Annotated in this window: 29 protein-coding genes (1 of these 29 only partly in view); 17 read left to right on the top strand and 12 right to left on the bottom strand. The window is 53.8% G+C overall.

The window, feature by feature from the left end:
• The 3 genes from MK110_03820 to MK110_03810 form a co-directional block, all read left to right on the top strand.
• A partial coding sequence (locus tag MK110_03820) for a hypothetical protein (GenBank protein ID MCH2210404.1) occupies positions 1–537 on the top strand: 537 nt, incomplete at its 5' end.
• Entirely contained in the window at positions 537–1,955 is a 1,419-nt protein-coding gene (locus MK110_03815; GenBank protein ID MCH2210403.1) for a prepilin-type N-terminal cleavage/methylation domain-containing protein, read from the top strand. The genes MK110_03820 and MK110_03815, both read left to right, overlap by 1 nt.
• 39 nt (positions 1,956–1,994) lie before the next feature.
• On the top strand, positions 1,995–3,923 hold the full coding sequence (locus MK110_03810) for a type II secretion system GspH family protein (protein MCH2210402.1): 1,929 nt from the start codon (positions 1,995–1,997) through the stop codon (positions 3,921–3,923).
• Between the two features lie 5,678 nt (positions 3,924–9,601).
• On the opposite strand, the gene MK110_03805 is transcribed toward MK110_03810, so the two are convergent.
• From MK110_03805 to MK110_03795, 3 genes are all read right to left on the bottom strand, one after another.
• The gene (locus MK110_03805) at positions 9,602–10,288 is read right to left on the bottom strand and encodes a TlpA family protein disulfide reductase (GenBank protein MCH2210401.1); all 687 of its coding nucleotides are present in this window, start codon (positions 10,286–10,288) and stop codon (positions 9,602–9,604) included.
• A 485-nt stretch (positions 10,289–10,773) separates the two neighbouring features.
• Positions 10,774–12,450, bottom strand: a complete 1,677-nt coding sequence (gene ettA / locus MK110_03800) for an energy-dependent translational throttle protein EttA (GenBank protein ID MCH2210400.1) — start codon at positions 12,448–12,450, stop codon at positions 10,774–10,776.
• Between the two features lie 156 nt (positions 12,451–12,606).
• Positions 12,607–13,152, bottom strand: coding sequence for a putative molybdenum carrier protein (locus MK110_03795; protein MCH2210399.1), 546 nt, complete (start codon positions 13,150–13,152; stop codon positions 12,607–12,609).
• Positions 13,153–13,432: 280 nt separating this feature from the next.
• On the opposite strand from MK110_03795, the gene MK110_03790 reads away from it, so the two are divergent.
• On the top strand, positions 13,433–14,458 hold the full coding sequence (locus MK110_03790; protein ID MCH2210398.1) for a DUF368 domain-containing protein: 1,026 nt from the start codon (positions 13,433–13,435) through the stop codon (positions 14,456–14,458).
• On the opposite strand, the gene MK110_03785 is transcribed toward MK110_03790, so the two are convergent.
• The 3 genes from MK110_03785 to MK110_03775 all read right to left on the bottom strand — a co-directional run bounded on the left by MK110_03785 (position 14,434) and on the right by MK110_03775 (position 18,448).
• Complete coding sequence (locus MK110_03785; protein MCH2210397.1) at positions 14,434–15,753, bottom strand: 4Fe-4S dicluster domain-containing protein; 1,320 nt, start codon at positions 15,751–15,753, stop codon at positions 14,434–14,436. The two genes, MK110_03790 and MK110_03785, sit on opposite strands and share 25 nt — an antisense overlap.
• Positions 15,754–15,787: 34 nt before the next feature.
• Positions 15,788–16,885: an FAD-binding protein gene (locus tag MK110_03780; protein ID MCH2210396.1), complete on the bottom strand. Its 1,098-nt coding sequence runs from the start codon at positions 16,883–16,885 to the stop codon at positions 15,788–15,790.
• Positions 16,886–16,984: 99 nt separating this feature from the next.
• Entirely contained in the window at positions 16,985–18,448 is a 1,464-nt protein-coding gene (locus MK110_03775) for an FAD-binding protein (GenBank protein ID MCH2210395.1), read from the bottom strand.
• A gap of 514 nt (positions 18,449–18,962) precedes the next feature.
• Between MK110_03775 and MK110_03770 the strand changes: the two genes are divergently transcribed.
• From MK110_03770 to MK110_03760, 3 genes are all read left to right on the top strand, one after another.
• Entirely contained in the window at positions 18,963–20,273 is a 1,311-nt protein-coding gene (locus tag MK110_03770; protein MCH2210394.1) for a CpaF family protein, read from the top strand.
• A 73-nt stretch (positions 20,274–20,346) separates the two neighbouring features.
• Positions 20,347–21,306: a type II secretion system F family protein gene (locus MK110_03765; protein MCH2210393.1), complete on the top strand. Its 960-nt coding sequence runs from the start codon at positions 20,347–20,349 to the stop codon at positions 21,304–21,306.
• A 58-nt stretch (positions 21,307–21,364) separates the two neighbouring features.
• Entirely contained in the window at positions 21,365–22,288 is a 924-nt protein-coding gene (locus MK110_03760) for a type II secretion system F family protein (protein ID MCH2210392.1), read from the top strand.
• A 69-nt stretch (positions 22,289–22,357) separates the two neighbouring features.
• Here the strand turns inward: MK110_03760 and MK110_03755 are convergent, their stop codons facing one another.
• A complete protein-coding gene (locus tag MK110_03755) occupies positions 22,358–23,086 on the bottom strand; it encodes a DUF2071 domain-containing protein (protein ID MCH2210391.1) in 729 nt (242 codons plus the stop codon).
• Positions 23,087–23,382: 296 nt separating this feature from the next.
• Here MK110_03755 and MK110_03750 point away from each other — a divergent pair, with 296 nt between their 5' ends.
• Entirely contained in the window at positions 23,383–25,962 is a 2,580-nt protein-coding gene (locus tag MK110_03750) for a hypothetical protein (GenBank protein MCH2210390.1), read from the top strand.
• 141 nt (positions 25,963–26,103) lie between these two features.
• On the opposite strand, the gene MK110_03745 is transcribed toward MK110_03750, so the two are convergent.
• Both MK110_03745 and MK110_03740 read right to left on the bottom strand, forming a co-directional pair.
• A complete protein-coding gene (locus MK110_03745; GenBank protein ID MCH2210389.1) occupies positions 26,104–26,883 on the bottom strand; it encodes a TatD family hydrolase in 780 nt (259 codons plus the stop codon).
• A 10-nt stretch (positions 26,884–26,893) separates the two neighbouring features.
• Positions 26,894–28,846 carry a glycosyltransferase family 39 protein gene (locus tag MK110_03740; protein ID MCH2210388.1) on the bottom strand — a complete coding sequence of 651 codons (1,953 nt, stop codon included), beginning with the start codon at positions 28,844–28,846 and terminating at the stop codon, positions 26,894–26,896.
• Positions 28,847–28,897: 51 nt separating this feature from the next.
• Between MK110_03740 and MK110_03735 the strand changes: the two genes are divergently transcribed.
• From MK110_03735 to mtnA, 6 genes are all read left to right on the top strand, one after another.
• Entirely contained in the window at positions 28,898–29,200 is a 303-nt protein-coding gene (locus tag MK110_03735) for a hypothetical protein (protein MCH2210387.1), read from the top strand.
• On the top strand, positions 29,197–30,720 hold the full coding sequence (locus MK110_03730; protein ID MCH2210386.1) for a carboxypeptidase M32: 1,524 nt from the start codon (positions 29,197–29,199) through the stop codon (positions 30,718–30,720). The genes MK110_03735 and MK110_03730 overlap by 4 nt, the downstream gene beginning before the upstream one ends.
• Before the next feature lie 286 nt (positions 30,721–31,006).
• Positions 31,007–33,205, top strand: a complete 2,199-nt coding sequence (gene thrS / locus MK110_03725) for a threonine--tRNA ligase (protein MCH2210385.1) — start codon at positions 31,007–31,009, stop codon at positions 33,203–33,205.
• A gap of 92 nt (positions 33,206–33,297) precedes the next feature.
• Positions 33,298–35,256, top strand: a complete 1,959-nt coding sequence (gene argS, locus MK110_03720; protein MCH2210384.1) for an arginine--tRNA ligase — start codon at positions 33,298–33,300, stop codon at positions 35,254–35,256.
• Entirely contained in the window at positions 35,256–36,335 is a 1,080-nt protein-coding gene (locus MK110_03715) for a methyltransferase (GenBank protein MCH2210383.1), read from the top strand. Before argS ends, MK110_03715 begins: the two co-directional genes overlap by 1 nt.
• A 55-nt stretch (positions 36,336–36,390) precedes the next feature.
• Positions 36,391–37,449 carry an S-methyl-5-thioribose-1-phosphate isomerase gene (mtnA, locus tag MK110_03710; GenBank protein MCH2210382.1) on the top strand — a complete coding sequence of 353 codons (1,059 nt, stop codon included), beginning with the start codon at positions 36,391–36,393 and terminating at the stop codon, positions 37,447–37,449.
• Between the two features lie 500 nt (positions 37,450–37,949).
• Here the strand turns inward: mtnA and MK110_03705 are convergent, their stop codons facing one another.
• The gene (locus MK110_03705) at positions 37,950–38,750 is read right to left on the bottom strand and encodes a MotA/TolQ/ExbB proton channel family protein (GenBank protein MCH2210381.1); all 801 of its coding nucleotides are present in this window, start codon (positions 38,748–38,750) and stop codon (positions 37,950–37,952) included.
• 403 nt (positions 38,751–39,153) lie between these two features.
• On the opposite strand from MK110_03705, the gene aroA reads away from it, so the two are divergent.
• From aroA to MK110_03690, 3 genes are read left to right on the top strand one after another with little or no spacing between them, the layout of a single operon-like run.
• Positions 39,154–40,449, top strand: a complete 1,296-nt coding sequence (gene aroA / locus MK110_03700; protein ID MCH2210380.1) for a 3-phosphoshikimate 1-carboxyvinyltransferase — start codon at positions 39,154–39,156, stop codon at positions 40,447–40,449.
• Positions 40,446–41,918, top strand: a complete 1,473-nt coding sequence (locus tag MK110_03695) for a hypothetical protein (GenBank protein ID MCH2210379.1) — start codon at positions 40,446–40,448, stop codon at positions 41,916–41,918. Before aroA ends, MK110_03695 begins: the two co-directional genes overlap by 4 nt.
• Positions 41,915–43,093, top strand: coding sequence for a methyltransferase domain-containing protein (locus MK110_03690; protein MCH2210378.1), 1,179 nt, complete (start codon positions 41,915–41,917; stop codon positions 43,091–43,093). Before MK110_03695 ends, MK110_03690 begins: the two co-directional genes overlap by 4 nt.
• A gap of 269 nt (positions 43,094–43,362) precedes the next feature.
• Here MK110_03690 and MK110_03685 read toward each other — a convergent pair whose 3' ends face one another.
• On the bottom strand, positions 43,363–45,645 hold the full coding sequence (locus MK110_03685) for a glutamine amidotransferase (protein MCH2210377.1): 2,283 nt from the start codon (positions 45,643–45,645) through the stop codon (positions 43,363–43,365).
• A 105-nt stretch (positions 45,646–45,750) separates the two neighbouring features.
• Positions 45,751–45,969, bottom strand: the 3' end of a protein-coding gene (locus MK110_03680) for a Gfo/Idh/MocA family oxidoreductase (GenBank protein ID MCH2210376.1). Its footprint extends 1,155 nt past the window's final position; only the last 219 of its 1,374 coding nucleotides appear in the window; the start codon falls outside the window, past its right edge; it ends in the stop codon at positions 45,751–45,753.

The raw sequence follows: 45,969 nt of genomic DNA, 5'->3' as shown, positions 1-45,969 counted from the left end.
ACCTATTCAATCGAGTTACCATGGTCGATGTTACCGGAATCGCCTTTGATTCTGCCGGAAGATGTGGTGATTGACCTGGATGGCTCGCGGGTTCCGAATTTCTGGCGTCCTGCTGCAAATTCAACAAATCTGTACAGAACATTTGCTGATGTCATTTTCTCTCCCCGGGGAAACGTGACGGGCGATGCGGCAATCAGCCTGCTGCATTTTTATGTTTGTGATGCGGAAGACTCCCTGTTTCTTAAGGAACAGTTTGCCAATGCGAACTCAATTGAAACTCTCAACACGAATGTGGCCGCCGGTGAAGCGTTCGTCCCGATGGATGAGTTGAATGCGACCAATTCACCGTGGTCTGGCGCGTACAATGTCAAACCTCGCCGCCTGGTCACTGTAATCCCGCAGACGGGCGCTGTCTCGATCCACGAGGTTTACGCCTACACGGACCCGGAGGTTGCTCCGGATCCGGGTGATCTTGATTCCAACGGAATCGCAGACGATCCCTTTCAATTCGCGGAAACCGGGGAGGCCTCGAATTAATGCGACGATCATTCCTGTCTCAGCCTTCCAGCACAGAACGCCGTGGAGTCACGCTCACGGAAGTTCTCATCTCGATGATGATCATGTCCATCGGTGTGATCATGGTCATGTCGCTGTTCCCGATTGCAGCACTCAGAACACTGCAGGCCACACAACTCACCAATGCAACAATCCTGCGCTACAACGTGGAAGCAGTGCTGTCTCAGACTCCAGAGCTGATTTTTGACCCTGACCGCGACGGTGACTACGCCGAACATGTGCAGACCAACGCCCAGCGTAACTACATTGTGGATGGGCTGGGGTTTTACACGTATGCACAGCAGTTTCAGGAAGGTGTCCCCAGTCTGTCTTACCCCGATGGTTTTGAATACTTCGGCAACAGCGGGGCCGCCTCTCCGGTGGCCGTGCCCGGGTTCTCCATTCCACGGTTTGGAGGTGGACTCAGAACGTCTGGCGGTGCTGACTGGACTGCCAGTACGACCGTTGCCAGTGCGTTGCGACTGCGGGCCGTCAGTTTCAACAGTCATCCTGATGGCTGGACCACGGAGATTGACACCGTCGCGTCGACTGTGGAAACAGATGGTACGGGTATCGTCGGAGTCAAACTGGCGGCCTTAACTGCGAGTGATCTGCAGAATGTTGGCAGTTCGGAGGGACTGAACACAATCACTCCCTTTGTCGGAATGGTTCCAGATCCGGAACAATATCGCATTGTGGTATTTGACGCGGACGAACGTATCAGTCAGGCCTTTCCGTTGACCTACCTGGACCTGGAGAACGGTGGCACCGAAATTGGCGGTGCAGATAACGACATCGAAGCCAGCTGGTCCGAAGCTGGTGTTGCCACACCTCTGGATTTCAACGGCAACCAAAGATTTGATGCACGTTACCTGCCGGTTGAATTCAACGGGGTTGTGGGACGCGTGTTGTTGCAGTCTCGGCGGACAAGTGAATTCAGCACGATGCTGTCAGTACGTCGGCGGGCCGATGGAGACGCTCGCAGCGTGGACGTTGTTGTTCGATTCAAGAACGGCGTCGATACGAAAGACGAAGAACTGTTTCCTGCGAATTGCCTGGGTGGCACGTATATCATCGGGGTGAAAAACAACGGAGCGAACCAACCCCGACTGAAAAAAGGTGGTTTTGCGTTCGATGTGGTGAACGCCGTCTGGTATCGCATCACCAGCGTTCAGGAGAAACCGGCGTTTGGCGGAGCAGGGAATTTCAACTGGGACGTCTACGATTATCGTGTCACCGTGGAAACACAGATTCGTAAGTTGGAAAGTACCGGTGCCGATTCGGATGATGGTGTTCTGCAAGGGAACGATACGTCGACGTTTGGTCGAGTCATGTTCCCCACAGGTGTGATTGAAGTGTATCCACTGGGTTTCAAAGAATTTCCTGAGTCGCTCCGTTAGCCCCACAGATCAGATGGAATCCTCCGACGGGATGAAGGCATGATCAACAAACACAGGCCACACATCGGTCACAACCACCGATCAGCATTTACGCTGGTTGAAATGCTGGTGTCTGTCACCCTGGTGCTGCTCATCATGTCGTTGTTTGTCTCCATCTTAGGATTGGCGACCGATACGGTTAAGCTCCAGCGAGGGATCGCGCAAAATGACCAGCGAGCACGAGCATTGGTGACCACCGTCCGCAGTGATTTTCAAAAGCGCACTCAGCGAAATATCATCCCGTATTATCCAACAGAAGATCCGACGACCTCTCCGACGCCATTCGGGGCACGCTCCGGCTATCTTTACATTAGCACCAACAATCCGGCCAGTTATCACGATGACATTATTCAGTTCACGGTCGATGCCAAACTGGTCCAGCAGGACCAGAATGACGCCATGTATTATGGTGCCAGCAAACTGCTGTATGATATGGAAGCAGAGGTCACCTTAGGTGCGGGGTCTCACCAAACGGGTGTTCTGTCCAACCCGGGACAGCCGGAGGCAGATGACCAAAATATTTTGGTGAATGATCTAGCCGCCTCCAACGGTGCCGAACTCATGTATTTTCTGCGCAACGGGCAACTGATCCGCCGGGTCAGTCTGTTGCGGGATCCCGGACCGATTGAAACCTCGGGTAATCACAACCAACCCAGGAGTTCCACCCCAAGGCCTTCCCCCCAACCCGAGGGGTACGAGTATCTGGTCGACAAGTCAAAGCCCCTCGTGCCTCCAGGCGCTGCAGGCGGCGGGCGTTTCTTTTACGTCTCAGCTGGTGGTAGCGTTGTCAACAGCGATGATTTCCTGACGCATTTCGATTTCTCAGCCCGGCCCACTCTAAATGTTAATAATCATCCAACGAACGCTCTGTTTATGGGTATCGACGCTTTGAATAATGAACCGGCCGCAGGGTTCTTCCCGCTTGCCAACCCCAAATATCGCTGGGGCTTCAATCCAGTGACGGGATTCTCCCGCGAGCATGACGCTTCCGTCACCCAGCGGTTCATCGGCCGCTTTGTGCATGCGGAAACCTCTGACCCCGATTTTAACTGGCCGCTGGCACCTTCAGCGGTAGGAAACGGCAACCCCATGGATGTTGTGGGAACCGTAGTCACGCCTGCAACCACGGGTGTTGTCACGCAATTTAATGGTGGACCGACAGACCACGGTCGCGGTGGTCACCGGCGTGTGGAAGATGTTCTGATGACGAACGTGCATGAGCTACGGATCGAAATTTTGGACGAAGCTCTGGGCCGTTATGTCACGCCGGGATATGGTGGTCTGGGAGATTTGGATTCGGCGGTCGGTGACTATCACATTCGTCGAAATTTACAGATTGAAACCGGAACCGGAACCGAATTCAAATACGGACCATTGGCACCGGCAGCCAGTTCTCCACAACCGGCTGTGTTTGACACTTGGCACCCTGAGGTCGATCTGGGTTCGGGGCACATCAGCGAGACACAACCACCGTATATTGCTTATCGGTACAATCCTCCACAGCAAAACGACGACCCTCCTGGTCCATCCTCACCGCTGGCACCAACTGGTGACGCTTCCTACTGGAAGAGTGGCGAACCGTACGTATTCGGGAATGTGATCTTTGCTCCCCCAAAGGTTGCAACCTCGAAGGGGTGGGATGTCAGTAATGACGGCTTGTTCCAGTGGACGGATGATTCGACAGCGATACCTGATCAGGCATTTCAAATTGCCTATATATGTGTGAAAGCTGGAACGTCCGACAACGTCCTTCCGTCGGCAGCGTGGCCGACGACTCCCGGCCGAGTCGTGGCGGATGGTACGGTCGTTTGGGAAGCCGTTGATAATCGCCGACCACTGAAGTCAGTTCGAATGACGATTCGGGTCAAAGATCAGGCATCCGATCAAATACGACAACTCACGATGAATTTGTCACTCACGGATGATTAAACGAATAATCTGGTTACCGGCAATGGAACCACAAGACACTCGCTGTTCCGTTTTTACTTAAACCAATCCGGCGGTCGTTTCAACTGACCTGAACTGCCGGCTGACTTGATGACATACACTTTGGTTCAGCAGCTGCCGTGATCGGTTTGCTGAACCTTCTGTCGGGCGGGCCGAGTCCGGTTAAATGGAGTCGATGATCATGAGACCTTACCTGACAGTCCGTCACCATACTTTGGCACGGCGCCGTGGTTCCACGCTGGTGATTGTGATTTCCATGCTGAGCCTGTTGTCCTTCATGGGAACCGTGTTCTACCTGTTCGCGAATCAGGAGCGCAGTAATGCGGAAAATTTTGCTGCGGTCGCCAAAGTCAACCAGGTCGTGTCTGATGATCCGTTTCCATGGGCCCTGGAGCAGGTGATTGCCGGAGCGAATTCCTACCAGAAATTCAGTATCCTGGGTGATGTGACCGATAACAATCGTCACTCGATGATTAGTAATCTGACCGGTTCGGATATCACACCGCACACCGGTGCCGGCGTGCGCGTGATTTATGACGCCGGGGGAATTCCCATCGTTGATGCAGATTACAACCAGTTGGCTGATGACCCGCTGGGCAATGGTACTGGTTCGGGGAATGTGGACAACTTTTTGAATTTTAACGACTCGATTGCTGCCTGGGGCGCCGCGATTGATGAAGCAAAGCTCGCAGCAAACCGCAACTATAACCACGGCCTGCCTCTGGGCCTGCCACAGCCGGACGTCGATTACACATCACCCGACATCAACAACCTCTTTCTGGGCTACAAAGGCTGGGCCATTCGTGACAACGGTGCATCTGCCACACCACGATTTGAACGTGTGCAGGTGATCATCCCCTCGTTCTTTAGGCCCCAGTATCTCAAGTCATCCACTACGAACAGCTCAACTGGATTGGACGTCCCCACGGACTATAACTGGTACGCCCCGGCTACCCATCCGGAATATCAGCGACGCTCATTCCGCCCGCACAAAAATCATATTGGCGGCCACGATGCTGCCGGCAATCCTGTGTACCGATTTTTGGAGACGACGCGCGATGCCGCGTTGTTGTCTGCCCAGACGATGACCCCGTTCCCGTTTCAGCCAGAGGAAGGTGACAACACCAAGAGCTTCGGACGACTTGGCGTTTGGACGGGTGATACGGATGAAGATCTTAACAACAATGGAATAATGGATTCTGGCGAGGATCTGAACGGTAACGGATTCCTCGATGTCGCTTTTGAACTCGATTCGGACAACGATGGCGACGGGATCAAAGAAGGCATCTGGATGGACCTGCAGTATCCGATTCAGGAGACATCCAACGGTCGGTTCTACGCCACTCTGCATTCCTTCACCATCTACGACCTGGATGCTCTGCTGGATCTCAATGCCGTTGGCAACCTCGCTCGGTTGCCGCGTAATCAAGCCAATCTCACGTCACTGGTCGGGGCCACGGGACTGGGATCCGTTTCTTTGTCTGACTCAAATCAGGGCCTTGGGCCCAATGAGATCAACCCGATCTACGGATTGCTGCCGGATACTGCATTGCCGGATACCGATCAGCGATTCATCGACTGGTATGGAGCGAATCCGAGCAACCACCTTGAACAGGCGAATATGGAATTGCTCTGGCTGTTGGGTGGACGAATGGACTTTTCCACTCCCGACTGGACAGATCTGTATCCGGGGCGATGGGGTGACGCAAATGCGCTGGTTTATCACAAGGTCGATGCCGGTTCTTCTGTCAGTACCCTGCCTCGTCCTGGGGTCGCGGGAGACCTGATTTCGCCATCATCCTCTCCGTCTTTCGGCGGTGCGAACGGTCAGGATGACAACATCGACAGCCGGGAGGGAATCGCGTCCGCCGTAACCGGAGTTCTTCGAGGCTTCCTGCATCCGATGGATTATGCCGGCACAGGGGACAATCGATTCGACGAAGATCTCAACGGCAACGGCGTGCTGGATGCGGGTGAAGATCTCAACGGCAACGGCGTGCTTGATACACCGGATTTCCGCTTACCAGCTATGCTGCAGGATCTCGCGGGCAGGCCGGAAGCCTGGTTGCGCTACGGTGGGTATTCGGGGTTCGGGACCGCTGTGGCCAATTATTCGCGGTATATTTTGGGTCGCAACGGCACCTTTAGTGACGCAGACGATTTATCGATTAATCACTTCATTGATGCGTTGTTCGAAGATCCCCTGGAAATGATCATGGATCTGGACTTCGCCCTCCGTCCTGATGACGAGATGTTTTCCGTTCAGGACATGTTGATCGGTCATCTCACTGAAACCGACAAGAATGCTGCTCAGGGTGAAGTGAGCGAGCGACTTCGCAAATTGATGCCCAAGACCTATGCGGCAGATTCTAACCGCACGGATCGATTTACCACGCTCACACACAGTTTGCGTCATGTGCCGTTCCTGGAACAGCCCGCGGGGCCACGCTCATGGGAATGGACCGCCGACGCCGATGACGACGGCGCACTCGAGTTCCCTCCATCATTTTCCGCAGAGGATACAAACAACAACGGACGCATGGATACCGGTGAAGATCTCAACTCCAATCAAATTCTGGATGATGGACCATACACCGCCACAGATCCGTTTCGTCCGGAAGTGCGTCGATTGCTGACCATTGAAGCCGGAGAACAGCGAGAAAGTCTGGGTCAGTTGTTGCTGAGCATCAATCATATTCTGGATGTGAATCGTGCGACCAACATGCCTGCGGACAACACATCTGAGTATCTCGCTTACATGCAGCGGGCCGGTCTTCAATTTCGCAAATTGGTCGAACACCCCGACGCTACCGCGGCAGACACGGTGACTGCCATGCCGACGACACAGCCGGCCTTTCCTCCTCAGACAGCCGCAGATACTGAGTACTGGGCGCGGCGCGATCGCCAGAAACTGGCTCGGGATATTTACGTGCTGCTGTACACCCTGGGTGGTGCCGAAGTCAGCGTTGCAAACATCGTTGACTACACCGGCGACAACAGTGCTCGCGCACTGTACAGCAATGTACGTCTACGCCAGATGGCACAGTTTGCTGTCAACATGGTGGATGCCATGGACACGGACAACGTGATGACCCGTTTCGAGTACGACAAGAACCTCGGTGACGGCTGGAATCTGGACGACAATCCGGACACAGAGGACGAAACGCCTTCCACAGCAGACACTGATACCGGTTATGGAATGTACCCCCGAGATAGCGCCACGAATCGTGGAGTGGTGTTTGGGGTTGAAGCGCAGCAACTGGCTCTCAGCGAAAATTATCTTGCTGAATTAGAACATGAACTAACCGACGATCCTTATACACAGTGGGATGACAGCGAAGAATATCGCTATCTATTCCATGTTGAGTTGCAGAACGTGCTGCCAATACCGTTGGATCTGGCATCCTCGGTGACCGGCAGTACCAACGAGAACTTTGGAGTGTGGCGTTTGGCGCGGTTTGACAGGCACGGTGCCGACCGGCCCACAGGTGAGATGGCGACACAGATTGAAACCCCGGACCAAACGCTGACACTGATGGCTGGAAACAGCACCTTGGGTGGTGGAGATCTGTTCACCATCGCCACCGCCGCATTGAATGGCCAGCCGGAGCACAGCGATCCTCTCGGATGTGGAACGGCTGACCTCTACATTGACTTCACCGAAGATTCCAACTTCCATTTGTATTCCCCCGATAAGGATAATGTCGCCCCGATCCAGTCCGGTGCCACGCCGCTTCCGCAATGTGATCTGGATACGATTCATACCTCACACACCGGCCGCTGGCTGACGACCCTAACCGGTACTGAGCCGCTGGGTAGTACTGATCCTGGACGTTTTTTGGATGAGCTGGTTCAGAACCACAACGATGGCGGGACCGTATATGGTGAGTACTGGGGCAACGGCCACTACGGCTACGGCAGCGACGGACTGGCTGGGTTCGACCTGGTGTTGCAGCGACGTCAAAATCCAAATTTGCCTAAGTTGCCGATCACTGAGAACCCGTGGATTGAAGTGGACCGCCAAAAGGTCCGGAAAAGGACACCACAATATACCGGCCCCAGTAGATTTCAGCAGTTCAGGAGCTGGGAACGCGGGGAGGTTTTGCATGGTTCTAATGTGGGGTTTGACGGGGGAATTACAACCGCGAATCCCAAGCGAGGGCCATACAACAGCGGTCAGGATCCTGATGGGGTTAGCGTCGATGGTGTCAATCGCAGTAACACGATCGGCAGTAATATGAACTCCCGTACGAACGGCTGGGCTGGCGGGGTCTTCAGTTTGTGGCAGGCTCATTTCGATCGTGATTTCGCGTCCACCGGTGAATTGCTGAACCTGCCGCTTGTGGGGCCGAAGCTAATGACCCGCAGTATCGACCGCATGCGGTTTCCCGGACAGCTCCAGGCTCGGTATCCCCAGTATGAAGCTTCAAATATTGATCCATCAAAAGGTTTCTTTGCGGATTCACCGGACAACATCGCTGGGGCTGCAGGCATGATCCTGCAACCCGATGCGGCCGGTATTAATCCTGCAGACGACAACGCGTGGCATCGACTGCTGCAGTTCGTTGAGGTTCCCTCGCGCGTCAACCGCATGCTGGGAAACTACATCAATCTGCAGCGTNTGCCGGGGAAACTGAATCTNAATACGATCCGTCNCCGCGAGGTCTACGCCGGCCTGCTGGATGATCTGAACATCGCCAATCTGCCGGTGATGACGGATACCAACGGCAACGGTGACCTGGACGGACCATTTCTGACGTCAACAACGCNGGATGGAAACGACGCGACACCGGGATTGACGACAGGCCGCGATCGCTGGCTGGAACTGATCAACGAACGTGACGGCTATGTGAACACGGTCAACGGCGATACTGGCGTGGCAGCACAGATGTGGCTTCCAGGCACACCGAACAGCCGCCCATTCCGTTCACTGGCGTATACCACCGGTGTGGCAGGTGCGACCGGCAGTCCGTCAGATACCGGAATCGATNATACGATTCTGCGACGTGGCAGTTTGCATCGTCCCGCACATATCGCGNATAATGTTACCCTGCCCATCGATAATGCGTTCGGTGAACCGACCGATGTTGCCACGACCAACCGACACTGGCTGGAACCAGGCGACACAGCCTTCCATCAGGATCCCGATATAGAAACAGTCACCAATGCGGCCGTACAGGGTAAAGTGGGCTCAGCAGCCAACATGGTGCATCGCCATCAGTTTCTGTCGAAGATCATGAATAACACCACCACAACCAGTAACTGTTTCATTGTCTATGGGACGGCCGCTTACTTTGAAGCCGTGCCGGATGCGAGTGGTGTCTTCCGGATTGGTGGCCGCATGGGACTGGACTTGGACGATAATTCGAACGAAAAAGACGACGCAGGTTGGGAACAGCGTGCGGTGTTCGTCATTGACCGAACCGAGGCCTTCAATGCATATGATTCCGCCGCTGGCGAATTCGAATGGGAACGGCTGATCAAACACCGTCTGGATCTGGCGTCGGACGGACAATAGCGGTTAGCGTAACCGGCACGTTCAGTTGCGACGTGGCCGCAACAAATGACGCCCACAGACTGTTCGGAACATCAGTCGAGCGGGATTGTGAATTTGTGAAACCAGGAGAGGGACACTCTTGTGAGCGAGGGCAGTTCGGTGCTCAGCGTTCGTCAGTAATCAGTTGCTCGACCATTGGCAGAATATCGCTGTCGTAGGTGAACGGTTCTTCGCTGCCCGCACCGTCTTTCAGCATTGATGCGTCGAACCGTTTGGCCAGTGTTCCGTCGCTGCCATACACATACACGGCAGGAATCGACGGCAGGTCCAGCGATGTATAGACCTCGTCTGATTCGGTGGTGCACAGATAATTCAACACGTCGACTTCACACGTCTGCAGTACCTGTTTTACTCGGTCTTCGTAGAATGTCGGTGGTTTTGATTTGATCCCGGCATAGTCCAGACACAGGCTGATGCACACAACGTCATTCGGCTGGTCTCGCTGCAGACGCCCCAGTTGTGGGAGCTCTTCAATACACGGAAGACACGATGTGGACCACAAGTCAACAACCACGACCTTGCCGGCACTTTCCTTGATACGAGCCTGGACATCGTTCCAGGTGCCGAATTCCAGGCTGATTGATGTTGCCTCACCGGCTGTCTGCGAAGATGAGGATTCTGTGTCAGCCGATTCCGGTGACGATGAATCGGATTCGGTCTCTAATTTCTCACCGGGAACCAGTTTGGGTTCCCATGCTGGCTCCGGGTCCGCACATCCTGTGATGAGGACCGACAAAACAATCAACCCGACAGACAGCATCAATAAACGGGGACGACCGGGTGCTGACATCAAACAGACTCCCATCACAGAGGAAAAGCAAACACCAGAAGGCTCAATAGAGGCAGCCGAGCTCAACCACAAGTGTCAGGCAGGAACGATTCCTGCCCGCCCACGGACTGACCGGGTGAAGCAGCGGAATTGGTTTTTCTTTTCGGTACGGCCGATCAATCGACCCCCGTATGGAAAACGGATCGTCGACGTTCGGTGGCAGAACCATCGCACGGTCAATTATGAACGTCAAGCGGCCGGGCATAAAACGTAACACATCGATTGATGGTTGTCGCGTTGCGGGGAAACATCAATTCGGCAGCCTGAACTCAGGCATTAATAAGAACATAGCGGGTGATCAGAGGATTACCGGTGCCTGGGTCAACTGCAGGCTTCAACACAGGACTTGGCACTCACCTTCGCCTGATGGCAGCACAAATAAGTTTCCCGACCCGGCCTTCTGCTCCCCACCTGAGTATGGTCATCCGGCACACTTGCCACGCACGTCAGGAACGATTGAGTGGTTTAAAGCGACTTCGTGCCGATGATTCTGATGCATCACCCACACGCGCTCGGCGTTCCTGCTCATAGATTCGGTAATTTCCTTCACACCAGACCACACTCGTGCCGCCTTCGAATGCCAGAATGTGAGTCGCAATGCGGTCGAGGAACCAACGATCGTGACTCACCACAACGGCACATCCGCCGAACCCTGTTAAACCTTCCTCAAGTGCCCTCAGGGTATGTACATCCAGATCATTGGTGGGCTCGTCGAGCAGCAACAGGTTGCCGCCGGAACGCAGCAGTCTGGCCAGATGGACCCGGTTTCGTTCTCCGCCGGATAAACTCCCCACCCGTTTTTGCTGGTCCGCCCCCCGGAAATTAAAGCGGCCGCAATAGCTGCGGGAGTGAATTTTGGCTTTGCCAACTTCAAGCGTGTCATGGCCGTCAGAGATTTCTTCGTAGACGGTCTTGTTTGGATCCAGGGCATCGCGTGTTTGATCAACGTAGGAAAGACTCACCGTCTCACCAATCGTGAGTGTTCCGGCATCCGGTTCCTCCTGTCCCATAATGATTCGAAACAACGTTGTCTTGCCGGCTCCGTTGGCACCGATCACTCCGACAATCCCGCCAGGTGGCAGGTTGAAGCTGAGATTTTCGAACAGCACACGACCGTCATAAGATTTCTGCAGGTTCTCTGCGATGACCACCTTCGTGCCCAGTGGACGTGAGGCCGGAATCTGAATCTGAGCGGATCCTTCCCGAACGTCGTATTCGCGGGCTGCGAGTTCCTGGTAGCGCTGCAGACGTGCCTTATTTTTGGTGGATCGTGCTTTGGGCGACATCCGGGCCCACTCCAGTTCCTGCCGGAGTTCTTTTTGCCGGCGGCTTTCCGAACGTTCCTCCTGCTGCAGCCGTTTCTGTTTTTGTTCCAGCCACGATGAATAGTTCCCCTCGTACGGAATACCCTTCCCCCGATCCAGTTCCAGGATCCAGCCAGCCACGTTGTCCAGAAAATAACGATCATGTGTGATGGCGACGACGGTTCCGGTAAACGATTTCAGGAACTGCTCCAGCCACGCCACGGATTCTGCATCCAGATGATTCGTCGGCTCATCGAGCAGCAGAATGTCAGGATTCATCAGCAGCAGTTGACACAGTGCGACTCTTCTCTTTTCTCCCCCGGAAAGGTTCTCAACAACAGATTCCGCTTCAGGCAGCCCCATCGCGTCAGCCGCAATTTCCAGGCTGCGATCAAGTTCCCACAGATTGGCGGCATCAATCTGGTCCTGCACCTTTGTTTGTTCATTCAGAAGGGTTTCCATTTGTTCCGGCGACATGTCTTCGCCAAGTTGCATGCTCAGCTCGTTGAAGCGGTCGATAATGGCTCGTGAATCTGCCACGGCCTCTTCGATGCATTCCCCCACTGTCTTTTTGGGATCCAGCCGCGGTTCCTGTGGAAAGTAGCCAATGCGGATCCCCTTCGCCGGACGCACGGTCCCCATAAAATCAGTATCCTCCCCCGCCATGATTCTCAACAGAGTACTCTTCCCGGACCCGTTGTCGCCCAGAACTCCAATCTTTGCTCCCGGATAAAACGCCAGCCAAATGTCGGACAGAACCTCTTTCTCGTCGTAAAGACGAGTCAGATGTTCGATGGTCATGATGTACTGTTCGCCCATGGATTTAAGATTTCCGTTACTCAAGGTCAACAGTGACTGATCGTCGCTGCTGTGATCGGTTGGCAGGTGGTGTTGATTCCGGAACAGGAACTGAACTGGCCGGACATATTCCAGCTGGCGGATGCCATTCCTCGTACGGCTCAGTGAGCTGTACGATTAAATTCCGGCAGTTGATGAAATCAATGCCGCGAAAAGCTTAGAGCAAAACTCTCGGGACTGAGGATAGATTCGTGCGTCCGAGGTTCCGCGCGGACCGGCTACATTTAACACGCGAATCTTACGATCCTCGACCCAGTCCACAACGGTCTGAACATCGTCTGTCAACAACTTCTCAGCAGCGGTGGTGACGGGCTCCTCAGACAATCGAACAATGTGCAGTGGTTTGGCGTGCTGGCGAGCGAGCCTCACGGTCAGTCGGGTACCACCACTGACCGTATCCCGGGCAATGATCAGAGTGGCGTCGGAGTCACACACGTTCCGTTCGGTTCGAACGGCATAGTTCCACGAATCTGTTTCCTGCAGTGGGTAATGCCCCGGAATTTTCCCGTCTTCTGCTCGACGACCGACCGGACACCAGCCACCAATTGGAATCCCCGCGTGCAACGCAGCGTCCAGTGCAGCACGGTCGACCCCCGTCTGACCGCCTGAGATGATCGTGAAACCACTCGCAGGGATTGAAAGGCTGGTTGTGTTGACATTCATTCACTACTGTCCCGGTCCGCGGAGAGACAAGAATGGTAGCGTTCCAGCCACCGCGAGTCAGTGTCTGCCGTTTTGCTTTCCACCACAATCGGTGATTCACACGGCAGCCGGTCGAATATGACCACGGCCCTGCACGCGTGATTTTCCGGAAATATTACTGTTCCCACGAACCCTGCGCGTTATTGTCCCCGGCAGATAGAATCAATGAGCAGCCGGGGTGGTTGATTGCGAGCGCCGGCAATAATGAGTCCCGAGTTCAACGCGAACCAGAAATTTGTGAATGCCGACTGAACAAACGAGCCAGGAACAGCATCCCGATATCCGTGCATCAGCCAATAAAGAACCACAAAAACGTTCGATTAGCGATGATTTGAAGCACTGCGGCTGCGGCTTTCTGATGGGTGCTGCTGACATTGTTCCTGGAGTGTCCGGGGGCACAATGGCTCTGATTGTCGGCATCTATTCCCGTTTGGTCACGGCCATCAGTCGCATCGATCGACGTTTTCTGCGACATCTTGCTGATCGAAAAATGCGGGAAGCCGCTGAACATGCGGATCTTAGATTCCTGATTGCCGTTGGAGGCGGTGTACTGCTGGGAGCCGGCGGGCTGGCTTCGGTGATGAAGCTTCTGCTTTCGGATCATCGTACACTGACATACGGTGCATTCACTGGTTTGATTCTGGCCTCGAGCCTGTTGGTGTCGCGGCAGGTGATTTTGTGGTCTCCGCAACGTCTGACCCAGTTGCTGCTGGCAATTCTCGGAGCCTGGTGGTTGGTAACGCTGCCGGCACTTCAGAACCCGCCAGACTCGCTGATTTATGTATTTTTCTGCGGCATGATCGGCATCTGCGCTATGATCCTTCCCGGCATCAGTGGTGCTTTCATCCTGCTGCTTTTGAATTGCTATGAAACCGTACTGGGAGCGATTCGCAGTTTCGTACATCTGGATCTAAGCGGGGAGGTTCTGGGAATCCTGATCGTTTTCTCAATCGGTTGCCTGACAGGGCTGCTGGCATTCAGTCGTTTATTGAAGAAACTTCTGGCCACACACCATGACTCTACAATCGCCGTTCTTTGTGGATTTATGCTCGGATCGCTGTATCGCCTGTGGCCCTTTCAGAGGGACCTCACCCCTGACGTTACAGACTTCAAACACAAGACCTTCGAACACTTCCTGCCACCGCAACTGTCAACCGAAGTCTGGACCACGCTGCTTACGGCAGCGCTGGCCGCCTCGATCGTGCTGTTGCTTGATGCAGCGGCTCGCCGTTTTGGCCGCCGTCAGTTGACGGATTCACCACGATAGCTCAGATCCAGTAATTCCACCGGGTGCAGAACGGAAATATCGCGCCCGGCCTGTTTGAGTTGAGCCTGAAGTTGCAGTGAACACCCGGCATTGCCGCTGGCAATGATATCAGGTTCGGCTGCCAGCAAATGCTCAATGCGTCTCTTACCCAGACGATCGGCCATTTCCGGCTGAGTCAGATTGTAGCTGCCGGCTGCTCCACAACACAGTTCCGGTTCAGCGACCGGAACCAGCTTCAGCCCAGGAATCTGATTCAGCAGCATTCGAGGTTGATCACGAATCTGCTGAGCATGCTGCAGATGGCAGGCATCCTGATAGGCAACCGTTGCATTGATGGCGCCCTGGGGTGCCACCAGACCCAGGTCAGCTAAAAACTCTGAAACATCTTTCATGCGGCCCACGAAATCGTCACTGGCAGAACGATCTGTATCCGGGTGCAGTTCAGCAAGAATATGGCTGTAATCTTTGAGCATCGATCCACAACCGGCGACGTTGACAATAATGGCATCAAGCTTTTGATCCGCGAATGCCTGCACGTTTTGCTGGATCAGATCGACGGCCGGTTCGGATGCTCCGCTGTGATAGTGAATGGCTCCACAGCACTGCTGGTTCTGCGGGATCAGGACCTCACATCCGTTCTGCTGCAGGACCCGGGCTGTGGCCCAGTGCACGTGACGGAACATGGCGTCGGCAACGCAGCCAAGAAACAACCCCACGGTGGCGCGATGCACCCCGATTGCCGGAAGACGCACAGGAAGTGTGCTTTCAGGCGCCTTGAGATCCGGAAGCTGCTGCTGCATACGATGCAGTCGTTCCGGCAGCAGCCGATTCAGCCCGGTGGCCTCGATGACCCGGTCCAGCTTCAGTTTCTGCATCCAGCGCGCCGGTGTCAGTGCCCATGCCATACGACGTCGACTGGTAAACAAACCATACATGATCCAGCGATGAAACCAGTCAGGACCGGTTGTCGCCTGTAATCCCTTCTGTGGCTGTGACTGCATTTCCACTCGAAACGGTTCCAGCAAACGTCCGTACTGGACGCCGGAGGGACACGCGGTTTCGCAGCTGCGACAATCCAGACAAAGATCCAGATGTCCGCGCACACGGTCCGTCAGATCAAGTCGTCCATCCACCACGGATCTCATCAGGTAAATTCGACCGCGCGGGCTGTCGTTTTCGTCACCGGTCTCCACATACGTCGGACATGCCGAAGTACACAATCCACAATGCACGCAATCGAGAAAACGTTCGTAGGGAATGGACTGTCCGATGACGGGCAATTCAGGCTGGCTCATTGGATCGGCCGTTTCTGTCAACAATGGGATGCGATCATACGAACACCTGACCGGGGTCGAACGCTGCCGTCAGTCCTGTAGAAAACACACCGTCACGACGTTGACTGACGCTGTCATTGTTTGCATATCGTCTGAAGTGACCTCCATGATCCTTCAGTAAAGCTTCAATCTGATCGACCACATGTTCCGGCAGAGTTCCGGAGTGTTTCGACTGAACAACAATCACACCGTTCCCTGCATGACAATTTGCCGAATACTTATGTTCATTGAAAATATTACAGATTCGAAGCAGCTGCGAAGGCAGCGTCTTTACCACCGCGACCGTCTCCGTTTCCCGATGTCGGTGGGCGGCATCGCCGCAATACTTCATTGCGGCAGTCAGGTCTGGCGCCAGAAGTTCTGAAGATATCGAATGACTCATGTCGTAATTGACCTGTCCGATCTGCCATTCACAAACATTCGGCGGCCCCTCTACGCCGACAGACAGAAACCATCTCGAACCACCAGGAGAGTCGAGATCGATAATAACCGGACGCGCTGCTGATTTGTTCAGAGAATCCAAAGAGGCCGCTACGTCGGATTCATCGGCAAATTGCCACCGTTGTACTGCAAAATGTTCCGGAACAGGTTTCAGTTTAAACGTCAGCTGATTCAGAATCCCCAGTGATCCGCGGGAACCGACCATTAGTCGGCACAGGTCATATCCTGCAACATTCTTGACGACACGACCGCCCGCATGAAACACACGCCCGTGTCCGTCAACGGCTTCGATTCCGATCAGATAATCCCGCAGGGTGCCGTAACCATACTGACGAGGTCCGGCCGGATTGGATGCCACAAATGCACCCACTGTCATCTGTGGATCTGCCACATCAACGGGAAGCTGCTGTCCTTCTGCTCTGAGAAGACTAGTCAGAGTCTGCAGAGTCATCCCGGCCTCCACTGTGATGGTCATATCCCGCGCCGGATACTCCACCACAGCGTTCATGGATGACAAGTCAAGCTGAAGAGTATTACCGGCGACGTGGCGGGCTGCGGAGAGAACGGTCCCGTCGCTGACTGCCGACTGCACGGCATCCACGATGTCGTCGACACTCCGGACAATTAATTTATTTTGCGCGTTGCTCGACATCAATCAGTCTGTTGTGTCCGTCTGTTCAGGCTGGCAAAGAAAGGGGCCGGTTGTGTGGATTCAATACGCGTTTGAGCAACTTCATTTCCCAGGAACCTGTCACATAGCGGCACGACGTCCTGGATGTTCACGTTGGATGTGCTCCATTCCGCAGGCCCCGGCGGTTGGCAGCAGTTTACCCGGACTGCAATTTCCATTCGGGTTGAACACGCGACGAACGTCACCCATAACATCAAGATCCTGTTCCGTGAACAGACGATTCATAAAGCTGATCTTTTCAACTCCAATACCATGTTCCCCGGTAACGCTCCCACCCAGTTCGATGCACATTTCGAGGATTTCGTCGCTGGCGTCCATCACGCGTCGGACCTGCTCACGATCACGTTCATCAAACAGCAGAATCGGGTGCAGATTTCCATCACCGGCATGAAATACGTTGACGATACTGAGATTGTGACGCTCTCCGACATCATCAATAAATTTCAGAATTTGTGGTAATTTGGTGCGAGGCACCACGCCATCCTGGGTGCAGTAGCTGGGAGCAAGGCGACCGATCGCTCCAAAAGCCTGTTTTCTGCATTTCCAGAGCAGTGCTCGTTCTTCTTCCGTTTGTGAAAGACGGACTTCCCGTGCTCCACATTGTTTGCACAGTGTGATGATCGTGTCGGCTTCCTGATCGAGCGCCACATCCAGACCGTCGACCTCAATCAACAGCACTGCAGCGGCATCCAGTGGAAAGCCGAATGCGAAGGCTTCTTCCAGTGCTGCGATGATCCCCTGATCCATCATTTCCAGGGCGGCGGGAACAATTCCTGCACCAATGATACTGCTGATTGCCTGCGACGTTTCATCCGTACTGTCGAATACGGCAAGCATGGTTCTGCAGGCTTCGGGATTACGAGTCAGTTTGACCCAGACCCTCGTCACGATTCCGAATGTTCCTTCACTGCCAACAAACAGCCCGGGAAGATCGAATTCGTCACCACTTCCGCAGGGACCGCCAATCCGGACCAGCTCACCTGACGGAGAAACGAATTCCACTCCGATGACGTGATTCACAGTCACGCCATACTTAAGTGTATGCGGGCCGCCGCTGTTCGTGGCAACGTTCCCTCCAATGGTGCAGGCCCCCTGGCTCGACGGATCTGGAGCATAATGGAACCCGGTCCCTGCAAGAGCTCGAGTCAGATTAAGATTAACCAGACCGGGCTGAACCACGGCATAACGGTCCCGTGTATTGATTTCGAGTATCTTTTTCATTCGCGTGAGTGAAATCATCACGCCACCACCGACGGGCAGACATCCACCCGCCAGACTGGTTCCTGCACCGCGGGGAACGAAAGGAATCCCGTGTCGGATGCAGGACTTCACGACAGACTGGATTTCTGCCGCAGATTGCGGAAACACCACCACGTCCGGAACATTCTTCTCAACGACATATCCGTCGCATTCGTAGACGAGCAGTTCATCCTGTGAACTCAGAAGCCTGTCCGTACCGACGTGCTGTGCCAGTTCACGCAGAAGGTCATCCGAAATGTTGCCGGAAGGCGATAAATTTGCCATTGCTTCATGTCCATCAAAGACCTGCAGGTGTACTCCGACGACTCTCCAAAGACAAGTCTACATCTCATGTCTCACAGATTCCGGTGGCCCCGGCATTACCTTTGCGGCATAAGGCTGAAAACAGAAAAACAGGTTCGACAGCCAAACCGTTTACGTCAACCACAACCTGAACAGTCAGCAGGCTGCCCCTGCGACCTCAGTGCGGAATACAGGCACGTCAAACGCAATCGACGTCACCACGTTACGTAACACTCGCTCAGTGTTTCAAATCACTGACGTCGTCTGAACAAGACGTATTCTTCAGGTCCGTCAGCGGGCGGAAAATCGGGATAGATGCTGCGACCGATCCTACCTGACCTGCAGGATTGTTGCGATTTGACAACATTTGCCTGGAACTCTGCTGCACGAACCTGTCTGTGACCTAACTTCAGAGAAGAGCATTGTTCCGATCCTCCGTCTGTCGACATCGGAACATGTGCCAATAACCGGAATAATCATCACTGGAGACACTGAAATGGTGATTCAGGCGGGCACTGCACGCAACAACCCACATGAGTTCGAGAAACTCAAGTCACACATTCATGGTAAGCTGGTAGAAAAACTGGACCTCACCAGGATCTCCGAACTCGAAGGCAATTCTCTGCGTCGCGAAATTCGCGTCGTGGTGGAGCATCTGTGCGACACAGAAAACCCCATGCTGAACCGGGCCGAACGCGAACGCCTGGTCGAAGAGGTACTCGACGAAGCATTTGGATTCGGTCCACTGGAACTCCTGCTTAAGGAAGAAGGTGTTGCCGACATTATGATCAACGGCCCCAGGCACGTGTTCCTGGAAAAAAACGGTCGAATCATCAAGTCGGATGTGACATTCCGGGACAACGACCATCTGCTGCAGATTCTGGACCGGATCGTGTCCAAAGTTGGTCGTCGCGTCGATGAAACATCTCCGATGGTGGATGCACGTCTGCCGGACGGATCTCGTTTAAACGCAATTATCCCGCCACTGGCACTGGACGGTCCGTCCCTGACAATTCGCCGATTCGGAACGAATCCACTGACTCTCGATGATCTGTTGAAGTTCGGAGCATTTACACCCGAAATGGTGATGTTCATGGAAGGAGCGATGAAAGCCCGCATGAATATGATCATCAGTGGAGGAACCGGATCCGGAAAAACCACGCTGTTGAATACGCTCTCAAGTTTCATCTCGAACGAAAACCGCATTGTCACAATTGAAGACGCGGCCGAACTGCAACTTCAGCAGGATCATGTACTGCGTCTTGAAACCCGACCACCAAATCTTGAAGGCAAGGGCGCGGTGACTGCAACGGATCTGGTCAAGAACGCACTGCGGATGCGTCCGGACCGGATCATCATCGGTGAGTGCCGTGGTGGTGAAACACTCGACATGCTCCAGGCCATGAACACCGGTCATGACGGTTCACTGACAACTGTTCACGCAAACAATCCGCGGGATGCAATATCCCGAATTGAGACATTGATCAACATGAGCGGAGTAGAACTTCCGCTGGCAGCTGTCAGAAAGCAGATTTCATCTGCCGTCAACCTCATCATTCAGGCCAGTCGGCTGCAGGGTGGAGCTCGCAAAGTCACCTTTATTTCTGAGATTGTTGGAATGGAACAGAACACGCTCGTGATGCAGGACATCTTCAAGTTCATACAGGACGGGATTGACCCTGAAGGGAAAGCTGTGGGGCACTTTGAAGCCACAGGCGTACGACCCAAGTGTATCGAACACCTGGAGGCTACCGGAGTGCGACTCCCGCCAAGTATCTTCCAGCAGCGTACACTGCGGTCGAACTGATCGGTTCGGTTCACTGAGCTTAATAACGGCTCGGTTTCTCTGTTGCTGAAAACCATACAGGAGACACTTCGTCATGGAACCTATCGTGATAATACTGATCGCGTCATTCCTGGGCGTTGTTGCTCTCGTCGTGGGTATCGGGACGTTGATTTCAGGACAAACAACGTCAACGACAGAAAAACGTCTGGCGGCGTTTACCGGCGGGGATGCCGCGGGCGCGGGAATTGTTGATGAACTGGTACAGGACAGATTCGGCGCGGCCACCGGGATGATGAGTTCGCTGACTAAACGATTTAATCGGCTCCCCTTGTTCTTTCAACAGGCTGATTCCCCCTTAAAAATCGAACAGTTCCTTGGTGTCTGTACCGGGACAGCCGCACTGGGAATATGTATGACGATGATCGCCCGAGCCCCGGTTGCCCTGTATCCGGTTGGAGGAATACTGGGCTTCGCGATTCCGTGGGGCTGGCTGGCCTTTAACCGATCTCAGCGATTCAAACGCTTCGAAAAACAGTTACCGGACGCACTGGATCTCATGTCACGTGCCCTCCGGTCGGGTCACAGTCTGGCCTCCGGACTGAGTGTGGTCGCAACTGAAATGCCGGCTCCCATTTCGACCGAGTTTCACAATTGTTACGAAGAGCAGAATCTCGGAATCCCGCTTGATAAAGCTCTTCTCAACATGCTGGACCGAATTCCTAACGTGGATCTGCAGTTCTTTGTGACTGCGGTGGCGATCCAAAGACAGTCCGGAGGTGATCTTGCCGAAATTCTCAGCAAGATCAGCGGCCTGGTACGTGAACGATTCAAAATTCTTGGACAGGTTAAGGCTCTGACCGGAGAAGGACGAATCAGCGGCATCGTGCTGATGGCCCTGCCACCGGTGCTGTTTATGGCCGTTTATTACCTCAACCCGGACTACGTGATGGTCCTTTTCGAACACGAAGACGGACGAAAGATGATGACAGGAGCCATCATTCTGCAGATCCTGGGCGCCTTCGTTATCCGCAAAATCTGCGACATTAAAGTCTGATGAAGAGACTGAGCCTTCCTGTTCCTTTTCAACCATGGGACTAAACCGGACGCGTGTCATGAATTCCGAAGTCATTATACCGATTGCTGTTTTCACCACAGCAACATGCGCGGTCTGGGCAGTTCTCACTATGTTCACCAGGAATAGTTCCCGGACTGAACAGCGTCTGAAGGAAATGCAGGATCCCCGGTTACGTCGCGGACCGGCTGCTGCCAATGGCCCCATGAATCACATTATCGACAAGGCTGCTCCCGCTCTGTCGAAAGCACTCGATTCCGGTGACGAAAAACATCAAAGCAAGCTGAAGATCCGCCTGGCAAATGCGGGATACAACAATGAAAATGCACCGAGAAACTTCCTGGCAATCAAGATGGCCTCACTGGTACCGGGGCTGATGATCGGTGGTATTTACGGTATCGCCAGCCTGGAAAATAATTCATGGATGGCATGGATCGTTGGTGCTGGTCTTGGTTTTTATGTGCCGGAATTAATCCTGACGCTGATGAGGATGTCGCGACAGACGAAAATATTTCTGCAGCTTCCGGATGCGCTGGACCTTCTGGTGGTCTGCGTCGAAGCCGGACTCGGACTGGACGCCGGAATGCGCAGAGTATCTCAGGAACTGGAGAGCGGAGCCCCGGAAGTCTGTCAGGAACTCAGTACTGCCAACATGCAGCTGCAAATGGGAAAATCTCGCCGACAGGTGCTGCGCGACCTCGGAATCCGTACAGGTGTGGATGACATGCGGGCCCTGGCTGCTATTTTGATCCAGGCCGACAAATTCGGTTCTTCAATCGCACATGCACTTCGGGTTCAATCCGACAGCATGAGAGTCAAGCGGCGTCAAATGGCAGAAGAAAAAGCTCAGGCAACAGCAGTCAAGATGATCTTTCCCCTGGTTCTGTTCATCTTTCCAGGAATCTTTGTGGTACTGGTCGGTCCCGCGGGCATCCAGTTGATGGAAAACCTTGTCAACAAATGAAGCCGCAGAAATCGCACCATACGCGTCAGATGCGGTGACGGCACCGACAATCATTGCCTGTGCCGTTTTCTATTCAATCGGCTCCAGCCTCGAGACCCGGACATCGACGCCGGGGCTGTAGACCGCATGGTCCGGTGGACCGTAATCATCACTGTGTCTACACACTTCTGACAAATAGGTTTCACGGCAGTGCAGGATATTCACCGGCACGAATTCGTACGGACGGTGCGCCACTTCTGCTGTCAGAAAACGACCACCGGCTGACTGAGTTACCAGCGTATACCTTTCAAGCAAAAACTGCTCTAACGAACCCTCATTTGCCGCACGGTACTCAGTACCTGTGAGCTCAACACCAAGATCGTAAACACTTTCCGGAAACATCCTGCGTCTTCCGGTATATTTGAATACGTTGGACGAGGGGCCCGTTTTCAGCGTCATCCGACTGCTCAGGTAATTAAGGTTCCAGAATGTACGAGCCGTCCGAACAGCGAGGCGGCTGTTGGCGTCCAGACTGAAAAACCATACTCCGGTCACACCGCTTTCGTGACGTACATATGTCCGAACGTTTGTCTCCAGAAACCAGGAGATGCCCGGTAGTGGCGGCGCCCACCAGGGACGAACACGTTCCATCGCAAACGGAACCAGGGCCAGCCATGACGAACCATCAAACGTTTCCGGTTCAAGTCCGTTCGGTAACTGTTCCCGCAGCATTTTCGAGGGTACACGCCAGTGCAAAAACACCAGATGTCTCCAACTCTGATAACCGGCGATGGGTTTTGGTGTCTCAATTCGGCTCATGCCGCATCCTTTGTAAACTGAGGCGAAAAACACATGACGTTTCTGTTTGCCTTCGGTATCGACTTTTAACCGACCGTTGAAGACAATTGCGTACGGTTGACCGGAACCCAGACGCTGAAGAACAAGGGGCGATCGGTGATGTTCCTATACGGCCTCCCTTGGCCTGCTGTATGAAACTTAAGGCTTTCAACGTCAAATCCGGACGTACGACACTCAATTCATGGCCGCGCAGCTGTGCCTTATTCCAATGCACGTTGCGCAGCAACCGTTTCATCTGATCAGCGCAGGATCGATCAATGCTGTTTCGTTTGACTCTTGTTCTGTTCACCACTGTTTTTGTGTCCGGATCCGCTTTTGGACAGATTGACATCGACGGATCGCTCAGCAGTGGCTCCCTGTTCGGTACGGTACAGCAGGTCAATTCCATTGACCTGTCTGCCCAACTGATTCAGCTGGATGCCCGAACCGTTGAACTGCAGGTAACAGCAACCCCTCCCGCGGACTTCTACATTTATTCCACCACAACTCCAAAGGGTCAAAAAACGCGGATCACACTCACGGAAACCGCAGGTTTACAGCCCAAACAACAGGCCTTTACCCCGGATCATCCACCGAACCGCAAATACAGTAAAGATTTTGCCGGTGACGTTGAGAAATTCACCGATTCCGTGACGTGGTCTCGACAGTTCATCTCGAAAACTCCGTTATCCGGCACCCTGCGAATGACAGGAAATATCGCGGGACAGATCTGTACTGAAGACAACGAAGGTGACGGCGGGGTCTGCATCCTGCTGCGGCCTGTTCCGGAGTTCGCAGCAGAACTGGTGGCTGATGAATCCATGGCCACCATCGACACTGACGCCGGAAGTATGCAGACTGATTACCCGTCCGGCACCACAGTGACACTGAACGACGAATCATCGGGCGCCGGAACAATCAACTATACGGTATCGCTGGAGCCACATAATGCGGAACCGGGAGACGAAGTCACACTTTACGTTCGGGCCGACATGGCCAAAGGATGGCACACGTATTCCGTAACGATGTCCTCTGAAATACTCGGAGGATTACCAACGGTTATCAGTGTGCTGGAATCAACCGGACTACAAAGCATAGAAGATAACTTCACCACCCAGGCCGTTCCGGAGTTGCTTGAAAACCCGCTGGGCGGATCGCTTGAAGTTCATGAACAAACGGTCACCTGGAGCCGGCGCTTTATCGTTACACGTGCAAATGCAGTCATTGCCGGAACAATCGAAGGTCAGGTCTGTAGTGACACACAATGTCTCCAACCCGGAACAGCTGCGTTTGCTGTACAGCTGGGAGGCGAAAGAACCGCCACAGCTTCACCGTTAGAGACCAATGCTGACGCAGAAAATCCGGCGCCAACAAGTGTCGGTGTTGCGGCAGATGCTAAGCAGCAGGGACTGCTGATGTTTCTGCTGGCCGCTGTCGGAGCCGGATTCGTTGCCCTGTTGACCCCCTGCGTGTTTCCGATGATTCCGGTCACAGTGGCATTCTTCCTCAAGCAGGGCGAGTCCGGTAAAGGAAACACGAAACTGCTTGCTGTGATCTATTGCCTGGGCATTGTTGGTTCATTCACCGTAATCGGAGTGTTTGTTTCCATTGTGTTTGGCCCCCAAAAGATGACAGAACTCGCAAATGGGCCATGGCTTAACCTACTGTTTGCGATCGTGTTTGTGGCGTTCGCCCTGATGTTGATGGGCGTGTTTGAGTTGCGCGTCCCTGCCTCGATGCTCAGCTGGTCTTCACAGCGTGAAGGACGGGGCGGCCTCGCCGGCGTGCTGTTCATGTCACTCACATTCACGCTGGTATCGTTTACCTGCACGGCTGCTTTTGTCGCTAATGTCCTGGTTTGGGCTTCTCAGGGTGACATTGTGTGGCCCACGCTTGGAATGCTGGCGTTTTCCACTGCATTCGCATCGCCATTTTTCTTTCTGGCACTGTTTCCGGGGTTGTTGGCCCGACTGCCCAAAAGCGGCGGATGGATGCAGAAGGTGAAATGCACTGCGGGACTGATTGAGCTGGCTTTTGTGGTAAAATTTCTGAGTGTGGCGGATATCGGCTTCAGTGGAGATGCAACCCCCGAATTCCTGGATTTCTCAACAGCAATGGTGCTGTGGGCAACTCTGGCATTTGTAACCGGACTGTATCTACTAGGCGTATTCCGATTTTCAAAGGACACACCCACCGAGGGAATCTCGCCAATCGGCGGACTGTGGGCCATGAGCAGCATTGGACTGGGATTGTTGATCTGCGTAGGTCTGTTCAGCGCCAGGCCGCCAGAAGGCTGGGTTTGGAAGCAGTTGGAAGGGTTTGCGCCACCTCGGTTTGAACGTGATGTGATTAACGACCAGTTTTCAGAACTGGCTCGATCTCGCAACTGGTTGTCGCACGATGGGCTTGCCTATGCGCTGGAAGTCGATGACGGCGTGGCCGTCGCACGCGCTCGTTCGCGTCCACTGTTCATCGATTTTACCGGTGTCAACTGTATCAACTGCCGAACGATGGAAAAAAGCGTGCTCAACCAGGCCGAGATTCTGGATTTGCTGGCAACCGTTCCCAGGGCACAGTTGTACCTTGATGAAGTCCCAACGGTTGCCGATGTCGCCGAAGCAGACAGGATTCTGGATCAGAACCTGCAACTCTGTGAGCAACTGACAGGAGGCGCTGCAATGCCTACCTATGTTGTCCTGTCCCCGAATGGCAGAACAGTACTGTCGAGCACAACCGGTGTTGTCAGCAAAGAGGACTTTCGCAGTTTTCTGGCGGCGGGTATTCAGAGATTCGAGTCACAGCAAAAGTCCGTCACGATGAGTGATTCCGTACAGGACCGTGACGACCGGCAGATGTAGGCGGACAGACCAATCCCTGATTATTAACAGCTCATCACTATCGTGTCGCCGGAAGCCGCCTAACAGAAGCCGCAAAGAAACATGGCTGGCGACAGACGTAGCCCCGGGTGCCGGTGAGTGACACCGGGACAAATTTTCGTCCTACCGAAGTCCGAACAGGATTTCAGCATTGCGTGTTGTTGTGTTGGCGAATTCCTGGTCACTGATTCCGTAAACCTGTGCGAGACATTCGGCTGTGAGCCGTACCCAGGCCGGCTCATTACGTTTGCTACGGTTGGGGTGAGGTGCGAGGTAAGGCGCATCCGTTTCAACCAGAATCCGGTCCAGTGGAACCGTTGACGCCACGGCTCGAAGTTTTTCGTTTTTTCGAAACGTCGTCATGCCGGAAAATGAAACATGCATTCCGAGTTCCACACATTCTGCTGCGGTTTCAGCATCGCCACAAAATGAATGCATCACACCGTGTAACGAACCGTGTTCGGCTTCAGTTCTCAGGACATCCAGCACATCAGATTCTGCCTCCCGACAGTGAACCACGAACGGCAGTTTCCGTTCTCTGGACAACCGAATGTGACGATGAAAATATTCCCTCTGGAGATCAAGTGGAGCATGATCCCAGTATTTATCGAGACCGGTTTCACCCACACCAACAACCTTTGGGTGGTCAATCAGCGACAAAATAGATTCCCAGTCGTCGGGTTTGACTTCGTGAACATAGTTAGGCTGAATTCCGACAACAGCAGATACGCATTCGTATTGTTCAGCGATCGCAACTGCTGCCTGACTGGTGCCTTGATCAATCCCGATCGTGAGCAGATGACTGACATCCCCCTCGACAGCACGTGCGATGACAGCGTCCCGTTCGTGCTGAAACGTTTCTGCGTCCAGGTGACAGTGAGTGTCTATCAGTCGAGGAGCCATACAAAATTCGCTATTCGGATTTGATGAGCGTCAGAATCATTGATTGCGGATCAAATTGATACAGTGTTCGCCCGGGAAATGACTGCTGCAGTTCGTCAATTTCTTCAGCTGTCCCGGGAAGACGTGCGACCAGAACATCACTGCGATATTCCGGGTCGTTAATGATATAACTGAGTTGAGGATCAGAAGACGTTTCATCTACGAGGATCACGGCAGGTTTGATAAGCCCCGGTCCGCCGACCATTCGGTTAAAAGTTTCGAACTGCCGACGTGACCAGACCAGTTCACCGGTAGCCGAAGAAATCTTTGAGCGTCCCCACGCCGCATCCGCAGAGAACCAGCAGGGTAGCAGAGCAGCCAGCAGAAAGCTGATCACCCATAACCAGCTCAATCGATACGAGATCTCCTGTGAAAGTTCACTGGTGAACCATGAAAATCCCGCTGCAACAAGTATCAGAATCAGTGGCGCCGTCTCGAACACATAGTGCCAGTGCATAATTCCGGAAAACCAGTATGGGAGATGCAGCACATGCAACGTCACTACACTTGCGATAATCAGACGTAACACAGTCGTCGGGTGCGATTGATCCGGCGACGGCAGACACACGCGCAGCAGCACCAGCGTCAGTCCCATCACGATGGGTGCAATACCCAGAGTCCATTGAACGCTGGCCAGGCAGCGACGCCCCGCATTCCTCAAAGCCAGTGACCATGTCAGATTTTCTGCCCACTGGTCGTAGCTCTTCAGAACTTTCGGAGTCTGTTTTGCTTCACCGCGAATTCCATTATTGAATCCGTAAACATGTCTGGGGGTGTAAGTGTCAGTATATTCCTGGTAGGCACTGCGTAAAAACGATCCGGTGATTTGCTGATTCTGTATTCCGAGGGCCAACAATCCCACGATCAGAGGAGTCGCCATGCAGGCGAACAGCAGGAAACGCTGCGACGACCATTCTGGTTCTGCGGACCGCACAAGTTTCCAGCCGAACACCAGGCCCCACGGCAACGCAAAACCGGCGGCCGTCATCGGTCGACCGAGCATCGCCAGACTCAGTGACAGGCCCGAAATCAGTGTTAATGTGATCGCCGGGCGCCTCATCAGTCGGACCATCGTCCACAAAAACACACTCAGGGCGAGTAGGGTCGGGTGGTGTGCCAGCAGCATATTACTGAACAGGGCCAAACCCGGACTGCAGCCAATCAATAATCCGGCCACCAGGGCCGCCGAAGGCCGCAGGACCTCAGCAGCGGCAAGATAAAAGAAACCCGCAGCAACTGCCCCGGCCAGCCAGTGCCCGATGATCGGTCGCTCTGTCTGCACAAACAACGACATCCACAAACCTGTCCATGGAAAATACCGACTGGCCGTACAGCGTTCGTTCAGCACATGAAACTGATGAAACAGGTCAGGACGTACGGGAGCCGGTGGCCAGGACAGCCGTCCTGCAGCAAACGTTTCTGCCTGAAGCAGGTAGCTGTATTCATCATGATATGCCGGAGGAAGATCACAGAACGAAACAAGATCTGTTTCCGATCCGCCATCCAGACTGACTGACTGCAATCCGACGCAGACGCTCGCAGTCAGAGAAACTCCGGCAACAAACAGACAACTCAACCACCGGAATCGCGGGGACCCCGTGTACTGAATCTTCTTTCGCAGGAGTCTGCGCGGGGAACGGAACATCACACACAACAGCGGAAGGCTGATGAGAATCAAAAGCGGCAACGTCGTTTCGGGTTCCCAGTCAGTCAGCCAGGCCAGCGCACCAATCGGCCCCTGAACGGCATCTGAAAGTCGATAATATTCGAAATATCCACAAAGGCCGGTCACGAGCAGCCAGGCACCAGCAAGTCCGGATTTCCCTGTCAGTGTCATCAGCCTGTTACTCTTGTCATTTGGTCCGGGAGTGTTGGATGCTCTTAGATGAGCTATGATTGCCACCCACACCCGGTATTGTTCCACGTTGATCCCATCGCATTACGTGGGCAGCACCAGTTCTGCTGCTGGAAATCCATGAAACGTCCCGCTTCACCTGTAAGTTTTTTGTTTCGACTGGTAGTACCGGCGTGTGGAGCATTCATTCTAACGATTTTGATCATGATTGCGTTGATCTTTGGGGACCCACGTGCCCCGGTCGCTCAGTGGTTCGATCGCCACATGGTAACACTGTTGACAGTTGAGTTTGCGGTCATCATGGTACTTGTCCTGCTGGCAATGGCTGTCGATCGGATCCACACGCTGAGATCTGGCGGGGTGAACACTCAAAATCAACAGAGTTCCTCACAGAGCAGTACTCTCTCAGACCCACCGTCATGACAAGTCCTCAGGATCTGTATCAGGAATTACTTACGATTGTCAGACGGGCCGCCCTGCTTGAATCGTCTGCCGCCGTACTGGGCTGGGACCGAGAAACATACATGCCGGCCAATGGCGCGGAACATCGCGCCAACCAGATGAGTCTGCTGTCAGGACTTCATCACCAGGCCGCAACCGATGAACGAATCGGTGAACTGCTGGACACTTTGAACGAAACTGACCTCAACGAACCTGCCACGGCAGATTCTGCTGTCAATCAGCGAGAAATTCGACGGAGATATGACCGAAACCGTCGATTACCACAGGATCTGGTTGAGGAAACTGCCCGTGTCACCGCTCTGGCTCAGCATTACTGGTCTCAGGCACGCCAGGCAGATGATTATCAGTTATTTTCTCCCTGGCTGAAAAATATCATTCGTCTCAAGCAGGAAGAAGCAGCCGCAGTCGGATTTGCCGCGGACGGTACATCATACGATGCACTTCTGGATGAATATGAACCGCAATCCACAAGTCGAGAGATCGCTGACGTGTTTGGGCGGCTGCGTTCGAAACTCATCCCGTTACTGGACAGAATCCGTGGATGTCCACGCAGTCCTGATGCTTCAATTCTGGTTCGTGACTACCCTGTTGCTCAACAAAAGAAGTTCGGGCAACTGGCGGCAAAGTTCATCGGGTTTGATTTTGATTCCGGTCGACTGGATGTCACAGCACATCCTTTCTGCAGCCGCATCGGACCTGGTGACTGTCGGCTGACCACACGTTATGACGCAAATTTTTTCAGCGGGGCGTTTTTCGGGACGCTGCATGAAGCCGGACACGGACTCTACGAACAGGGACTGTCCTCAGAGGCCTGGGGGACTCCGCTGGGCCATTCGGTTTCTCTGGGCATCCATGAGTCTCAATCACGTCTGTGGGAAAACATAGTGGGGCGCAGTCGCGCCTTCTGGCAGTACTTCTTTTCACAGGCACAAACTTTTTTTCCGGATGCTCTCAAAAACACTTCACTGGACGAATTTTTCTTTGCAGTCAATACCGTACGGCCGTCACCAATTCGTGTTGAAGCGGATGAAGTCACTTATAACCTGCACATCATGCTGCGATTTGACATCGAGCGCGATCTGATTTCCGGCGATCTGTCCGTTGAGGACCTGCCCGCGGCCTGGAATGATCGATTCAAGTCTGACTTCGGCATCACACCCGATTCCGATGCGGATGGCTGCATGCAGGACATTCACTGGAGTGCCGGACTGTTCGGTTATTTTCCTACCTATGCTCTCGGCAATATGTACGCATCACAGTTTTACCAGACGGCCCGGGATCAGCTCGGCGATCTGGATAAACAATTTTCGAACGGAGAGTTCGGTACTCTGCTGGAATGGTTGAGAGAAAATATTCACGAACAGGGACAACGGCTCCCCGCAGGTGAGCTCGTGGAAAGCGTCACCGGACATCCGCTGAGTGATGCACCGCTCATCCGTCATCTGACTGAGCGATTCCTGCCGCTGTATCAGGGCACATGATGCCAATCAGACAAATACGTCATGATTCACACAGGCCCTTTGTTCCGATGTGACATGGGCGCTGACGCAGTCCCCACAGGATGGTTAAAAACGGAACAGAGGGATTGTCAGTCACCGGAATCCGAAATCATTCGCATTCCCCGGCCCCTGACTGTCGTTGAGTCAGCAATCAATCACCGCTATAACGGGACGCGCTGCATATCAAATGCACGCACGGTCCTCAGTGCACTGAGGAATGGCCTCTCGTGGTGGTCATTCCGCTTTGCCGTCGAATTTGGATTCAATCATGATCCAGGTACAACTTCCTGACGGAACCCTGCTGGAAGAAGAAGATCACGTTACGGCGCTGGATATTGCTGGCGGCATCAGTGAGGGACTGAAACGGGCAACAGCTGCAGCATCCATTGCAGATCACGTTGTTGACGCCATGAGGCCCCTCGCAGAACTGACCGATCTGCGTCCCGTTCCTCTGCAACTGCTGACGTCGCGTGATGCTGCTGCAGCCACCGTAATGCGACACAGTTGCGCTCATATCATGGCCCGGGCCATTATGAGGCTATTTGAAGGTGTCGGCCTTGCCTTCGGTCCGGTCAAAGGCAACACATTTTACTACGACTTCGACCTGGCCGTTCCCATCAGCGAGGATGACTTTCCGCGAATCGAAGCCGAGATGAAAAAGATCGTCAAGGCAGGAGAACCATTTGAACGGTTTACTATGAATCGGGATGAATCGATTCAACTGTGCAGTGATCTCAAGCAGGAACTGAAGGTCGAACATATTGAAACCGGGCTGGCAGATCACGACTCGCTGAGTTTTTATCGTCAGGGAGAGTTTGTCGATCTATGCCGCGGACCGCATATTCCGCATGCCGGCATGGTCAAAGCATTCAAGATTCTCAATGTGGCAGGATCCCACTGGAAAGGTGATGTCTCAAATCGGTCACTACAGCGGGTCTACGGCACAGCATTTTTTGACAAGAAACAATTAAAGGCATATTTACAGCAGCTGGAAGAAGCCAGGAAACGCGATCATCGTGTACTTGGCAGTCGCCTTCAGCTGTTTACACTCAGCCCCGATGTTGGACAGGGATTGTGTCTCTGGTTGCCGAAGGGGGCGACGATCCGGGCCACTCTGGAAGACTTTATCAAAGCAGAACTTCTGCGACGCGACTACAATCCGGTGTACTCACCTCATATCGGTCGAGTCGAACTGTATGAAACGAGCGGACATTTTCCGTATTACCGCGATTCACAGTTTGCTCCGCTGTTCAGCCACTCTGCCGGCCAGCTGGTCGACCACTGGATTCGCTGTCTGGACCCTGAAGACACGGAACTGAACGCACCCACTGACGAGGACCAGCGGAAGTTACTGGATGCAGCGCTCGTATTAGGATTTTCCGTTGAGGATTTCCCCGTGAACGGTGCCGCTGAGGAAAAACGCAGTGTGCTGCGAAAGTGGGAAAAACAGCAGGAGCGTTATCTGCTGAAGCCAATGAATTGCCCCCATCATGTGCAGATGTACAAAGCCATTCCCCGCAGTTACCGGGACCTGCCGGTACGACTGGCAGAATTCGGCACGGTCTACCGTCATGAGCAGTCCGGGGAGCTCAACGGGCTGCTGCGGGTTCGGGGTCTGACTCAGGATGATGCTCACCAGTTCTGTACTCCCGAACAGGTCGAACAGGAGTTCAAGGATACGCTGGGACTAGTCAAGTATGTACTGGATGCAGTGGGACTGGACGACTATCGCGTGCAGCTTTCCACTAAGGATCCAGGCTCAAACAAATACGTGGGCAGCGACGAATTGTGGCAGAGTGCTCAGGACACCTTACGGAGAGTTCTGACCGAAGAAGGTCTGGATTACATCGAAACACCCGGCGAAGCGGCGTTTTACGGACCCAAAACCGATTTCATGGTCAAAGATTGTTTGGGTCGCGAATGGCAGTTGGGCACAGTACAGCTTGACTATAATCTGCCAGAACGTTTCGACCTGGAATATATTGGAAAAGACAACAAGCCTCACCGTCCTGTGATGATTCATCGGGCTCCTTTTGGGTCCATGGAAAGATTCGTGGGTGTATTAATTGAACATTTTGCCGGGGCGTTCCCCCTGTGGTTAGCGCCTGAGCAGATTCGGGTTTTGCCCCTGAGTGAAAAATCTGATGCCTATGCCAAAGATGTGTCCACCCGTCTGCGACAAGACGGGTTTCGCGTAGGAACTGACCTGCAAAGCGCCCGTGTTCAGGCCAAAATCCGTGAAGCACAACTGGAATTAATTCCCTATATGCTCGTAGTGGGCCCCCGGGAAGCGGAACAGAATGCTGTAGCGGTTCGATGCCGAATTGACGGTGATCTCGGCGTCATGAGTTTTGACGACGCCCTGGCACGACTAAAGAAAGAACGCAACGAACGAACAATCCGCCAGGTCGTGAAGTCCGAATTCAGCGCGGTGGATGATGAACCGGGTGAGTTGACCGAGTATTGATAACTGAGACAGATCCCTGTTTTATACTACACTTGGCGTGTCTGTTCGTTCCTTTGTCGCTCCGCGCCCGAACCGTCTGACTGATCCTCTCGATGAATATTCTGCATCTGATTCGTTCACGTTTTCATCGTCCGCTGTCCGGATTGACCGATGACGTTGCACCACTGCTGGATATGATTCGCCCCTCACAGGACCCGAAATTCGGCGACTACCAGGCCAATTGCGCCATGCCGTTAAAAAAGGTTCTTAACAAACCACCGCGAGAAATCGCTGAACAACTGATTTCAGAGGTGGACCTGAGCGATCTGTGCGAGTCTCCGAAAATTGCCGGACCAGGATTCATCAATCTGAGGCTTCGAGACGACTGGATCGCTTCCGGTATCGAATCCGTTCGTGGTGACGATCGTTTAGGCTGCGCTCCTGTAACCGATCCGCGGCATGTAGTGGTTGATTTTTCATCTCCCAATGTCGCCAAGCCGATGCACGTGGGACATCTGCGCAGTTCCGTAATTGGAGATGCGATTGCCCGAATTCTTCGTTTTGCCGGGCACAACGTAACGACGGACAATCACATTGGTGACTGGGGTACTCAGTTCGGCATGATTATCTACGGCTACCGACATTTTTCCGATTCAGCAGCCTACGCCAAAGACCCTGTTGCTGAACTTGCCAGGTTGTATCGCCTGGTCAACCAGTTGACCGATTTCCATAAAGCGAAACTGCAATTGCCCGGACTGCTTGAGCAGCGCACGACAGAGCAAACGCGACTGCATCAGGCAGAATCGTCCGAAAACCCAAAAGACAAAAAGCACAAAAAATTACTGAAGGGAATCCGAAAACAGATTGCAGACCTGTCGGAACAAATCAACTCCAGTGAAAACAAGTTGGCAGCAGTCAAACAATCAGAAAACCTGCAGCTACAGGCGAATGCGCATCCGGAAATTGCCCGGCTGTCTCGCCAGGAAACGTCCAAACTCCATGCCGGTGACCCTGACAATCAGGTACTTTGGGATGAGTTCCTTCCGGCCTGCCTGCAGGCACTGAACCACGTCTATGACCGACTGGATATAACATTTGATCTGGAACTCGGCGAAAGTGCCTACAACGCTCAACTTGGCCCCGTTGTTCAAAGCCTGAAGGAACTAAACCTGGCCGTTGACAGCGACGGAGCCACCTGTGTCTTTGTCGAGGGCAATACCGCACCATTTATCGTACAGAAAACCGACGGAGCCTACACATATGCCACAACGGACCTGGCCACGATCGAGTACCGGGTCAGCAAACTGGATGCCGATGAAATTCTGTACGTGGTTGATAAGCGTCAGGAGGAACATTTCCAGCTTTTGTTTAAGACGGCCGCACTTTGGAAATATCCGGACCCGTCGTACCGCCACGTGAGCTTTGGTACAGTCATGGGAAAGGATAACAAACCGTATAAAACCCGGTCCGGCGATGTGATCGGGCTGGAAAGCCTGCTGGATGAAGCCGTCCACAGAGCCCGCCGCATCGTCGACGAAAATGATGAGCGTCGCGAGGAGCCTCTGTTATCCGACTCAGAACGATCCCGTGTTGCTGACATCGTAGGACTCGGGGGAATCAAATACGCCGATCTGCACCATAACAGAGACAGTGACTACATATTCGACTGGGACAAGATGCTGGCAACCAGTGGAGATACAGCAACTTATATGCAGTATGCCTATGCTCGAATCTGTGGAATTTTTCGAAAATTAGATGTTAATCGTGAATCGCTCAGCAGCAGTTCTGACGCTGTCCTGCTGACGGTTCCCGAAGAACGGGCACTTGCGCTGCAACTGCTTCGTTTCGGCGAAGCAGTGGACGACGTTCTGTCGGACTATCGTCCTCATTTGATGACCGCATGGCTGCTGGAAACTTCCGGATGCCTGAGCAAATTCTACAGTACTTGTTCTGTACAGGGTGCGGAAACGCCGGCGCTGCAGCGAAGCCGCCTGATACTGTGTGATCTGGTAGCTCGCGGAATCCGCACTGGCTTGTCACTACTCGGCATCAAGACAGCAGACGTTATGTGATGGCAACCGATTCCCCACGTCAACTCAGAAACGCATGCGACAGAGTCATCCTGGAGTTTGCTGACTGCATTCTGGGTCCGGAAGTACTACTGATTCTGCAGAGCGGCACACGACTGGCCCCGGCGTTGATCAGGTCACATCCTGATGTCACCTGGGATATTTTCACACTCGAACATTTCCTGCTGGTATCGGTGCTCGATGAATTCAGGCGTACCAGGACAGACCTGCCTGATGTCAGCCCCGAATTTCACTGCAACCCGGATCTGCCCGACAGACGGTTCGATACAGTGATTCTTCCCACCTTGTCACGCGGAGCAGCTGAATTGACACGAGATCTGCTTCAGAACGCCGCCGATTGTGTCAAATCAAACGGAAGGGTGATTGTCAGCACAGACAATCCCCGGGACAGCTGGCTTCAAAAACAACTGCAGTCGATTTACGGCCGGGTGACGGTTGAGCAACACCAGGAGGGAGTCTGCTATATTGCCCGACGCCGAACAACTCAGCGAAAACGGAAAGACTTCAGCTCGGAATTCGCATTCCGCGACAGAGAACAGTTGATTCGGTGCCGGTCAAGACCCGGAGTATTCAGTCATCGAAAACTGGATGGAGGTGCGAGATCCCTGATTCGATCCCTCGATCTTCTGCCGCCGGACTTCAACCCCTTAAAGATTTTAGAAATGGGCAGTGGTTCCGGAGCAGTGTCAACCGCTGCGGCACTGAGATTTCCAAAGGCGCAGCTGCTTGCCGTAGACAGCAATGCCAGAGCTGTCCAGGCAACACAGTCGACCGCCGCCTGCAACAGCGTCACCAACCTGCAGGTGATGCTGTCTTCCACCGCCGTGGTCCCGGACCACGGGCGGTGGGATCTGTTTTTAACGAATCCTCCCTACTACTCTGACTATAGGATTTCAGAGTTGTTCCTGCAGGCCGCCCTGGAAAGCCTGCGTCCGCAAGGGCGAATTCACCTGGTCACTCGTCTGACAGACAGACACGTCGAACGCATGACTCAGCTGTTTCATGAAATTCACATTATCAAGATCTCGGAATATGACGTGATTACAGCGATTCGAAAATGACAACAACTTTCACAACAATCCGCAGCCGTCCATACACAGGAAAAACACTAAAGCGATGCACAGCGAGTATCATACACTCCGCTGGGAAGGCGATGCTCTGGGCTCACTGTATTTGATCGACCAGACATTACTGCCGGAACAGTTCACAGAGATCAACGCTGCCACTGTGGAAGACGTCCATAACGCAATTCGAAAGCTTTCCGTGCGCGGTGCTCCTGCCATCGGGGTGGCAGCCGCATGGGGCGTCATACTGGGGACTCAACAGGTTAGAAATGCAACGCGTGCTGAATTCAACAGTCGCCATCGGAACGTTTCTGAGTATCTGGGCCGAAGCAGACCAACGGCCGTCAACCTGTCCTGGGCACTCCAGCGTCTGCTGGGAATTGCCGAATCAGACACTGAAGCCACAGCTGCGCAAATTCATCAGCGTCTTTTTGAAGACGCAGCTTTGATTCAGATGGAAGATGAACGGATGTGTGAAAGTATCGGCAACAACGGCGCAGAATTACTGGAATCCGGAACCGGAATACTGACACACTGCAATGCCGGGGGACTTGCAACAGCGGGAATCGGCACTGCCCTGTCGGTGATTTTTGCAGCAGCAGCGGCCGGCAAACAACTCCATGTTTACGCAGATGAAACACGTCCGCTGCTGCAGGGAGCTCGTCTGACGGCGTGGGAACTTCAACAACGTGATGTGGACGTCACGGTGATTTGCGACAGCATGGCAGCTCAGGTGATGAAAGAAGGCCGAATTCAGGCTGTCGTCACAGGGGCCGACAGAATTGCGGCCAACGGCGACGCCGCCAACAAGATTGGAACATACGGTGTTGCCCTGCTGGCTCGGGCCCACAGGATTCCGTTGTATGTGGCGGCTCCTTCCAGCACATTTGACCTCACGTTGGCCACGGGAGATCAAATTCCGATCGAACAACGAGACGCTGCAGAGGTGACCCGCGGATTTGGGCGACAAACCGTTCCAATCGGTGTCGACGTGTATAATCCGGCGTTTGACGTGACTCCTGCTGCCCTGATCGACGCCATGATTACTGAACATGGTATTATTCGCCATCCAGATACCACATCGGTATCCCGACATCTTAAGCGCAACTGAGGTTTAACGGATCAGTCAAGCAAATCGTTGACACTCTGTTTCAGTCGTAAGGGATGTTGCGATCGATGTGATCAGGATGGACCAATAGATGATCCGCCGACCCGCACACCGTCAATCCCGTATGGTTCCCGTAATTCACTGCAGGTTCTTCAGGCAGCAACCGATCAAATTAACTCGGAGCCCGCATCCGCCGGCGGACTTCCCGGTTTGCAGATATAACTCCAACGGAGGTCTCAAAATATATTCGTAGGCCCGGATCATTCATGAGTGCACGTTCGCGTGACTCGGTCCTCGCCTGACTCGACGCGTTTCCAACGTTGCGGTTCGTGCAAACCTGATCATCCGGGGCTGCTTTGATTTCAAAGCAGCCCGTTTTTTTTTTGCATCAGACAATAGCCGGCCAGACCATATCCGCTGCATGTCCCTCCCGCTTTGCTGATGCCTCACATCTTTCCGGGCGAAACATCAAAACTTCCGGACAACCTGCGAGTAATGTCCTGTCACTCATTCACCGGCTTGGTAACGTCGGTTCGTTTGGTTCGCCCCATCGCTTTTTTTTGTGACAGACGGCGGAAATCGGCAAAGACATGTTCAGCAAGCAATGTGGCTTCTGCAGAGAGTTCGTCGATGCGGTTGCGAAAAATAGCGAATGCACTGAGAGAAGGCACGGCCACGCCCAGTCCCAGCAATGTCGTAACCAGCGCACGGTAAATGCCGGGCGCCAGTTCAGAGACCTGCGGATTAGCTTTTTGTTCGAACTCCACGAACGCCTGGATCATTCCCCATACAGTGCCCATCAGCCCGAGCATCGGAACAATAGTCCCGATGACCGACAAATACTCAATCCGCCGAAAGAGTCGCGCCGACTGTTCGACCGCGGCATCTTCCATGGATTTTTCTATCGTCCCATATCCGACTCCAACTTCATCGAGACCGGCTGTCAGAAGTCGGCTGAGAAAGCCTGGATGTTCCTCACAGGTTCGCTTCGCCCCGTCAATATTCCGTTCACTCAACAGTCGATGGACTTCTTCTGCAAGTCCCGGTGGCATCAGAGTGCTGCGACGTATATTCAAAACGTGGTCAATGATCAGAGCGACCATGACAAGGCTGAGTACACCAATCAGATAGCCGATCCCTCCCCCGGCCCGGACGAGTTCCGTCAGTTGCAGAGGACCGTCCGACGGTTGTAGTCGAGCAACACGACCGGTCTCCTGTGCCACCGCCGGCATCACAGGTAACATCAGTCCTGCTGCCACTACGACCGCACTGAAGGAAATTCGATTTCGGTAAAACAGATTCATCAGACAGTCCGTTGTCCGGATTTCAGACTGAAACGACACCGGCTGCATCCGCCTGAGGAGCAGTACATCGGGCCCACAATTCTATCTCCGTACGAATGGAAATCACAGTCCATGTTTTGTGTGGAAAAGTGGATCGCAGCTAAAAGTAAGGTTCTCACCCCCTGAATTTGGATTCCAGCTTCGTTGACGGATGTACCGTAATACCCGATTCAGACACAATCTTCACGGACTGAGCTGAAGCGATGAAGTAATTCGAACAGACTCTGCCATACTGGCTCTTTGATTTTACAGGAAACCTGAACGACTCTGCACGACGTACGCGACACAACACACAAAACGGCGTACGCTCGCGTCTGGTCCGAATTACTCCTTTCTGTACGGTTTTCACGATCCACGCTTACCCATGCCCGAGTCCCGGAAAATAAAACCCGTCACACGTCCGGTACAGGGCGTCCTGCGACCTCCAGGTTCCAAGAGCATTACCAACCGTGCCCTGATTCTCGCGGCACTCGCGGAAGGCACCACGGAACTGTCCGGTGTACTTGACAGTCTGGACACTCGCGTCATGGTCGAAAGTCTGCATCGACTTGGTTTCAGAGTCTCGCACGACACCACAACCGGGCAGTGCCGAATCATGGGACGCGCCGGACGGATCCCCGCAGATGACGCAAAACTTTGGCTGGAGAACAGTGGAACCAGTATTCGTTTTCTCACGTCGCTGTGCTGCCTCGGATCCGGCAGCTATCGTCTCGATGGTACCGAGCGAATGCGGCAGCGTCCGATCGGTGATCTCGTCCGCGCTTTGCGCCAGCTTGGCGCCACTATTGATTTCGAGAAGCAACAGAGTGACTGTCCGCCGGTAATCGTCCGCGGCAGCTCCTCCGGCATTGCCGGAGGAGCTGCAACCATTCAGGGCAGTATTTCCAGCCAGTTCCTCACCAGTCTGCTGATGGCCCTGCCTTCCTGCAGGAATGATTCAGACCTGCAAGTCGCCGGAACTCTGGTGTCTGTTCCTTACGTCACAATGACTGTGAAGATGATGAAGAGTTTTGGAGTTCCTGTTGAACTGTCTGACGATTTGTCTGAATTTCACATTCCAACAGCTCGTTACACAGCCAGGAATTACGAAATCGAACCCGACGCATCCGCGGCCAGTTATCTGTGGGGAGCCGCCGCTGTCACCGGAGGACAGGTCACTGTCAAGGGACTTCACCGAAATGCGTTACAGGGGGACGTTGAATTCGCCACCGCGCTGGAACAAATGGGATGTCAGGTCATCTGGGACACCGACAGTGTCACTGTTTCCGGATCTGCTAAACACGGTATCGATATCGACATGAATGCTGTCAGTGATACGGCACAAACACTGGCGGCCGTCGCCGTGTTTGCCGATAGTCCCACCACTATTCGAAACGTGGAACATATACGTCACAAGGAGACCGACCGGATCTCCGCAGTGGTTACCGAACTCCGACGTGTCGGCATTCGTGCCGAAGAATTTCCGGATGGATTCAAAATTTATCCGGGATCACCTCGCCCCGCAGCAGTCCGCACTTACGAGGATCACCGTATGGCTATGAGTTTTTCTTTGCTGGGACTGTGCGCACCCGGCATCGAAATACTCGATCCCGAATGCACCGGTAAAACATATCCTGGTTTCTTCGACGATCTGGATTCATTGTGCGAAACGACGGAATGACCGGACATCGCTCGTACAAACGAGGTACTGCTCGTTCCGACAAATACCAGCCGCTGACGGTCCGTCGCATCGACTCCGGCAGAGCGCTGGCTTTGGCCGTGCTGCAACAGCATGACACGACTGGTCGGTTTGTTTCAGATCTGCTGGCGGATCTGGATTCCAGACACACACTGCCCTGGCGGGAACGAGGCCTAGCCCTTGATGTTGCCGCAGGTACGTTGCGGCGGAGACGCACCATCGACGTCTTGCTGCAGTCACAGGTGAAACGCCCCCGTGCTGAGGTCGAACCCGATTTGTGGCGGCTACTGCAAACTGGAGTCCAGCAATTGTGTTTCGGGCGGGCCCCCGATCACGCTGCTGTAGATGCCACCGTGGATTTAACAAGGTCACTGAATCGTCCCCAGTGGGCCGGTTTCACAAATGGTGTGCTCAGAAATATCACCCGATTACTGACGGATCGTGTGGCGTCGGAAGCTGCCGGTAATCAGATGCCGTTGTCAAACGGACAATTTCGTGAGCTAGCCACTGACGTATTTCCCTGTCCGGCGACGACCCCCGTCGAGTATTTTGGTGAAGCCTTTTCGATGCCGCGAGCGATTGCCCGTCGCTGGTCGCGTCGCATGGGATTCAGGGATCTGCTGATCGCGGGTTTTCACTGTCTCAGTTCGCCAACAATCAACATGCGAATCAATACGCTCAGGACCACTGTTTCCGATGTTGTTAACAGCTTATCTGCCGCCAACATCACCACACAGCCAGGTGTATTTGATGAATCACTGACGATCAGCTCCGCCGGACGGATCGAATCGCTCCCGGGTTACGAAGACGGTCACTGGACCATTCAGGATCAGTCCGCCATGCCGGCGTCTCGGATGTTAAACCCCCAGGCAGGTGAGACAATTCTTGATCTTTGTTCGGCCCCAGGAGGCAAAACGACTCATTTAGCTGAACTCAGCGGGGATGCTGCCAGTATCTGTGCTGCAGACGTAAGCCAGGACCGCCTGAACCTGGTCGATGCCAGTCTTCGTCGCTTAAGACTTTCGTCCGTGGTGACGCGATGCATTGATCGAGATGGCCGCGGACTGCCCGACGTCAAATTCGATGCAGCAATGGTCGACGTTCCCTGCTCGAACACCGGTGTACTGTCGCGACGACCCGAGGCTCGCTGGCGATTCCGCGAGCATGACCTTGCAGAACTCGTAACGTTACAGACACGGCTGCTGATGATCGCTTTTGATCACTTACGCCCGGGAGGACGTCTGGTTTATTCGACATGCAGCGTGGAGCCGGAAGAAACCACGTCACTGATTCGTGATGTCGTGCAGGCGGTTCCCTCAATGACCCTGAAGAATGAGATCATCTCCCTTCCCGGCCAGCCCGCCGACGGCAGCTACGCGGCTTTGCTCACCCGTTCCGTCACGACGTCTGCAGCTGATCCTCTGACAACCGAGTCGGAGGGCAAACAGTGACTTCGGAACTGGCTACTTTACAACAGCTGCGGGAGCTCCCGGATTTATTGACCGCGATCGCTCAATCGACCGGCAGCGAACTTGCGGTCCAGCATAAGCTGCGCAGGCATTATTGCCCGGAGTTGGTGCGTGCCGCATTCATGCTGCACGAAGCGAGGATACGGGCCCGGGGAGTCCTGCACGACGCCGAACATCTGTGGCTCACCGCCGCCGGAGTCCAGCAATGCACACATCCGGCTGTCGCGACTCACAAAGCCGAACGATTTCCCCGCAACGTTTCCGTACTGGACCTGTGCTGTGGTATCGGCAGCGATGCCGCGGCCCTGGCGCGACGTGCATCGGTGACCGTCGTGGACAACGATGAAACTATGTTGCAGCGGTGCCGCTGGAATCTCGACATATGGAATTGTTCAGCACAACCTTCGATCCTCGACGATGCACAAAACATCTCTCTGTCCGGCCGGCTGATTCACGCCGACCCTGATCGGCGGGTCGGACGTGTTCGACCGGTCAAACGACTCGAACAGTATTGTCCGGATCTGGACTGGATGCAGGCAGCCACGAAAACAGCCGCCGGAGGCGCCATCAAGATCAGCTCTGCGGGTAACTTCATGCAAAAGTTTCCCGATTGTGAAATTGAACTAGTCAGTCTGCACGGCGAATGTCGGGAAGCTACAGTGTGGTTTGGTGAACTGGCACCTGCCGAACAGTTTCGTGCGACGGTTTTGCCTTCCGGGAACACAATTGCCGGAGATCCCCTTGGAGTGACGGCAGATTTTGCAGTGTATCCCGGCCGGTATCTGTTCGATCCTGATCCGGCCGTCGTACGGGCAGGGCTTGTCGATGCCGTTTGTGAGCAGTTGAATCTACAACGTCTGGACGCCGGAGAAGAGTATCTCACATCTGATGAATGTCCTGACTCATCATTCGTCACGGAGTTCGAAGTCATTGCTGTACTGCCCAACAGTCTGAAGAGACTTCGACACTATTTTCGCAGTAAACCGGCATCCCGTTACGAAATCAAATGTCGACACCTGTCAATCACTGCTGATGCAGTCGCCAAACAGTTGCCAACCGGAGGCACTGAACCACAGGTGGTATTCTTTCTGCGAAATTGCGGAAAGACCCGAATCATCGTCGCAAAACGCATTGGGCGTCGTCTGACAGCAGAGTAATCTTTACCAGACATTTCGGGCACCTGCACTGTGAGTGCCGTCAAAGGCATGGTATTTCGTATTCAGGATCCAACCGCTGTCACAGGTCTCGGAACGGTCATCTGCAGTCAGTAAACTGCACAACAAAAAAGAATGAAACGCACGACAGAACGCACAGGAGTCGCCCGACTCGAGGTGTCCAAAACGAGACCGACTGTTGCCGACACCACAGCGTTATCACTGCGGGAAATGCTGGAATGCCCCGGCCGGACAGTTCAGCTGCAGACAGGCTACACCAATCCGCTTTTTTTCCGCACGACCCATTCACACGTCATGATGACCGTAAACAACATCAACGAAAACCAGTTGTCCCACAGATTAATACGACGATCCTGTCTCAATGCCTGTACCGGTAATCCATTGTTCGCAAAATCTTCCAGTCGTTGCAGCAACTGAGCCCCAGACAGAAAATCTCCACCGCTGACAGTGGCCAGTTCTCTCATCATTTCCGGGTCTGCCGACGGGTTGTCTAATTCCGGATCGCGGGCATTGACCAGGAATCTTGCGACCGCACTGCCGTGCGACGTTCCGTCCACCCTTGCCTGCACTCCGACTCTGTAATCACCCGGCTCATCGACTTGTGTGAACCGAGCCAATCCGGCACCTCTGTCCCGACTGGCGAGAACCGACTCTACCGTTCCGTCCGGCCTGGTGACTGTCACAGTGTATTTCGCATCTGTGATTTGAAGCCCCTGAGAATCCCGGGCTCCGAACCGAAGTTCAACATCCTGTCCTGGTGCGACATCCTGAGGTTCCGCCGTAATCCATACGGGACCATCATCATCCTGTTCGATCCTCGTCAGCCAGAATATAACCTGACGCCAAAATCGCTGCTGGGCCATCGTTCCCCAGTCACGCTGCAGACACCAGCGCCATGTAGTGTCCCCTCCGAAAACCATCACCCTTGACTGCCCCGCACCGTGGGCCACCTCATGCGCAACCAGCAACGGTTCACCGGTTTCGGTCCGGGCAAGTACCTGAGCAAGAGAACCTTCCAGCGGCTTCAGAACGGTGGCCTGATTCAGTGGCGGCAGCTCCCGCCAGCGATCAGCATTGATGTCCGGTGGAGCGATTTGCAGCACAGAATGCCGGAGCCCCGTATCGGTCGGTACCATTCGTACCAGCCCCGTCAGCTGGTCCGTTGTTCCGGACAGATCCACCGGAAACAGTTCACTAATTTTGTGGTTCTCATAGCCACCGGCACCAAAATTTCGAAATCCCCCCGTCATCATCAGGCCTGCACCGGCTTCGCAGCAACGTTGAATTTTTCTGAGCCGGTCCCGTCCGAAGATTTCTGCCGGCACGTCGCCAATAATAAATGCATCGATTTCACCGGGTTCGAACCAGTTTTCAACAAATTGGTTGCGATCTGCAAAACGCCCCAGAAACAGCTTTTGAAATTCAAGCTGCACACGACTGCTGACGGTGATACTTCTAAGGTATGTCGATTCCGTACGAGGCTGATCAAAATAGGCGACACGAATTCCACCTTTTCGAACACGGATCAACGTCTCAATACGATTGTTTGTTTTGCGAACTTCATCAGCCAGCGGCACGACTTCGACAGCAACCTTAAACACACCGGAAACACCCGGAATAAATTCCAGTTCGATCAGTTTTTCGAGAGAATCTCCATCACAGATAAATTCCTGAACCGGCCGATGCTGCTGATCACCGGGTGCCACCATCATCGACGTTGATGTTGTTCTGCCTGAGACGCGTTTTTCCAGCAATACCCGAACCTGCAGTGATTTGCCCGATACACCATTCGCCCGGACACGAACCTTCACGGGGACCACATTACGGACGAAAACATCACGAGGAATATCGAGTTCACTTACCGCAACATCCATCACGCTTGAAGTAACATCGCTGGTGCCGATGGCCCATGTATAAATGGGCATATTTTTCTTTCCAAGAAGTCGGGCGAACTGAACCGGGTTGCGGTTGTCGTCTCCCCAGGCTGCCTGGCGACCGTCTCCTGTCATGATCACCATTGCAACATCGTCTGACGCAGCATCGTTCTGCAGATCCTCCAGAGTATTACTCAGGGAAGTGAACTCGCCCTGTGGCTGATCCATTTCACCGGCCCCGACCGAATGAAGTGTTTCTGAGTAAGCCCGGTAACGGATTTCCACCCGTTCACCAAAGCGGTCCAGAAAACGTTGAGCGTCATTAAGAAACGCCCTTTGGACCTCATAGCGAGTAACACTTCCAGGACCGTCCGGGGTTGCCATGCTGCGACTGGCGTCCCAAAGAACGTACACGACATAGTTGCGCTGGTTTTCTGATGTCATCACTAACGACGGCTTGAGCATCAGAAACAATAAGAACAGCACTGTAACGTACCGCATCAGCAGTAAAAGTTTTCGACGCCCCGAAGATACGTGCTGAATACGACGCGGATACGCCAACGTCACAACGCCGACCATGACAACACAACACAAAAACACGAACGGCCAGGACCAGATCGGCACAAAAGAAAAATTCAAATCACCGAATGAAAAATTCATGTCACCGACAGGTTGTGAGCAACACACGTATGGTGTGCCCGTATTCGAAACGGTTCACCTCAATCGGGCAATCAGTCCACATTCTTAATATCTGTGGTCCGTTCCTCACGCATATTCGCGATCCGTAATGATCCCCGGATATGGAATCGGATATTTGCCCTGGTCATTCGGCATCAGCGGTGAATCACCGGTCAGTGTCAGCTTGTCGACGTCCGGAGCGAATTCGTGATCACCGTTGAGAATTTGATCAAACGTGATTTTCTGACCTGTATGCGCAGCCATTCGACCAAGGGATGCTGTGAGACTGGCCAGAGTTCCTCGTTC

Source organism: Fuerstiella sp., from assembly GCA_022447225.1.
Classification (GTDB): Bacteria; Planctomycetota; Planctomycetia; order Planctomycetales; family Planctomycetaceae; genus S139-18.
The sequence above is the reverse complement of the archived record's forward strand: the minus strand, read 5'-3'. Positions and strand labels throughout refer to the sequence as shown.

What these genes read in the sequence shown, in the direction of transcription:
- MK110_03815 (MCH2210403.1), top strand. Translation starts at nt 537, where the DNA reads ATGCGACGATCATTCCTGTCTCAGCCTTCCAGCACAGAACGCCGTGGA.
- MK110_03810 (MCH2210402.1), top strand. Translation starts at nt 1,995, where the DNA reads ATGATCAACAAACACAGGCCACACATCGGTCACAACCACCGATCAGCA.
- MK110_03805 (MCH2210401.1), bottom strand. Translation starts at nt 10,288, where the DNA reads ATGTCAGCACCCGGTCGTCCCCGTTTATTGATGCTGTCTGTCGGGTTG.
- ettA (MCH2210400.1), bottom strand. Translation starts at nt 12,450, where the DNA reads ATGGGCGAACAGTACATCATGACCATCGAACATCTGACTCGTCTTTAC.
- MK110_03795 (MCH2210399.1), bottom strand. Translation starts at nt 13,152, where the DNA reads ATGAATGTCAACACAACCAGCCTTTCAATCCCTGCGAGTGGTTTCACG.
- MK110_03790 (MCH2210398.1), top strand. Translation starts at nt 13,433, where the DNA reads ATGCCGACTGAACAAACGAGCCAGGAACAGCATCCCGATATCCGTGCA.
- MK110_03785 (MCH2210397.1), bottom strand. Translation starts at nt 15,753, where the DNA reads ATGAGCCAGCCTGAATTGCCCGTCATCGGACAGTCCATTCCCTACGAA.
- MK110_03780 (MCH2210396.1), bottom strand. Translation starts at nt 16,885, where the DNA reads ATGTCGAGCAACGCGCAAAATAAATTAATTGTCCGGAGTGTCGACGAC.
- MK110_03775 (MCH2210395.1), bottom strand. Translation starts at nt 18,448, where the DNA reads ATGGCAAATTTATCGCCTTCCGGCAACATTTCGGATGACCTTCTGCGT.
- MK110_03770 (MCH2210394.1), top strand. Translation starts at nt 18,963, where the DNA reads ATGGTGATTCAGGCGGGCACTGCACGCAACAACCCACATGAGTTCGAG.
- MK110_03765 (MCH2210393.1), top strand. Translation starts at nt 20,347, where the DNA reads ATGGAACCTATCGTGATAATACTGATCGCGTCATTCCTGGGCGTTGTT.
- MK110_03760 (MCH2210392.1), top strand. Translation starts at nt 21,365, where the DNA reads ATGAATTCCGAAGTCATTATACCGATTGCTGTTTTCACCACAGCAACA.
- MK110_03755 (MCH2210391.1), bottom strand. Translation starts at nt 23,086, where the DNA reads ATGAGCCGAATTGAGACACCAAAACCCATCGCCGGTTATCAGAGTTGG.
- MK110_03750 (MCH2210390.1), top strand. Translation starts at nt 23,383, where the DNA reads ATGCTGTTTCGTTTGACTCTTGTTCTGTTCACCACTGTTTTTGTGTCC.
- MK110_03745 (MCH2210389.1), bottom strand. Translation starts at nt 26,883, where the DNA reads ATGGCTCCTCGACTGATAGACACTCACTGTCACCTGGACGCAGAAACG.
- MK110_03735 (MCH2210387.1), top strand. Translation starts at nt 28,898, where the DNA reads ATGAAACGTCCCGCTTCACCTGTAAGTTTTTTGTTTCGACTGGTAGTA.
- MK110_03730 (MCH2210386.1), top strand. Translation starts at nt 29,197, where the DNA reads ATGACAAGTCCTCAGGATCTGTATCAGGAATTACTTACGATTGTCAGA.
- thrS (MCH2210385.1), top strand. Translation starts at nt 31,007, where the DNA reads ATGATCCAGGTACAACTTCCTGACGGAACCCTGCTGGAAGAAGAAGAT.
- argS (MCH2210384.1), top strand. Translation starts at nt 33,298, where the DNA reads ATGAATATTCTGCATCTGATTCGTTCACGTTTTCATCGTCCGCTGTCC.
- MK110_03715 (MCH2210383.1), top strand. Translation starts at nt 35,256, where the DNA reads ATGGCAACCGATTCCCCACGTCAACTCAGAAACGCATGCGACAGAGTC.
- mtnA (MCH2210382.1), top strand. Translation starts at nt 36,391, where the DNA reads ATGCACAGCGAGTATCATACACTCCGCTGGGAAGGCGATGCTCTGGGC.
- MK110_03705 (MCH2210381.1), bottom strand. Translation starts at nt 38,750, where the DNA reads ATGAATCTGTTTTACCGAAATCGAATTTCCTTCAGTGCGGTCGTAGTG.
- aroA (MCH2210380.1), top strand. Translation starts at nt 39,154, where the DNA reads ATGCCCGAGTCCCGGAAAATAAAACCCGTCACACGTCCGGTACAGGGC.
- MK110_03695 (MCH2210379.1), top strand. Translation starts at nt 40,446, where the DNA reads ATGACCGGACATCGCTCGTACAAACGAGGTACTGCTCGTTCCGACAAA.
- MK110_03685 (MCH2210377.1), bottom strand. Translation starts at nt 45,645, where the DNA reads ATGAATTTTTCATTCGGTGATTTGAATTTTTCTTTTGTGCCGATCTGG.